This window comes from Streptomyces sp. NPDC031210 (genome assembly GCF_055570395.1).
Genome location: NZ_JBVIHH010000015.1, coordinates 56,688 through 110,426 on the forward strand (window position 1 = coordinate 56,688; position 53,739 = coordinate 110,426).

55 protein-coding genes, 2 pseudogenes and 1 riboswitch (2 of these 58 running past the window's edge) are annotated in these 53,739 nt (G+C 72.0%); of the genes and pseudogenes, 26 read left to right on the forward strand and 31 right to left on the reverse strand.

What is annotated here, in order from left to right; translation table 11 throughout:
• Positions 1-201, reverse strand: the 5' portion of a protein-coding gene (locus ACZ45Z_RS25470; RefSeq protein WP_468366648.1) for a hypothetical protein. It extends 528 nt beyond the left edge of the window; 201 of the gene's 729 nt are visible here — the first part of the coding sequence; its start codon is at positions 199-201; its stop codon lies beyond the left edge, outside the window.
• Between the two features lie 187 nt (positions 202-388).
• Between ACZ45Z_RS25470 and ACZ45Z_RS25475 the strand changes: the two genes are divergently transcribed.
• Positions 389-535, forward strand: a complete 147-nt coding sequence (locus ACZ45Z_RS25475) for a hypothetical protein (protein ID WP_468366650.1) — start codon at positions 389-391, stop codon at positions 533-535.
• Between the two features lie 420 nt (positions 536-955).
• On the opposite strand, the gene ACZ45Z_RS25480 is transcribed toward ACZ45Z_RS25475, so the two are convergent.
• Entirely contained in the window at positions 956-1,414 is a 459-nt protein-coding gene (locus tag ACZ45Z_RS25480; RefSeq protein ID WP_468366653.1) for an ArsI/CadI family heavy metal resistance metalloenzyme, read from the reverse strand.
• A complete protein-coding gene (locus ACZ45Z_RS25485; protein WP_468366655.1) occupies positions 1,380-1,670 on the reverse strand; it encodes a hypothetical protein in 291 nt (96 codons plus the stop codon). The genes ACZ45Z_RS25480 and ACZ45Z_RS25485 overlap by 35 nt, the downstream gene beginning before the upstream one ends.
• Before the next feature lie 117 nt (positions 1,671-1,787).
• On the opposite strand from ACZ45Z_RS25485, the gene ACZ45Z_RS25490 reads away from it, so the two are divergent.
• Both ACZ45Z_RS25490 and ACZ45Z_RS25495 read left to right on the forward strand, forming a co-directional pair.
• Positions 1,788-2,156, forward strand: coding sequence for an ArsR/SmtB family transcription factor (locus ACZ45Z_RS25490; RefSeq protein WP_468366657.1), 369 nt, complete (start codon positions 1,788-1,790; stop codon positions 2,154-2,156).
• A 26-nt stretch (positions 2,157-2,182) separates the two neighbouring features.
• Positions 2,183-2,701 carry a GNAT family N-acetyltransferase gene (locus tag ACZ45Z_RS25495; RefSeq protein ID WP_468366660.1) on the forward strand — a complete coding sequence of 173 codons (519 nt, stop codon included), beginning with the start codon at positions 2,183-2,185 and terminating at the stop codon, positions 2,699-2,701.
• Positions 2,702-2,872: 171 nt separating this feature from the next.
• On the opposite strand, the gene ACZ45Z_RS25500 is transcribed toward ACZ45Z_RS25495, so the two are convergent.
• Positions 2,873-3,208, reverse strand: a complete 336-nt coding sequence (locus tag ACZ45Z_RS25500) for an STAS domain-containing protein (protein ID WP_468366663.1) — start codon at positions 3,206-3,208, stop codon at positions 2,873-2,875.
• Between the two features lie 35 nt (positions 3,209-3,243).
• Here ACZ45Z_RS25500 and ACZ45Z_RS25505 point away from each other — a divergent pair, with 35 nt between their 5' ends.
• Positions 3,244-3,729, forward strand: coding sequence for an arsenate reductase ArsC (locus ACZ45Z_RS25505; protein ID WP_468366666.1), 486 nt, complete (start codon positions 3,244-3,246; stop codon positions 3,727-3,729).
• Here ACZ45Z_RS25505 and efeU read toward each other — a convergent pair.
• The 3 genes from efeU to ACZ45Z_RS25520 all read right to left on the reverse strand — a co-directional run bounded on the left by efeU (position 3,675) and on the right by ACZ45Z_RS25520 (position 5,837).
• Positions 3,675-4,499 carry an iron uptake transporter permease EfeU gene (gene efeU / locus ACZ45Z_RS25510; protein ID WP_468366668.1) on the reverse strand — a complete coding sequence of 275 codons (825 nt, stop codon included), beginning with the start codon at positions 4,497-4,499 and terminating at the stop codon, positions 3,675-3,677. The two genes, ACZ45Z_RS25505 and efeU, sit on opposite strands and share 55 nt — an antisense overlap.
• Positions 4,500-4,594: 95 nt before the next feature.
• Complete coding sequence (locus ACZ45Z_RS25515) at positions 4,595-5,191, reverse strand: hypothetical protein (protein ID WP_468366671.1); 597 nt, start codon at positions 5,189-5,191, stop codon at positions 4,595-4,597.
• A 28-nt stretch (positions 5,192-5,219) separates the two neighbouring features.
• Positions 5,220-5,837 carry an iron transporter gene (locus ACZ45Z_RS25520; RefSeq protein WP_468366674.1) on the reverse strand — a complete coding sequence of 206 codons (618 nt, stop codon included), beginning with the start codon at positions 5,835-5,837 and terminating at the stop codon, positions 5,220-5,222.
• 265 nt (positions 5,838-6,102) lie between these two features.
• Here ACZ45Z_RS25520 and ACZ45Z_RS25525 point away from each other — a divergent pair, with 265 nt between their 5' ends.
• The 3 genes from ACZ45Z_RS25525 to ACZ45Z_RS25535 all read left to right on the forward strand — a co-directional run bounded on the left by ACZ45Z_RS25525 (position 6,103) and on the right by ACZ45Z_RS25535 (position 9,486).
• Positions 6,103-6,552, forward strand: coding sequence for a cupredoxin domain-containing protein (locus ACZ45Z_RS25525; protein WP_468366677.1), 450 nt, complete (start codon positions 6,103-6,105; stop codon positions 6,550-6,552).
• A gap of 80 nt (positions 6,553-6,632) precedes the next feature.
• Complete coding sequence (locus tag ACZ45Z_RS25530) at positions 6,633-7,259, forward strand: hypothetical protein (protein ID WP_468366679.1); 627 nt, start codon at positions 6,633-6,635, stop codon at positions 7,257-7,259.
• A gap of 226 nt (positions 7,260-7,485) precedes the next feature.
• Complete coding sequence (locus ACZ45Z_RS25535) at positions 7,486-9,486, forward strand: APC family permease (protein ID WP_468367021.1); 2,001 nt, start codon at positions 7,486-7,488, stop codon at positions 9,484-9,486.
• Between the two features lie 110 nt (positions 9,487-9,596).
• On the opposite strand, the pseudogene ACZ45Z_RS25540 reads toward ACZ45Z_RS25535, so the two are convergent.
• Positions 9,597-11,576 (reverse strand): annotated as a pseudogene (locus ACZ45Z_RS25540) (glycoside hydrolase family 3 protein); the annotation flags it as partial.
• An 895-nt stretch (positions 11,577-12,471) separates the two neighbouring features.
• Here ACZ45Z_RS25540 and ACZ45Z_RS25545 point away from each other — a divergent pair.
• The gene (locus tag ACZ45Z_RS25545) at positions 12,472-13,278 is read left to right on the forward strand and encodes a calcium-binding protein (RefSeq protein ID WP_468366682.1); all 807 of its coding nucleotides are present in this window, start codon (positions 12,472-12,474) and stop codon (positions 13,276-13,278) included.
• A 106-nt stretch (positions 13,279-13,384) separates the two neighbouring features.
• Here the strand turns inward: ACZ45Z_RS25545 and ACZ45Z_RS25550 are convergent.
• Positions 13,385-13,738 (reverse strand): annotated as a pseudogene (locus ACZ45Z_RS25550) (alpha/beta hydrolase); the annotation flags it as partial.
• A 128-nt stretch (positions 13,739-13,866) separates the two neighbouring features.
• Here ACZ45Z_RS25550 and ACZ45Z_RS25555 point away from each other — a divergent pair.
• Entirely contained in the window at positions 13,867-14,652 is a 786-nt protein-coding gene (locus ACZ45Z_RS25555) for a DUF72 domain-containing protein (protein WP_468366685.1), read from the forward strand.
• A gap of 72 nt (positions 14,653-14,724) precedes the next feature.
• Here ACZ45Z_RS25555 and ACZ45Z_RS25560 read toward each other — a convergent pair whose 3' ends face one another.
• From ACZ45Z_RS25560 to ACZ45Z_RS25570, 3 genes are all read right to left on the reverse strand, one after another.
• The gene (locus ACZ45Z_RS25560) at positions 14,725-15,585 is read right to left on the reverse strand and encodes a D-alanyl-D-alanine carboxypeptidase family protein (RefSeq protein WP_468366688.1); all 861 of its coding nucleotides are present in this window, start codon (positions 15,583-15,585) and stop codon (positions 14,725-14,727) included.
• 201 nt (positions 15,586-15,786) lie between these two features.
• On the reverse strand, positions 15,787-16,572 hold the full coding sequence (locus tag ACZ45Z_RS25565; protein ID WP_468366691.1) for a PP2C family protein-serine/threonine phosphatase: 786 nt from the start codon (positions 16,570-16,572) through the stop codon (positions 15,787-15,789).
• Between the two features lie 73 nt (positions 16,573-16,645).
• A complete protein-coding gene (locus ACZ45Z_RS25570; protein ID WP_468367023.1) occupies positions 16,646-17,776 on the reverse strand; it encodes a site-2 protease family protein in 1,131 nt (376 codons plus the stop codon).
• A gap of 90 nt (positions 17,777-17,866) precedes the next feature.
• Between ACZ45Z_RS25570 and ACZ45Z_RS25575 the strand changes: the two genes are divergently transcribed.
• On the forward strand, positions 17,867-18,406 hold the full coding sequence (locus ACZ45Z_RS25575) for a hypothetical protein (protein WP_468366694.1): 540 nt from the start codon (positions 17,867-17,869) through the stop codon (positions 18,404-18,406).
• Between the two features lie 48 nt (positions 18,407-18,454).
• Here the strand turns inward: ACZ45Z_RS25575 and ACZ45Z_RS25580 are convergent, their stop codons facing one another.
• The gene (locus ACZ45Z_RS25580; protein ID WP_468367024.1) at positions 18,455-20,461 is read right to left on the reverse strand and encodes a TerD family protein; all 2,007 of its coding nucleotides are present in this window, start codon (positions 20,459-20,461) and stop codon (positions 18,455-18,457) included.
• A 463-nt stretch (positions 20,462-20,924) separates the two neighbouring features.
• Between ACZ45Z_RS25580 and ACZ45Z_RS25585 the strand changes: the two genes are divergently transcribed.
• Complete coding sequence (locus tag ACZ45Z_RS25585; protein WP_468366697.1) at positions 20,925-21,398, forward strand: histone deacetylase; 474 nt, start codon at positions 20,925-20,927, stop codon at positions 21,396-21,398.
• Between the two features lie 36 nt (positions 21,399-21,434).
• Here the strand turns inward: ACZ45Z_RS25585 and ACZ45Z_RS25590 are convergent, their stop codons facing one another.
• Positions 21,435-22,271: an HAD-IIA family hydrolase gene (locus ACZ45Z_RS25590; protein ID WP_468366700.1), complete on the reverse strand. Its 837-nt coding sequence runs from the start codon at positions 22,269-22,271 to the stop codon at positions 21,435-21,437.
• 188 nt (positions 22,272-22,459) lie between these two features.
• On the opposite strand from ACZ45Z_RS25590, the gene ACZ45Z_RS25595 reads away from it, so the two are divergent.
• Complete coding sequence (locus ACZ45Z_RS25595; protein WP_468366702.1) at positions 22,460-23,881, forward strand: phosphoribosyltransferase family protein; 1,422 nt, start codon at positions 22,460-22,462, stop codon at positions 23,879-23,881.
• Between the two features lie 281 nt (positions 23,882-24,162).
• Here the strand turns inward: ACZ45Z_RS25595 and ACZ45Z_RS25600 are convergent, their stop codons facing one another.
• The 5 genes from ACZ45Z_RS25600 to ACZ45Z_RS25620 all read right to left on the reverse strand — a co-directional run bounded on the left by ACZ45Z_RS25600 (position 24,163) and on the right by ACZ45Z_RS25620 (position 27,084).
• Positions 24,163-24,546, reverse strand: coding sequence for a DUF6344 domain-containing protein (locus ACZ45Z_RS25600; RefSeq protein WP_468366705.1), 384 nt, complete (start codon positions 24,544-24,546; stop codon positions 24,163-24,165).
• 225 nt (positions 24,547-24,771) lie between these two features.
• The gene (locus ACZ45Z_RS25605; protein WP_468366708.1) at positions 24,772-25,200 is read right to left on the reverse strand and encodes a DUF5994 family protein; all 429 of its coding nucleotides are present in this window, start codon (positions 25,198-25,200) and stop codon (positions 24,772-24,774) included.
• A gap of 110 nt (positions 25,201-25,310) precedes the next feature.
• Entirely contained in the window at positions 25,311-26,354 is a 1,044-nt protein-coding gene (locus ACZ45Z_RS25610) for an acyl-CoA desaturase (protein WP_468366710.1), read from the reverse strand.
• Between the two features lie 53 nt (positions 26,355-26,407).
• The gene (locus ACZ45Z_RS25615; protein ID WP_468366712.1) at positions 26,408-26,785 is read right to left on the reverse strand and encodes a hypothetical protein; all 378 of its coding nucleotides are present in this window, start codon (positions 26,783-26,785) and stop codon (positions 26,408-26,410) included.
• Positions 26,782-27,084, reverse strand: coding sequence for a hypothetical protein (locus ACZ45Z_RS25620; RefSeq protein WP_468366715.1), 303 nt, complete (start codon positions 27,082-27,084; stop codon positions 26,782-26,784). The genes ACZ45Z_RS25615 and ACZ45Z_RS25620 overlap by 4 nt, the downstream gene beginning before the upstream one ends.
• Positions 27,085-27,425: 341 nt before the next feature.
• On the opposite strand from ACZ45Z_RS25620, the gene ACZ45Z_RS25625 reads away from it, so the two are divergent.
• The 5 genes from ACZ45Z_RS25625 (at position 27,426) to ACZ45Z_RS25645 (ending at position 31,525) form a co-directional block, all read left to right on the forward strand.
• Positions 27,426-27,881, forward strand: coding sequence for a tellurite resistance TerB family protein (locus ACZ45Z_RS25625; RefSeq protein WP_468366718.1), 456 nt, complete (start codon positions 27,426-27,428; stop codon positions 27,879-27,881).
• A gap of 144 nt (positions 27,882-28,025) precedes the next feature.
• On the forward strand, positions 28,026-28,508 hold the full coding sequence (locus tag ACZ45Z_RS25630; protein WP_468366721.1) for a BlaI/MecI/CopY family transcriptional regulator: 483 nt from the start codon (positions 28,026-28,028) through the stop codon (positions 28,506-28,508).
• Positions 28,509-28,511: 3 nt separating this feature from the next.
• Positions 28,512-29,477 (forward strand): M56 family metallopeptidase, encoded by a 966-nt coding sequence (locus ACZ45Z_RS25635; protein ID WP_468366723.1) that lies wholly within the window; start codon positions 28,512-28,514, stop codon positions 29,475-29,477.
• A 194-nt stretch (positions 29,478-29,671) separates the two neighbouring features.
• Positions 29,672-29,866 carry a hypothetical protein gene (locus tag ACZ45Z_RS25640; RefSeq protein WP_468366726.1) on the forward strand — a complete coding sequence of 65 codons (195 nt, stop codon included), beginning with the start codon at positions 29,672-29,674 and terminating at the stop codon, positions 29,864-29,866.
• 324 nt (positions 29,867-30,190) lie between these two features.
• Positions 30,191-31,525, forward strand: coding sequence for an LCP family protein (locus ACZ45Z_RS25645; RefSeq protein WP_468367027.1), 1,335 nt, complete (start codon positions 30,191-30,193; stop codon positions 31,523-31,525).
• A gap of 61 nt (positions 31,526-31,586) precedes the next feature.
• Here ACZ45Z_RS25645 and ACZ45Z_RS25650 read toward each other — a convergent pair whose 3' ends face one another.
• Both ACZ45Z_RS25650 and cobN read right to left on the reverse strand, forming a co-directional pair.
• Positions 31,587-31,859 carry a DUF1876 domain-containing protein gene (locus ACZ45Z_RS25650; RefSeq protein ID WP_468366728.1) on the reverse strand — a complete coding sequence of 91 codons (273 nt, stop codon included), beginning with the start codon at positions 31,857-31,859 and terminating at the stop codon, positions 31,587-31,589.
• Positions 31,860-32,031: 172 nt separating this feature from the next.
• A complete protein-coding gene (gene cobN, locus ACZ45Z_RS25655) occupies positions 32,032-35,688 on the reverse strand; it encodes a cobaltochelatase subunit CobN (protein WP_468366730.1) in 3,657 nt (1,218 codons plus the stop codon).
• A 40-nt stretch (positions 35,689-35,728) separates the two neighbouring features.
• Positions 35,729-35,853: riboswitch (cobalamin riboswitch) on the reverse strand.
• 58 nt (positions 35,854-35,911) lie between these two features.
• Here cobN and ACZ45Z_RS25660 point away from each other — a divergent pair.
• The 3 genes from ACZ45Z_RS25660 to ACZ45Z_RS25670 are packed head-to-tail and all read left to right on the forward strand — an operon-like array spanning position 35,912 to position 39,365.
• Positions 35,912-37,249, forward strand: a complete 1,338-nt coding sequence (locus ACZ45Z_RS25660) for a cobalamin biosynthesis protein CobG (protein ID WP_468366733.1) — start codon at positions 35,912-35,914, stop codon at positions 37,247-37,249.
• A gap of 11 nt (positions 37,250-37,260) precedes the next feature.
• Positions 37,261-37,881 (forward strand): precorrin-8X methylmutase, encoded by a 621-nt coding sequence (locus ACZ45Z_RS25665; RefSeq protein WP_468367030.1) that lies wholly within the window; start codon positions 37,261-37,263, stop codon positions 37,879-37,881.
• Complete coding sequence (locus tag ACZ45Z_RS25670) at positions 37,878-39,365, forward strand: precorrin-2 C(20)-methyltransferase (RefSeq protein ID WP_468366735.1); 1,488 nt, start codon at positions 37,878-37,880, stop codon at positions 39,363-39,365. Before ACZ45Z_RS25665 ends, ACZ45Z_RS25670 begins: the two co-directional genes overlap by 4 nt.
• A gap of 472 nt (positions 39,366-39,837) precedes the next feature.
• Here the strand turns inward: ACZ45Z_RS25670 and ACZ45Z_RS25675 are convergent, their stop codons facing one another.
• From ACZ45Z_RS25675 to ACZ45Z_RS25690, 4 genes are all read right to left on the reverse strand, one after another.
• Complete coding sequence (locus tag ACZ45Z_RS25675; RefSeq protein WP_468366737.1) at positions 39,838-40,152, reverse strand: hypothetical protein; 315 nt, start codon at positions 40,150-40,152, stop codon at positions 39,838-39,840.
• A gap of 274 nt (positions 40,153-40,426) precedes the next feature.
• Complete coding sequence (locus tag ACZ45Z_RS25680) at positions 40,427-42,109, reverse strand: alpha/beta hydrolase (protein WP_468366739.1); 1,683 nt, start codon at positions 42,107-42,109, stop codon at positions 40,427-40,429.
• 6 nt (positions 42,110-42,115) lie between these two features.
• A complete protein-coding gene (locus tag ACZ45Z_RS25685) occupies positions 42,116-42,481 on the reverse strand; it encodes a type VII secretion target (protein ID WP_468366742.1) in 366 nt (121 codons plus the stop codon).
• A gap of 337 nt (positions 42,482-42,818) precedes the next feature.
• Entirely contained in the window at positions 42,819-43,604 is a 786-nt protein-coding gene (locus ACZ45Z_RS25690) for a cobalt-precorrin-6A reductase (protein WP_468366745.1), read from the reverse strand.
• A gap of 35 nt (positions 43,605-43,639) precedes the next feature.
• On the opposite strand from ACZ45Z_RS25690, the gene ACZ45Z_RS25695 reads away from it, so the two are divergent.
• Positions 43,640-44,788 carry a cobalt-precorrin-5B (C(1))-methyltransferase gene (locus ACZ45Z_RS25695; protein ID WP_468366748.1) on the forward strand — a complete coding sequence of 383 codons (1,149 nt, stop codon included), beginning with the start codon at positions 43,640-43,642 and terminating at the stop codon, positions 44,786-44,788.
• A gap of 168 nt (positions 44,789-44,956) precedes the next feature.
• On the opposite strand, the gene ACZ45Z_RS25700 is transcribed toward ACZ45Z_RS25695, so the two are convergent.
• Positions 44,957-45,970: an SMP-30/gluconolactonase/LRE family protein gene (locus ACZ45Z_RS25700; RefSeq protein WP_468366750.1), complete on the reverse strand. Its 1,014-nt coding sequence runs from the start codon at positions 45,968-45,970 to the stop codon at positions 44,957-44,959.
• Positions 45,971-46,154: 184 nt separating this feature from the next.
• Here ACZ45Z_RS25700 and ACZ45Z_RS25705 point away from each other — a divergent pair, with 184 nt between their 5' ends.
• Positions 46,155-46,631, forward strand: a complete 477-nt coding sequence (locus ACZ45Z_RS25705) for a MarR family winged helix-turn-helix transcriptional regulator (protein WP_468366753.1) — start codon at positions 46,155-46,157, stop codon at positions 46,629-46,631.
• A gap of 125 nt (positions 46,632-46,756) precedes the next feature.
• Here ACZ45Z_RS25705 and cobM read toward each other — a convergent pair whose 3' ends face one another.
• Together cobM and cbiE are read right to left on the reverse strand one after the other, a co-directional pair.
• On the reverse strand, positions 46,757-47,536 hold the full coding sequence (gene cobM, locus ACZ45Z_RS25710; protein WP_468366756.1) for a precorrin-4 C(11)-methyltransferase: 780 nt from the start codon (positions 47,534-47,536) through the stop codon (positions 46,757-46,759).
• A gap of 44 nt (positions 47,537-47,580) precedes the next feature.
• Positions 47,581-48,903, reverse strand: a complete 1,323-nt coding sequence (cbiE, locus tag ACZ45Z_RS25715; protein WP_468366759.1) for a precorrin-6y C5,15-methyltransferase (decarboxylating) subunit CbiE — start codon at positions 48,901-48,903, stop codon at positions 47,581-47,583.
• A 232-nt stretch (positions 48,904-49,135) separates the two neighbouring features.
• On the opposite strand from cbiE, the gene tsaD reads away from it, so the two are divergent.
• A complete protein-coding gene (gene tsaD / locus ACZ45Z_RS25720; protein WP_468366762.1) occupies positions 49,136-50,275 on the forward strand; it encodes a tRNA (adenosine(37)-N6)-threonylcarbamoyltransferase complex transferase subunit TsaD in 1,140 nt (379 codons plus the stop codon).
• Here the strand turns inward: tsaD and ACZ45Z_RS25725 are convergent.
• Positions 50,239-50,505: a hypothetical protein gene (locus ACZ45Z_RS25725; protein ID WP_468366765.1), complete on the reverse strand. Its 267-nt coding sequence runs from the start codon at positions 50,503-50,505 to the stop codon at positions 50,239-50,241. The two genes, tsaD and ACZ45Z_RS25725, sit on opposite strands and share 37 nt — an antisense overlap.
• Positions 50,506-50,694: 189 nt before the next feature.
• Here ACZ45Z_RS25725 and ACZ45Z_RS25730 point away from each other — a divergent pair, with 189 nt between their 5' ends.
• Positions 50,695-51,735: a cation diffusion facilitator family transporter gene (locus ACZ45Z_RS25730; RefSeq protein WP_468366767.1), complete on the forward strand. Its 1,041-nt coding sequence runs from the start codon at positions 50,695-50,697 to the stop codon at positions 51,733-51,735.
• A 4-nt stretch (positions 51,736-51,739) separates the two neighbouring features.
• Here ACZ45Z_RS25730 and ACZ45Z_RS25735 read toward each other — a convergent pair whose 3' ends face one another.
• Both ACZ45Z_RS25735 and ACZ45Z_RS25740 read right to left on the reverse strand, forming a co-directional pair.
• Positions 51,740-51,943 (reverse strand): DUF397 domain-containing protein, encoded by a 204-nt coding sequence (locus tag ACZ45Z_RS25735; protein ID WP_468366770.1) that lies wholly within the window; start codon positions 51,941-51,943, stop codon positions 51,740-51,742.
• A gap of 3 nt (positions 51,944-51,946) precedes the next feature.
• Positions 51,947-52,765: a helix-turn-helix domain-containing protein gene (locus tag ACZ45Z_RS25740; protein ID WP_468367033.1), complete on the reverse strand. Its 819-nt coding sequence runs from the start codon at positions 52,763-52,765 to the stop codon at positions 51,947-51,949.
• Positions 52,766-52,770: 5 nt separating this feature from the next.
• Between ACZ45Z_RS25740 and ACZ45Z_RS25745 the strand changes: the two genes are divergently transcribed.
• Positions 52,771-53,094 carry an ATP-binding protein gene (locus tag ACZ45Z_RS25745; protein WP_468366773.1) on the forward strand — a complete coding sequence of 108 codons (324 nt, stop codon included), beginning with the start codon at positions 52,771-52,773 and terminating at the stop codon, positions 53,092-53,094.
• A 131-nt stretch (positions 53,095-53,225) separates the two neighbouring features.
• Positions 53,226-53,739, forward strand: partial view of a hypothetical protein gene (locus ACZ45Z_RS25750; protein WP_468366776.1) — the 5' portion only. The gene runs 464 nt beyond the window's last position; 514 of the gene's 978 nt are visible here — the first part of the coding sequence; the start codon lies at positions 53,226-53,228; its stop codon lies beyond the right edge, outside the window.

Consider the following 53,739-nt stretch of genomic DNA (forward strand, 5'->3'; position numbering starts at 1 on the left):
CGGAGGCCGGGTACGGGACGGACCACCGCCTGACGAGACCACCGCGAGCGTGATGCCGACGACGACCGCCAGAACCGCGACGCTCACGGCAAGGATGATCAGCACACGCCGCCGTCGCTCTTCCCGCGCCACCTGCGAACGCATCGCCGCAGCCCGTGCGCGGCGGCCCTCCGGGACCTTCTTGGCGGGCTTGCCGGACATACGGAGGCCCCTCCTCTCCGCTACCGGATCAACCGCGTCGACACGCACGCGGAAATTCCGGAAGAACCACCCTCGTCAAGGCTAGGCACCGGCCGGCGGCATCCGCATCACCGACTCATTGGCCTTGCCCCTGGGGAAAGGTCTTAGCGTCGCTCGCGTAGGCACGAAGCCAGAAGGAGGTCACCTCATGGCATTCGTCGAAGGCGAGGTGTACCGCTGCCCGGACGCCGAGTGCGGCTGCGAGATCACCGTGACCAAGGGGGCGGCCCCTGGGCGCGGCGGGGACCACAGCCCCACCTGCTGCTGCGGACTCTCCATGGAGAAGGTCCGCTGAAGAGCCGAGCCGGACTGGGGAGCCTTCCCTGGGCTCCCCATCTGCCGCGCGTCTCCCATCTACTCCCGTGCAAGCGCCTGAAGGACCTGTGATGGACCAGTCTGCTGTACGCACTCCCGACGCTCGCCTGCCCCGTTGCGATGGGCCTCATGATGTGGTTCATGATGCGCACCCGGCGCCCTGCAGTCGGCCAACCCTCACACGCCACGCCCGGGCAGGTGAAGGAGCTCCGCCGCCTACGCGAGAAGGTCGAGACGCGGCGCACATGAGGGCCGGCGTCGCACCGATCCCCGTGGAGGAGTATCGCCAGACTGGCCGCGCATGGGTCTACGACGGTGCTTGACCGGATGGGGCGACATCCGACATCGCCAGAGGCCGCGACTGGCCCACCGCTCCAGTCGCGACCCCGTTGGCGTGTTGTCAGCAGCAGGCGGTGACGCGTTCGTCGGCGCTGACGTCGTCGGTGGCCGGGGTGGCGCAGCAGGTACTGCTCTCTTGCTTGGCAAGGGAGTTGGCATCGGCCTTGACGACGTACACCTCCCAGGGCTCCTGTCCGGGGCCGTGGACCCAGACCTTGTCCTGGAGGGCGTAGCAGCAGGTGGTGTTGTCCTCCTCGTCCGTGGTCAGACCTGCGGCGGCCAACCGCGCGGTGGCGGCGTGCACGTCGTCGGTGGTTTCGACCTCGACGCCGAGGTGGTCCATGCGGGTGTCCTCGTCCGCGTTGCCTTCGAGGAGAACCAGCTTCAGCGGGGGCTCGGTGATGGCGAAGTTGGCATAGCCGTCACGGAGCTTGGCGGGCTCGGTGTTGAAGAGCTTGCTGTAGAAGGCGACGGACGCGGCCAGGTCAGGGACGCGAAGGGCGAGCTGAACGCGGGACATGGCGTATCTCCTGATGGGTGAGGTGAGGTCTTAGCAGCGGTGCGGCGAGTGCTCCGATGCCGATCTGGAGGGTGCTCGGGACCGCGCAGCAGCCGGCGCCCTCCTGGGGCGTGGTGGTGTCGGGCTCGTCGAGGAGGTCGGCGCCGCCGGAGAATCCGGTCTCCGGGACATCTGGATCGACCCACTCGGCGGCCGCCAGGCCGACGGGACCTTCTCCGGTCACGACGGCGGGAAGCTCGGTGGTGGGCGCGTTCACCACGATCCCCTTCCCCTTGCTTCGACGTTTGTCGATATCCGACACAGTCCAGCATGAGGATTGAATCGACTTTCGTCAACATAGACAGTCGTCGAATCCCTGTGGAGAATGGAGCGCATGTCCACTACGAAGGCGTTGCCGGTGCTGGAGCCGGAGGGCGTGATGCCGTGCTGCCCGCCGCTGACCGAACGTCCGATGAGCGCGGAGGAGTCCGAGCGGGCCGCGAAGATGTTCAAGGCGCTCGGTGACCCGGTGCGCCTGCGCCTGCTCTCGGCGGTCGCCTCGCACGAGGGCGGCGAGGCGTGCGTGTGCGACATCTCCGATGTCGGCGTCTCGCAGCCGACCGTCTCCCACCACCTGAAGAAGCTCAAGGAAGCCGGGCTGCTGACCTCGGAGCGGCGCGGGACGTGGGTCTATTACCGCGTGGAGCCGTCGGTGCTTGCCGCGATGGGCCAGCTCCTCACGAACGCGTCCGCGGCGCCCTGACCATTTTCAGCACAGAGGGGTCCAGCATGGAGTCCACCCGCACCGACCCGTCGAGCGCGGTCATCGTTCCACTGACCGCCGAGCACACTGACGACGTCCTGGCGATCTACCAGGCAGGCATCGACGAAGGCAACGCCACGTTCGAGACGACCGCGCCGACCTGGGACGCCTTCGATGCCGCGAAGCTGTCCGAGCACCGGTTCACCGCCCTCGACGCCGACGGGTCGGTGCTCGGCTGGGTCGCCGCTACGAAGGTCTCCGACCGCTGCGCGTACGCCGGGGTGGTCGAGCACTCCGTGTACGTCCATCCCGAAGCGCGAGGCCGGGGCATCGCTTCCGCCCTGCTCAAGGCCCTCATCGGGTCCACTGAGGCGGCGGGGATCTGGACCATCCAGTCCGGGATCTTCCCCGAGAACACCGCCAGCCTCGCCCTGCACGAGCGGGCCGGCTTCCGCGTCATCGGCACACGGGAGCGTATCGGCCGCCACCACGGCATCTGGCGCGACGTCGTCCTGGTCGAGCGCCGCAGCCAGCTGGTCGATTGACCGGGCTCAGACGGCACGGCGGCCTGCGGTGAAGAGCAGACTGATCAGGGCGAGGGCCATCCACGCGGTCAGGTAGAGGAAGGCCGCTGCCGGTGACAGGGCCGTTCACAGGGGGCCTGCCGCGGTGGAGGCGGCCAGGTTCCCGATTGACCGGACGGTGGCTGGCGGCCCCTACTCCTCGATGACAGCGATCGTGTCGAGGCCGGCGTGACGGAGGGTCCGCTGTACGGCGCGGCGGGCTCCGCGGATGGTGAGCCTTGCGTTCTCGGGGCGCCGGGTGGCCGCCCGGAGCAGGGCGTAGACGCACGAGAGATCGATCCGGGTGACACCGCTCATGTCCAGCACCCACTCATGGGCCTGGCGCAGCTGCGGCTCAGCGAGCCGTTCTTCCAGCTCCCGGAGAGCACTGGCGTCGACGTCACCGGTGAAGGTGAGCTCGGCGCGCTGGCCGTCGACCGCCGCGATGGACACGGCGCCCCCGGGCGTTGCGGCGGAATTCTGAGCCACAGCGACCTCCTTGAGGATCGCAAAGGAAGAGCCACATGCCCTCCACCCCCTCCGCATCCGTCCTGTTCGTCTGCGTCCACAACGCCGGGCGCTCGCAGATGGCCGCCGGATTCCTCTCCCACCTCGCAGGCGACCGCGTCGAGGTCCGCTCCGCCGGATCCCTCCCCGCCGAACAGGTCAACCCCGCCGCCGTGGAGGCGATGAACGAGGTCGGCATCGACATCGCCGACCAGAAGCCGAAGATCCTCACCACCGAGGCCGTCCAGGCATCCGACTACGTCATCACCATGGGCTGCGGCGACGCCTGCCCCATCTTCCCCGGCAAGAAGTACCTCGACTGGGCCCTGGAAGACCCAGCCGGCCAGGGCATCGAGTCCGTCCGCCCGATCCGCGACGAGATCAAGACCCGCATCGAGGCGCTCATCGCCGAGATCGACGCGAAGCCGGCGGCGGGTTTTGAGGGGGGTTACGTCGTTGCCGGGGTTGCGGTTGCCCGGTGGGTGGGGCGTAGGAAGAGGTAGAGGACGGGGGTCAGGTAGAGGGCCCAGGCCAGGGACTGGAGCACGCTCGGGTTCGGTTGGAAGTTGAAGATGCCCTTGAGGAGGGAGCCGTACCAACTGTCGGGCGGGATCGTCGCGCTGATGTCGAACAGGCGGTGGTCCAGGCCGGGCAGGATGCTCGCCTCCTGCAAGTCGTGGATGCCGTACGCGAGGACGCCGGCCGCGATCACGACCAGCAGGGCGCCGGTCCAGGTGAAGAACTTGGCGAGGTTGATCCGCAGGGCGCCGCGGTAGAACAGCCAGCCGAGTACGACGGCGGTGAGCAGGCCGAGGACGGCGCCGGTCAGCGGGCGGACTCCGTCATCCGTGGCCTGCGCCGCGGACCAGACGAACAGTGCGGTCTCCAGGCCCTCACGGCCCACGGCGAGGAAGGCGGTGGCCACCAGTGCGCCGGTGCCGACGGCGAGGGCCTCGTCCAGCTTCCCGTGCAGTTCGGCCTTCAGGTGGCGGGCGGTACGTCGCATCCAGAAGACCATCGTGGTCACCAGGCCCACGGCGAGGACGGACAGGGCGCCGCCGAGCGCCTCCTGGGCCTCGAACGTCAGTTGGGTGGAGCCGAATTGCAGCACCGCGCCCACGCTCAGGCTGAGGGCGACCGCGATGCCGACGCCTAGCCAGATCGGCGGCAGTTTGCTCCGGTTGCCGGTCTTGACCAGGTAAGCGACGAGGATGCAGACGACGAGCGTCGCTTCGAGGCCCTCGCGCAGGCCGATCAAGTAGTTGGCGAACACGGGGGCTCCTTAAGAAGCGGTCGTCAGGTGCGGTCGTCAAGTGCGGTCGTCGAGTACGGCCGTCACGTGCGGTCGTCGAGTGGTGTCAGCGGAAGTCAGGGCTGGCTGTTGAGGAAGCCGATCAGGCTGGCGCCCCACCAGCCGAGCTGGCTGACGGAGGCCGCCGCGCCGGCCTGGAAGCGCAGGCCACGCGGTACCCGTTCGTCGCGCCACCGCTCGAAGCGCTGCCCGAGCCAGTGGGCGTAAAGGCCGTTGAGGGTGATGACGAGGACGAGTCCCAGCTTGATCTGGGTCAGCGGGGATGCCAGGTCCGGGCGGAGGAAGAGGCCGGTGACGACCAAGCCGGCCAGTCCGAGCCAGATCGGGATCTGGAGCGCGCAGGCGGTGCGCAGGACGTCGGCCAGCCGCCGTCGTCCGAGCATCCACAGGACGGCGAGCCAGTCGACGGCGACCACGGAGCCCAGCCCGACGACGAGCGCCACGAGGTGCAGGAAGCGGGCGGCCATCCGCAGGGGCGGGGCGGCGTGGACGTGACCGGCCACCCAGCAGGCGGCCGCCAGGGCGGCGCAGCTCAGGATTCCCAGGGCGACGAGCGCCCAGACGGGTGTGGGTGGACGGTCACCGGTTCCCCCGCCGTCGGCCGGCGTGGCCCACCCCGGTATCCCGGCGGATCGGGGGGCCGGAGCGGCCATCGGTCTGTCGGAGGTCGCGGCCACTGGGTCAGTTCTCCGGCTTGAGTTCCACGTTACGGAAGGTGGCGGTGGTCTTCTCGCTCAGCGCGGGCTTCTCGCCGCTGGCGCCGTGCCGCAGGAACGTCGGCGGCTGCAGGGTGGCCCGCAGGGTGTACTTGCCGGCCTTGGGCACGGAGAAGTTGTTGGCGTAGTGGAAGAACTCGGCGTAGTAGAAGTTCAGGTCCTGGGCCTGGACGACCTTGCCCTTGCTGTCGACGACCTCAAGACGGATCGGCACATCCGGGACGATGCGGCCGGTCTTGGCCTCCATCGGGATGATCTCGATGTGGTGGGTCTCGTTCTTGGCCGGCTCGCGGTGGACCAACTTGCCGTGCTTGCCGTGCTCGCCGTGGAACCACGGTTCGGCCGCCTCGACGATGTAGCCGATGCGGTACTCGCCGGCCTTGGTCTCGCCGCCCTTGGCCGCGATCTCCGCCTCCAGCACGGTGTGCTGGTGCGCCACCCCGGCGGGTGCGGTCTCCTTGGCCCGGCCCTTCGCGGGCGTGTCCCCGGCCTTCCCGGAATCCGCGCCTCCGCAGGCTGTCAGGGCGAGGGCGAGCGGGGCGGCGAGAGCGAGCGCGCGCAGTGAGGATCCGGACCTGGGCATGGCTTAAATCTTTCGATCGGAAGTAAGGTGAGGCGAACCTAAGCTCATGTTGTGCGCCCGTCAACCCATCTCTCGATGTGGACACACGTGGCATATCGGGCGCAGGGGAGGGTTGCCCCCTGGAGGAAGGCGAATTGATGGCGCATCAGTGGCTGCCGAGGGCCATCGGGTGGGAGCGAGAGGGTCACTATCTGGACAGCGAGGTCGCCCTCCCACTTACACTGCGCGCGCTTCCGTTCCCTCCGTATCGCCCCAGGAGCCCCTCGTGACCTCTCGCCTGACCCGGCCCGCCGCCATGGCCCTGCTCGCCATGGGCCCGCTCGCCCTTCTGACCGCCTGCACCCAGAAGAGCGCCGACGACGGCGGCAGCGGCGACGCGAAGTCCGGAGTCATCACGGTCCAGGCCACCGATGACGCCTGCAAGCTCTCCCGGACGTCCGCGCCTGCCGGGCTCGTCGCCTTCAAGGTCAGCAACGAGGGCAACAGGATCACCGAGTTCTACGTCTACAGCCCGGACAACAAGGTGGTCAGCGAGGTCGAGGGCATCGGCCCCGGCACGTCCCGCACGATGACCGTGAAGATCAGCAAGGCTGGTTCGTACACCACCGCATGCAAGCCGGGAATGGTCGGCAAGGGCATCCGCGGCACGTTCACCGTGACGGAGAAGACGGAGAAGAAGACGGAGAAGAAGGAGGAGGAGACTCGCGAGGGGTGAGACGGTGCGTAGGGGGAGCCCACGGCGGGGGACGCGACCGGCGGCGCGTCGTGGTGATGAACGTTTCGAGTGGGGGATTCATGGATCCGATGAACGAGCCGGTGCCGCCTGCCATCGAGCAGGTCCTGAGGCGCAACTCCGGACTGCTGTGGCGGCATGTCGCCGGACGTCTCGCCCTCGGTGTGGCTCTGGTCGCGCTGCCGCCGGTGGCGTATCGGCTCGGTGTGCCGGATTCCTTCTTCCTGGTGCTGCCCATCCCCTTCGGGATGTGGGTGCTCCTCTTCCTGGCGATCCGGCTCGCCAACGGTCTGCGCCTGGGCGTGTGCAAGAAGGTTCTGCGCGCCTACCCGCTCGAATACCGAACGCGAGTGGAGAAGAAGGAGTCGCAGTGGCTGCTCCTTGGCACTGTGCACACGGTCAAGATCTCCAGTCGCGGCCGGCACGACGCCCTCCGCGTGCGGGCCGTCAGCGCCTCGGCCGTACGCCGCTGGCCCAAGGGTGCCGAGGACGGCGGCGTATGGGTCGCCGGTGACCCCCTCTTCGGCGGCGTCGTGATCGTCCCTGGTGGCCACGACATGCTCTTCATGCAGCCCGCGGACTGGAAGCAGCTCGACCAGGAGCGCGCGCGGGCCGATGACGCACGGCTCGCGCGGGCGCGGCAGGCGGGCATCGCCACGCTGTTGGAGCGCGAGCCGAGGATGGCGTAGGGGGCAGCGGGGGCGAGCGTTCGCGCGCCTGACCGGAGTCCTTATGTGTTGTCCGGCCGGCGTCGGCGTGAGGGCGTCAGGCTACTCGCCGGCCGGCACCGCCCCCATCCACCCTGCGGGAACCGGCCCTGTCGCGAGGTCGCATACTCGGGGGTTGTTGGGTGCCGTGCGTGCGGTGCCCGCTGTGACCGGTTTGCTGGGCGGGCAGGGAAGGCTGATGGGGGATATGACGGACGCGAACGAACCGGCGGTGCCGGAAAACGAACCAGCGGTGCCGGAAGTGGTGGACAGCCCCGCTCGGCGGGCGCAGCCGACCGGCGGCCTGGCGGGGTGGCTGCTGCGTCACCGCGTGCAGCCGGTCGGGCCGGCGGCCGGTGAGGGGCACACAGAGCCGCACGCCTGGTGGAAGGTGATGTGCCTGACCGGGGTGGACTACTTCTCCAGCCTGGCCTACGTACCGGCCATCGCCGCGCTCGCGGCCGGGGCGGTCTCGCCGCTGGCGACGCTGCTGATCGTGGTACTGACCCTGCTGGGGATGCTGCCGATGTACCGGCGGGTGGCACGGGAGAGCCCCCACGGAGCCGGTTCGGTGGCGATGCTGGAGGATCTGCTGCCGTTCTGGCGGGGCAAGCTGTTCGTCCTGGTCCTGCTGGGATTCGTGGCCACGTCGTGGATCATCACGATCACCCTGTCCGCGGCGGACGCCTCCGTGCACATGGTGGAGAACCCCTACCTGCCCCAAGCCCTGCACGGCCACGAGGTCGCCATCACGGTGGCGTTGTTGCTGCTGCTCGGAGGGGTGTTCCTGCTCGGGTTCAGCGAAGCGGTCACCGTGGCCATCCCCCTGGTCGCGGTCTTCCTGGCGCTCAACGCCGTGGTCGTCGCCATCGGTGTGGCCGATGTGTTCGCCACACCGGGGGCCTGGTCGGCATGGACGGACGCGCTCACGGAGGGCGGCGGCTTCGGCGATCTGGCCGGCCCGGCGGTGCTGGCGTTCCCGCTTCTGGTGCTGGGGCTGTCCGGGTTCGAGACCGGGGTGAGCATGATGCCGCTGGTGGCCGCCGACGGCGCCGACGCCGAGCAGCGGATGCGCTCGCGGATCCGCAACACCCGCAAGCTGCTGACCACCGCCGCGCTCATCATGAGCGTCTACCTGCTGGCCGCCAGCTTCGTCACCACCGTCCTCATTCCCCACAAGGAGTTCGAGCCCGGCGGCGCGGCCAACGGACGCGCCCTGGCCTGGCTGGCCCACGAGCACGTCGGGGAGGCGTTCGGCACGGCGTACGACATCAGCACCATCCTGATCCTGTGGTTCGCCGGCGCCTCGGCGATGGCCGGGCTGGTCAACATCGTTCCCCGGTACCTGCCCGACTACGGCATGGCCCCGGAATGGGGACGCGCCGTTCGCCCGGTCGTGCTGGTCTACACCGCCCTGTGCGTCCTGATCACCCTCGCGTTCGGCGCCGACGTCAACGCCCAGGCCGGCGCCTACGCCACCGGCATCCTGGCGATGATGGTCTCCGGCGCGTTCGCCGTCACCGTCTCGGCCGTCCGCCGCCGCAAGCGCGCGAGCGCGACCGGCTTCGCGCTCCTGATGCTGGTGCTGCTCTACGCCCTGGTGGAGAACATCATCGGCAAGCCCGACGGCATCGCCATCTCCGGCTTCTTCATCCTCGGCATCATCGCCGTGTCACTGATCTCCCGGATCTCGCGCACCACCGAACTGCGCGTCGACCGCATCGTCTTCGACCCGGACGCCCGCCGGTTCCTCACCGACACGCTCTCCCACGACAACTCCATCAACATCATCGCCAACCGCCGGCAGGCCGGCGACCACGCCGAGTACAGCGGCAAAGAGCGCGAGCAGCGCGGCACCAATCCGGTGCCCGCCCCCGCCGACGTCCTCTTCCTTGAGATCGACGTGGTGGACCCGTCGGACTTCAGCGACACCCTCGCCGTACGCGGCGTGGAAGTCGACGGATACCGGGTCCTGCGCGCGGAGGCCCCGGCGGCGCCGAACGCCATCGCCGCGATCCTGCTCGCCCTGCGCGACGCCACCGAGGTCCGGCCGCACTGCTACTTCGCGTGGGCGGAGGGCAGTCCGCTGCGGCACATGTTCCGCTACTTCCTGCTCGGCCGCGGCGACACCGCCCCCGTCACCCGCGAGATCATCCGCAAACACGAGCCGGACCCGGATCGGCGCCCCGGCATCCACGTCGGCGGCTGAGCCGGGCGGCGCGTGGCGGGGCGGGGCGGCGCGTGCGGAGCCGGGCGGCGCGAGGGGAGCCGGGCCCGGCGTCCGTCGGGGGCCGGGTGGTGGCGCCGGCGCACCGTACGTCAGCGTGCCGCGCCGCCCGCCCGGGTCGTGAGGCCGAAGCCGTACCGGAACAGTGGGTCGTAGTGCGTGTCCCCCGCGTTGATGGGTTCCTGGGACTCGGTGCGGGGCCAGGTCACGGGCAGCTTTCCGGTGAAGGGGCGGGTGCCGAAGAGGGTGTCGGAGACGCCTTCGCCCTGGCTGCCGGGTAGCCAGGACATGACGAAGGCGTCCATGGTGCCGAGTTCGTCGGTGACGATCTGCGGGCGGCCCGCGACGTCGAGGACCACGCAGGTGGTGATCGCCGCGCACACCCGGTGGATGTTCGCCCGGTCGGCGTCGGAGAGGTTCAGGGTGCGTCCGCCGTTGCCGACGTCGCCCTTGCCCTCGGCGTACGGTGTCTCGCCGATCACCACGACACCCACGTCGTGGCCGTCCGCCGGAGCCGACGCGTCCGCGCTGTACGTCACATGGGGCGCGTGGCGCCGGATGCCGTCCAGGATCGTCGTGCCGGGGATCGTGTCGCCGGACGTGCCCTGCCAGGTCACCGTCCAGCCGCCGGCCTGGTTGCCGATGTCGTCGGCGTTGACGCCCGCGACGTAGATCCGTTGCGACGGCTTGAGCGGCAGCGCGTGGCCGGAGTTCTTCAGCAGCACCTGGGACTTGGCCACGGCGCGGCGCGCCACCGCGCGGTGGGCGGGTGAGCCGACCGTGTGCAGGTTGGCGCGGTCCGTGTAGGGGTGCTCGAAGAGGCCGAGTCGGAATTTGGCGCGGAGGATGCGGCGCACCGCGTCATCGATACGTGAGGTGGGGACGCGGCCGGCCCGGACCTCGGCGATGAGCGTCTCCTCGAACCGCGCGGCGTCGTAGGGCTCCATGAACATGTCGACCCCGGCGTTGACGGCCGTGCGCACCTGCGTGGCGTAGTCGCCGGGGAGCTGCTGGATCGCCTGCCAGTCGCTGATCAGAAAGCCCTGGAAGCCCACCTTCCGCTTCAGAACGTCCGTCAGCAGTTCCTTGTTCGCATGCATTTTGACCGGGTTGCCGACCCCGTCCTCGGTCCAGTCGACGCTGGAGTACGAGGGCATGATGCTGCCGACGTGGTGCCGCCGGACGGCCGGCACGAAGGGCGCCAGGCTGAGCTCGCGGAAGTGCTCGCGGTCGGTGATCGTCACGCCCTGGTCGAGGGTGTAGGTGTCGGTCGTCGACGTGCCGTACGTCGTGTCGCCGTCACCGGCGTAGTGCTTGGCGGTCGCCAGGACGCGGTCGGGGCGGGCGAGGTCCTTCGGGTCCGTGCCCTGGAAGCCGTCGATCGCGGTTTCCATCGCGGTGACCAGTGCGGGGCTCTCGCCGAAGCTCTCGTAGGCACGTCCCCAGCGGACGTCGCGCGTGACGCAGAGGCAGGGGGCGAAGACCCACTGCGGACCGGTCGCCCGGGTCTCGATGGCCGTGATGTGGGCGGCCTCGCGGGCCAGTCGGGGGTCGCGGGTGGCACCCAGCGCGATGTTGTGCGGGAAGACGGTGGCGCCGACGAGGTTGTTGTGGCCGTGCACCGAGTCGATGCCGTAGAGCAGCGGGATGCGCAGCCGCGTGGCGAGCGCGTGCGACTGGTAGCCGTCGATCATGTCCGCCCAGGCTTCGGGCGTGTTGGAGGCGGGCGTCGAGCCACCGCCGGAGAGCAGGGAGCCGAGGCGGAGGCGGGTGATCCGGCTCCGGTCGTCATCGACGGCGCCGCGCTCGGCCTGCGTCATCTGCCCGGCCTTCTCCTGGAGCGTCATGCGCCCGAGGAGGTCGGCGACCCGCTGCGCCACCGGGAGTCCGGGGTTCAGGTACGGCGCCTGCCGGCTGCCGGACGCCCCCGGGGTCGTGTCGCCGGACGCCGGGGGTGCTTGCGCCGACGCTGCGGGCACGGCGGCGAGGGCCAGGGCCGCGACGGCGAGCAGGGCGGCGGCGAGGCGGGGCCCGGACGTGCGGGATCGGGGGGTTCTGGCCACGGGGGTGTGTCCACGGGGCGGGCGCCCGTGGGCGGGCTCGGATATCACGTGTGTCCTCCTCGGAGGGAACGGCGTTCACCGGCGCCGCCAGGGCCCGGCCGGCGGCGGGCCGATCGGCCGGCCCGAGCGGCCGCACGCCGAGCACGCGGCCGACAGATCGTCAGAAACTGTGCTGCGCCCGGGTGTTGGGGCGACCCTCCTCCCTGGACCCACCCGCCGTCAAGAGGTGAAACGAGAGGGTGGGGGAACGGATTCGAGGGGGGTATTGATGTTTATTAGTTGAAGGGGGAGGGTCGTCGATCCCTCGCGGCCGGTGACGTACGCCGATGACGTACGGAGCCGATGACGTACGGAGCCGGCGGCGCACACACGAAAGCGCCCCGAGCCATCGGCCCGGGGCTGCACGCATACGGCTTTTCACGACTTCCACGGCACGCCAGCGGCCTACGAGACGGGCTCCCTTCGCCGGCATGGTCCGGATCAGGTGATGGGGGTCGCCTTCCGGTCTTGCGACCTTCCGGCCTCTCAGCCCGACCGTCGACGTCGGCCCCAGCGGATCTGTCGCTCCGCCAAAGTCGGCTACTCCGGTTGGACTCCCTCGCTCATCCCGCAGGCCTGAAATCCAGGATAACGCCGCGAGGGGCAATGAGAACCCCTTTGGGGGATTTTCTTACGGAATACGCGGCGGCAGGTCCCGGCGGGGCGGCGGCGGGCGGCAGGACCCGGCCGTGGACGCCGTCCGCCGGACCGGCCGCCGCCGGAAGAGCGCGGTGTGGGCGTCCGGTGCCCCGGCAACCCTGGTGGGGCCCCGGGCCGGTTGTCGGTGGGCGTCCTTATAGTTAGCGCTTCAACTGCTCCGCCGGCCCTCCCCGGCGGCGCCTCCTTTTCACCCGTGGGGAGACACATGCGAAGACGCGCACTGTTCACCGGGCTCACCGCCGCCACCGCACTGGGCGGCTTCATAGCACTGGGTGGCTTCACCGCCGCCACCGCGCACGCGGACGAGACGGTCGGCGACATCAAGATCACCGGCGTCTCCGTCAACGGTGGCCAGAACATCGTGGTCGACACGGCCGACAAGACGATCACCGTTTCGGTGACCGCCACCGACCCGTCGGGCATCTGGGACGCGGACTTCTCCCTCTGGCGCGGCCCCGACGGCGCCGACCCGTACGACAGCGCCACCGACTACGTCGTACCGAACGAGGACACCACGCCCGCGGACTGCGTCGCCTCCAGCGCCACCACGTCCACCTGCTCGAAGACCTTCACCTTCGAACCGGACTGGTGGGTCACCAACGCCGACGCCGGCACCTGGAAGGTGGACGTCCAGGTCTCGGCCAACGACGGCGACCGGGCCGAGCGCTACGCCTACACCACCACCCGCCTCCAGCGGCACTCCAAGCTCACGGTCAACGCGAGCCCGGAGCCGGTCACCAAGGGCTCGGCCCTCACCGTCACGGGCAAGCTCACCCGGGCCAACTGGGACACGCTCGACTACCGGGGCTACACCAACCAGCCGGTCCGGCTCCAGTACCGCAAGGCGGGCACCACCACCTACACGACCGTCAAGACCGTCTACACCTCCGGCACCGGTGACCTCAAGACCACGGCCACCGCCTCGGAGGACGGCTACTGGCGCTGGAACTTCGCCGGTACGACCACCACCCCGGCCGCCAAGGCCACCGGGGACTTCGTGGACGTGCGCTGATCCTGGACGGTCCGGGCCGGCCGCCGCGGCGTCCGCCCTGCTCGGTACGCCGTCCGCCTGCTCGGTCCGCGGTCCGCCTGCTCGGTCCGCGCCGTATCGGGCGCGCTCAGTCCGCGCAGTAGGCGTCCCGCCCCGGCCGCCGGCCCTCCGTCAGGAACGTGGTGACCGCCCGGTCGCCGCAGGCGTTGCCGTTGCCCAGGTAGACGCCGTGACCGCCGTGGCCGACCGTGACGAGGCGGGCCCGGTCGCCGAGCGCCGCGCGCGTCTTCAGCGCTCCCGCGTAGGGCGTGGCCGGGTCGCGCTCGTTCTGGATCATCAGGACGTTGGACGGGCCGTCGGCGGTGATCCGCGTCGGCTCGTCCGCCGGCGCGTGCTTCCAGAAGGCGCAGGGCGTGATGTTCGCGGGCATCCCGGCGGTCAGCGGATGCCGGAGGCGGTCGGCGGCCACCGCCCGCCGGTAGGGGGCGCGGCCGAGCCGGTCCGTCCCCGGGACCGGTCCGTCCCCGTGTCCTGTCCGTCCCCCGGACCGGGGCGGCCTCACCCCGGCGGGGCGATAGGCCGGTGGCCGGCCGGGGCAGGCATCGGACCATGCCCCTGCTCATCGGGACCTCGGGATGGCAGTACAAGGACTGGCGCGGTGTCCTGTATCCGCCCGGGCAGCCGCAGCGGCTGTGGCTGGAGGAGTACGCCCGGCACTTCGCCACGGTCGAGAACAACAACGCCTTCTACCGGCTGCCCGGCACCGACGTCTTCGCCTCCTGGCGGGACCGGACACCGGCGGGATTCGTCATGGCGGTCAAGGCCAGCCGCTATCTGACCCATCTCAAGCGGCTGCGCGACCCGGAGGAGCCCGTACACCGGCTGATGGAACGTACCGAGGGGCTCGGCGACCGGCTGGGGCCCGTCCTGCTGCAACTGCCGCCCAACTTCCGGGCGGACACCGAGGCGCTGGACGCCTGCCTGAGGTGCTTCCCCCGCGCGGTGCGGGTGGCCGTCGAGCTGCGGCACGCCTCCTGGTGGGAGGCGGAGGGCGATCTGCGGGCGGTGCTGGAGCGGCACGGCAGCGCCCTGTGTTGGGCCGACCGGGGCTCCCGCCCGGTGACGCCGCTGTGGCGTACCGCGTCGTGGGGGTACGTACGCTTCCACGCCGGCATCGCCGACCCGCCACCGCGCTACGGCCGTCAGGCGCTGCGGTCCTGGGCCGGGCGCATCGCCGACGCCTGGCCCGACGAGGAGGAGGTGTATGTGTACTTCAACAACGACACCGGTGGGGCGGCCGTCGTGGACGCCGCGAAGTTCGCGCGGGCGGCGGGCGCGCTGGGCCGGACGGTGAGCCGTACGCCGCCGGGCCCGGGTGCGGGACCCCCGTCCTGAGGGCCCCGCACCCGGAGACCGGTTGCTTCTTGAACCGAATGCCTCTTGAAGCCGGTGAGTTCTTCGAGCCGGTTACTTCTTGAAGGCGTAGTCCATCAGCTTCTTCGCGTCCGCCGTGCGGTTGGTGACCGAGGAGGAGGCGAGGATCGTGCCGATGACCGTCTTGCCGTTCCGGGTGGCGGCGAAGACCAGGCAGTACTTGGCCTCCGGACCCGAGCCGGTCTTGACGCCGATGGTGCCCGCGTAACCACCGAGCAGGTTGTTGGTGTTGGACCACGCCATGTAGCGGTAGCCACCGCTCTTCGTCGTGACCTTCTGCTCGGTCGACCTGGTCTTGACGACCGTCCGGAAGGTGGAGAACTTCATGGCGTTGCTGGCGAGCTTCGTCAGGTCGCGCGGCGTCGAGTAGTTCGAGCCGTGCCCGATGCCGTCGAACGAGTCGAAGTGAGAGTTCGTCATGCCCAGGCTCCGGGCGGTGGTGTTCATCTTGCCGATGAACGACTTCACCCGCTCGGCCCGCGTGGACCCGACGCCGAACTTGTCGGCCAGCGCGTACGCCGCGTCGCAGCCGGACGGAAGCATCAGCCCGTACAGAAGCTGACGGACCGTGACCTTGTCGCCGACGATGAGACGGGCCGACGAGGCGGTGTTCGCGACGATGTAGTCGCTGTACGCCTTCTGGATCGTGACCTTCGAGTCGAGGTTCAGATTCGACTGGCCGAGGACCACGCGGGCCGTCATGATCTTGGTGGTGGAACCGGTGGAACGTTTGGTGTCCGCGGCCTTGGTGAAGAGGGACTTCCCCGTGCCGTTGTTCATGACGAAGCCGCCCTTGGCGGCGATGGTGGGCGTGGGGAGCGTGGCGGCCTGCGCCGGAGCGGTGAACGCCCCGGCCGTCAGAACGGCTCCCGCGGTGATGACAACCGCAGACATGCGGCGAATGCCCTTAATGCCGATGTTCAAGATGAATACTCCAAATGCCCGTGCAATGCGGTCTCATGACAACGCCGCCTGTACATGAGACGCACGGGAGGGGCGGATGGATGCGCCCCAAAGAGTCATCTTCACTCGGCCATGTGTGCACCGGGTCCGTCGACCGCCACCCCGAGGCCCCGGCTGCTCCACCCCGCTGATCTACCCCGCCGACTCTTCCGTCTCTCCGGCCCCGACTGACTCTCCGGTCTCTCCGGTCCCGATCAGTGCCAGCGTGATGTTGTCCGGCCCGCCGACCTCGATCGCGGCCTTCCACAGCTCGAACGCCGCCCGGCCGCCCTCGTGGTTCCGCAGCAGCTCATCGAGCGCGTCCGGCGGCACCGGGTCGGTCAGGCCGTCGCTGCACACGAGATAGCGCGCGCCCGCGGAGAGCGGCACGGTGGTGACGTGCGGCGTGACGGCGGTGAAGCGGGGGGCGCCGCCGAGCGCCTGGGTGACGAGGGAGGTGGTGCGCCGGCCCGGGGGCAGCGGCGGGCTGTCGTCGACGCTCAACTGGCGCAGGCCGTCGCGGGACGCCTCCAGCACCCGGCTGTCGCCGACGTTGAAGACCAGCAGCGACGTCTCCAGCACCACGACGCCCGCGACGGTGGTGCCCATCGCGGTCAGCCCCCGGTCGGCGTCGGCCGCCGCGTACACCGCGTGGTTGCAGACCTCCAGCGCGTCGCGGACGGCTTCCTCGCCGTCCAGCGCGGGCCCCAGCTCCGCCAGCCGCCGGACGACCAGGGCGCTGGCCACCTCGCCGCCCGGCTGTCCGCCGATGCCGTCGGCGACGGCTACGAGGAGGGGCTTGCCGAGCCGGAACACCAGGGTCTGCGGGTTCTCGGTGACGGTGCCGCACAGCGTCCACGGACCGGCCGCGAGGCTGTCCTCGTTGTGGTCGCGTACCAGCCCGTTGTGGCTCAGGGCGGTCACCGTGATGTAGGGCATGGAGTGTCCCGCCTCTCCGCGGCGGCAGACGCGTTCCCGCACCACCATTGTGGCGCCGCCCGCGCCCCGTGGCTCAGTGGGAAGCGTCGCCGCCCGGGGTGTGCCGGCGCATGGCGCGGGTGATGTCCCGGGCGGTGACGATCCCCACCAGACGGCCCGCGTCGAGGACCAGCAGGCACATGCCGGTCCGCGGCCTGAGCCGGTCGACCGCCTCGGTCAGCGGCTCCTCGGGGGCGGCGGTGGCGCACTGGGCCAGCGGCACGGCCACCTCGCGCACCCGCAGCGTCTCGCGGCGCGCCGGCGGCACCGTGGCCAGCCCGCGCGTCCGCACCAGTCCGCTGGGCCGGCCCTCGAAGTCGACCAGCGGCAGCACGGAATGGCCGGCGGGCGCCGCCACCTCGTCCAGGAAGTGCTGGACGGTCAGCCAGTCCGCGCCGGTCGCCACCGGCCCGGACATCACCTCGGCCACCCGTACGCCCCGCAGCGACCGCCCCAGCACCGCACGCCGCCGTTCCGCCCCGGCGACGACCATCAGGAACAGGCCGACGAAGACGAGCCACAGCCCGCCCGGCGCCCCGCGCACCACGGAGAACCAGCCGGCGGCCACCAGCAGGACGCCGGTGACCTGGCCGCTCCGGGAGGCCGCCGCCTCCGCGCGCTCCCGGTCCCCCGTACGCCACCACAGCAGCGCTTGCAGCACCCGCCCGCCGTCGAGCGGCGCGGCGGGCAGCAGATTGAACCCGGCCAGGAACAGATTCGCCCAGCCCAGCCACATCAGGACGACCGACGGGACCGCCCAGCCGGACAGCGGGTGCAGGCCGATGCCCGCCCCGAGCGCGGCGCCGCCGATCAGCAGGCTGGCGAGCGGCCCGCTGACCGCCACCGCGAACGCCGCCGCCGGGCGCTGCGGCCGCCCCATCCGCGTCATGCCGCCCAGCGCCCACAGCGTGACGTCCTGGACCTCGATCCGCCACCGCCGGGCGGTCGCCGCGTGCGCCGTCTCGTGCACCAGCAGGCTGCCCATGAGCAGCGCGGCCCCCGCCACTCCGGCCACCGCGTAGACCGCGTCCGAGCGGCCCGGGGTCCACACCGGGAGCGTCTCCCGCCCGAGCCCGTACGCGAACAGGAACACCAGCAGCGGGACGCTCCAGTGCACGCGCAGCGGCACCCCCACCACACGCCCCACCCGGACCGAGCCGCTCATCACCGTCTCCCGCCGGCCCGGCACCCGCTCCACCGCGCGGACCCTCGCCCCGCGCACCGCGTGGACGGGCCGGTACGGCACTCACGCCAATTGTCGCTCCTGTCCCGGTACGGCCGGATGCCGGAGGACGGCCTTAGGCTGGATCAGGCGGACGGCTACGACGGACGGCTCGCGGCGAACGGCTGCGAAGGACGGCTCCCGGCGAACGGCCACGGAGAACGGCTGCGGAGAACGGCCACAGAGCGCGGCCACAGCGAGCGGCTACGACGGTCGGCCGCGGCCGACCGCACCGCGGATCGCACAGCGGACGACCTGGCCGGCACGGCACTGCGGAGGTGCGTCATGGGACGGAGCCACCACTACCACGTGGATGTGGGCGACCACTCGGTCACGGTGAACGTCGGCCCCGGCCGGGACGGCGAGATAGAACTCCTGGTCAACGGCAAAGTGATCAGCTACCAAAGAGAGCACGACCCCGGAATGACCCTCCTGTCCGGCGAACTCCCCGACTCCCCCACCCACCCCTTCCGCATCCGCATCCACCAGGCCCACCTCGTCCCCTCCGCCCCCCGGTGCACGCTGGAACTGGACGGGGTGGAACGACCGATGCCGCAGCGGGCGCTGTGGTGAGCGGCCGGTGCCCCTTGGGGGCGCCGTGTGCGCGGTCCGCTCGGGGACTCAGCGCCTTGCGGCGGCGGGAGTGCGGAAGCGGCGGTCCAGGTGGGAGAGGACGATGGTGTGGAAGCGTTCCACGGACTCGTCGACGCTCCGGATGAAGCCGGATTGCGCGTTGCCGCGAGTGCTGCCCATGCTCTTGAAGAGGGAGAGGCGGAAGCCGGAGATCTGGGAGCCGTCCTTCGGGAGGAGGTCGCCGGGCTCGGGACGCAGTCGCTCCAGGGTGCTGCGCGGCCCGTTCCCCGACCCCTCGATCAGGGTCTCGATATGCAGGTCGGCCGGTGCTTCGGCCAGCTCACGGACCAGACGCTTGGCCCAGGTGAGAGGGGAGCCCTGCTCGGGCGCCGGGAAGTCGGTGGAGGTACGCAGCTTTCCCGTCCGCAGATCGGCTGTGACGGCGAGGATGCTGGACGCGCCCTCCAGGCGCAGTTCGGCGTGGAGACGGCCGTCGAGACAGAGTTGGTCGGCCAGAGCGGCACGGCGCGAGCCCGGATCGGTGCCGCGCCGCGTCCGTTGCACCGGCAGCACCTTCTGGCCGATCTCGCCGCCGAGCCGCAGGCACACCTGGCGGATGAGCCGTTCCCAGCTCTCCACCACGTCGACGGCGCGCCGGTCCCCCTGGCACAGGATCTCCTCGTCGATGCCGTTGCGGACCGCCACCCAGGACGCGCCCATGTTCTGGAAACCATGGCATCCGGAGTTCTCGTGCTGGAGGTAGTGCAGGAGTTCCTGCAGGAGCCAGGCGTGGGCGGCGTTTCCGACGCCTTCGTGGCGGATCAGCATCTGCGCCTGGTGCGTCACCTCGGCCCAGGAAAGGTGCCACAGGGCGACCTTGTGCTTGCGCCGGCCGTCGATCCTGACGTCGACCAGCGGGCTGCCTTCCAGCGCGACGTCGTTGGAGAGGGTGATCACGGCTTCGTAGCCGCGCCGGGCGGCGATGTCCATGTAGTCCTGGACCTGCTCGGCGCGCAGCCGGTTCCCGTTCGTCTTGGTCTCGATCAGCGCCGTCCACAGTTTCCCGGCGCGCTCGACCCGGATCACGCCGTCCGGTCGCTTGGGGGCGTCGCCGTGCGGCAGTGAGACTTCCGTGAAGGTCTCCATCCGGCCGGCCGGCGCCCCGAAGCCCGCGGTCAGCCGCCGTCCGAACTCCGGCACCTGCGCCATCACCGACAGCAGGACCGATGTCGCGCGTGTCTCCCGCTCATGGTCGCTCCGGAGGGAGGAGGCGGGGAACAGCCTGGCCGGGCGCCACGCGTCGCTCTCGGCGAGGGACTTTTTGGCGGCCTTGGGGAGCGTGACCTTCTTCTTCGCCGTACGAGGGCGGGAAGGGCGCTGCGAGGGACGCGCAGAGGGCTCTGCGGCCGCAGGGGACTCCCCACGCTGGGCGGGAAGCACCGGCCCGCCGGTGGCCGGCCGCCCCGGCTCGGGGTCGGTCCCCGCAGCCGGCCCCGGAGCGGTCGTTTCGTCCTCGGTCGCGTCGTCGATGTCGATGCCGAAATCCGTGGCCAGTCCGGCCAGCCCGGACGCGTAACCCTGGCCGACGGCCCGGAACTTCCATTCCTCCCCCCGTCGGTAGAACTCCCCGAAGATGAACGCGCATTCCTCGCCCGCGCCCTGGATGGGAAAGACGAGCAGTCCCTCACCGGACCGGTCCGCGACCGAGAGACGTAAACCGTCCAGGTCGCCGAACCGCGCGGAACCATAACGGCTGGCGGCCACGACGATGCGCGAGACGTCCGAGGGGACCGCGGTGAGGTCGATGCTGACGCGGTCCTCGTTGCCGTCGAGGGTCGGCGACTTGTCGAGCAGTTGCACACTGCCGTCCGCGGCGGCCGGATTGTTGTAGAAGAAGAAGTCCGCGTCGCTGCGCACCTTGCCGTCCGCGCCCAGCAGCAGCACGGAGACATCCGCGTCGCCGTCTCCGGCGGTGCTGCTCCAGCTCAGGCTCACCACGATCGCGTGGGCGTCCGCACTCAGGGCGGCCAGGCCGACGTTGGCCCCTTTGGACATCGTGTGCATACGGCCCCCCCACTGCGCAGCGGCGGCCACGCACCACCCGGACGGCCGCTGAATGACGACGAACGACGAGGAAACGATGAGGAAACGACGAGGAATCACGCATCTCGTACGGAACGCGTGTGAGGGGAACGATAGCGCTCCGGCCACGCGTTCCGGGAGGTGAAGGGACCAAGAGGCATCAAGAGGGATGATGAGGGACCAAGAGGAGCCACAGGGGCCGACGGGGGCCCGTAAGGCGGTGCCCTTTGGCGTCAGGCCCGGGGCCGCGCCCGGAACCGACCCGGCAATCTCACCGGCCACTCCCGCCACTTTCCCCGTGCGCCATGTCTGGTACGCCGCCTACGGGTCGAATATGCATGCCGGTCGGCTGGGGTACTACCTCGTCGGGGGGCGGCCGCCGGGTGGGCGGCGGGTGTATCCGGGGTGTCGGGATGGGCGGGCGCCGGTGCGGTCGGTGGCGGTGATGCTGGTGGGGGTGGTGTATTTCGCCACCGAGTCGCGGGTGTGGACCGGGGGGCGGGCGTTCTACGACCCGGACGGTGGGGGTGAACTGCCCGCGCGGGCCTATCTGATGACGGTGGGGCAGTTCTCGGATGTGGCGGCGCAGGAGATGTACCGGGAGCCGGGGGAGGATCTGGAGCTGACGGAGGTGCTCGGGCGGGGGCGGGCGCGGCTGGGGCCCGGGCGGTACGAGACGCTGGTGTGTGCCGGGTGGCTGGAGGGGGCTCCGGTGCTGACGTTCACGGCGCCGTGGCACCGGGGCGACGTCGCGGTGCGGCCGCCTTCGGGGCCGTATCTGCGGCATCTCGTGGCGGGAATCGTCGAGACGCACGGGTGGAGCGCGGAGCAGGCCGGCGCGTATCTGGCGAGCTGTCCGGGGGCGGCGGGACGGTGGACGGCCGGGGAGATCGCCGCCTTGGTCCGGTAGCCGGGCGGGCGCCCGCTGCGGAGGTCCGATCCCCGCTCAGGCGCGGCCTTCGAGGAAGTCGGGGAGGTCGGCGAAGGAGTCCAGGACGTGGTCGGGGGTGCCGTCGGCCGCGTGGTGGGTTTCGGGGAGGTACTTGCCGGTCTTGACCAGGACGCCCGTGATGCCGTGCCGCTGGGCCGCCAGGACGTCGGATTCGATGTCGTCGCCGATCATGAGGGTCTCGGAGGCGGTGGCGCCGAGGTGGTCCAGGGCGGCGGCGAAGAACGCCCCGGCGGGCTTGCCGGTGATCTCGGCCTCGACGCGGGCGGCGCGCTCCAGGCCCAGGAGGAACGCGCCGGTGTCGAGGTCGAGGCCGCCGGCGGTGCGCCAGTACAGGTTGCGGTGCATGGCGACGAGCCGGGCGCCGTTTTGGAGTTGGCGGAAGACGGTGTTCAGGGAGCGGTAGTCGAATTCGGGGCCGGCGCCACCGAGGATGACGACGTCCACGGCCTCAGCGTTCCCCGCTCCGTTCCCGTTCGCGGACGCGTCCGGTGCCGGGTCGTCGACCAGGGTCACGCCCGCCAGGTCGTCGCGGACGTCACCGCTGCTGAGCAGCAGGCAGCGGGCGCCCGGGTGGTGGGCGCGCAGGTGGGCGGCGGTGACGGCGGGGGCGGTGAGGATGTCGTCGGGGCCGACGGGGAAGCCCGCCGACGCCAGGGTCGCGGCGATCGAGCCGCGGGTCCGTGAGGTGGTGTTGGTGACCAGGGCCAGCGGGAGTCCCGCGGCGCGCAGGCGTTCCATGGCTTCGACGGCGCCGGGCAGCGGTTCCCAGGAGACCGTGAGCACGCCGTCGATATCGATCAGGACCGCTCGGACGCGTCCGCTTCGTTCCATAGGGCAGACGGTAGCGGTGGGCGCGGGCGGTCGCCCGGGGGCCGTCGCCCGAGTTGCGGAACACCGGGGGATGGAGTTGGTTCGAAGGAGAAGCAGGTGACCGAAACAGGCGAGTGCGTATCTCGGTGAGGTATCTCGGTGAGGTATCTCGGTGAGTACGTATCTCTCCGGGTAGAGGGTGAACCGCTGTGCTGTTCACTGACCGCGTGGATGCCGGGCGCCGCCTCGGCGAGGCGCTGAGCGGTCTGGCGGAGGAGAAACCCGTGGTGCTGGGGCTGCCGCGCGGCGGCGTTCCGGTGGCCTACGAGGTGGCTCGGGCGCTCGGCGCCCCCCTTGATGTGATCGTGGTCCGCAAACTGGGCGTGCCCTCCCACCCCGAGCTGGGGTTCGGTGCCATCGGCGAGGGCGGGGTACGGGTGATCAGCGACGACGTCGTACGCCGGGGCCGGGTGCGGCAGGCGGACCAGGTGTCGGTCCAGCGGGCCGAGGAGGCGGAGCTGGCCCGCCGGGCGCGGCGGTTCCGGGCGGGCCGGCCGCGGCTGACGGTGGAGGGCCGGGCCGTGATCGTGGTGGACGACGGGATCGCGACGGGTTCCACGGCGGCCGCCGCGTGCCAGGTGGCGCGGGCCATGGGCGCGGCGCGGGTGGTGCTGGCCACCCCGGTGGCGCCGCCGGACGCGGTGGACTGGCTGCGTACCCAGGTGGACGACGTGGTGTGCCTGGCGACGCCGCTCGGGTTCTCCGCCGTCGGCGAGTGGTACCGGGACTTCTCCCAGACCTCCGACGAGGAAGTCGTCGAGCTGCTCGCGCGGGAGGGGGGAGAGACGGGGGAGGCGGGGGAGGCGGGGGAGACGGGGGAGACGGGGGATCCGAAGGACTCGGAGGACGCGGAGGACGCGGAGGGCCCGACGGGCGGCGTGGGCGGCGGCAGGTTGGGCGACGGTGATGAGGTGGTGGAGATGGCGGTCGAGATCGACGCGGGAGGCGTGCCGCTCGCCGGGGATCTGAGCCTGCCGCCCGGCGCCGGTGCGGTGGTGATGTTCGCGCACGGCTCGGGCAGCAGCCGGCACAGCCCGCGCAACCGCTCCGTGGCGACGGCCCTGAACCGGGCCGGCCTGGGCACCCTGCTGTTCGACCTGCTCACCCCCGCGGAGGCGGCCGAGCGGGCGAACGTCTTCGACATCGCGACCCTGGCCCGCCGGCTGGCCGACGCCACCCGCTGGCTGCGCGAGAGCCACGACTCCCTGGCGATCGGCTACTTCGGGGCGAGCACCGGAGCCGCCGCGGCGCTACGGGCCGCCGCCGCACCGGACGCCGACGTGGGCGCCGTCGTCTCCCGCGGCGGCCGCCCCGACCTGGCCGGGGCACGGCTGGCGGACGTACGGGCGCCGACCCTGCTCATCGTGGGCGGCGACGACACCACGGTGCTGGACCTGAACCGTCAGGCCCAGGCGGAGCTGCGCTGCGAGAACCGGCTGGCGGTCGTGCAGGGCGCCACGCATCTCTTCGAGGAACCGGGCGCCTTGGAGGAGGTCGCGGACCTGGCCCGGGCGTGGTTCACCACGCACCTGGGAACCTCGCACCTGGGCACCGCGCCCCTGCGGGCGTAGAGCGGCCGGCCCGGGCGTAGTGCGGCCGGTCCGGGCGTGGTGCGGCCGGTCCTCGCCGATGCCGGTTGGCGGTCCCGATTGCCGGTCCCGGTCGAAGTCTTCAAGTCCTCCCTGGGGAGGGGCCGTTCTGGACGGGGTGTTCAGGAACGGGTGTTCAGGACGGGCTGTTCACGTCCTGCTGTCCGTCGTGAGTGTCGTCCGTGACTGTCGTCCCGTCGTCTCACCGGCGCGGGGTTGTCACGCGCCGTCGCGTGTGCCGGGTGCCGCCGGACGCCGTCGGCTCAGGCCGCACATCCGGGGCGCTCGCGGCGGCGGGCCGCGGGGATGAGGGCCGCGGGGATCTGGGCGGCACCGTGCGCGGCGGCCGCGGTGGCGAGCGTGGGCAGCGGCTCGACGCCGGTGGTGAGGCGGGTGCGGGAGGTGGGCGAGGCGCCGTGCGCCTCGGCCCGGATGCGCTGCTTGATCGTGGGTGGCAGCAGCGCGCGGCCGGTGACCGGCGCCGGGGCGGAAGCGGCGGGCCCGGCGAGCTGCGCGGCGGGCTCGGCGTACATCGCGGCCTCCCGGCGGGCCGCCGAGGCCGGGGCGGAGACACCCAGTGAGGCCAGCAGCTTGCCGAGTACGGCAAGGCACACCGCCCAGAACTTCCTGATCTTGGTCGCGGCCATGGCTCCTCGCTTTCCGTGGGGATCGGTTCCGCGCTCGAGCCGTCGCGGGGACGATCCGTCGCAGGGTCGATCTGTTGCGTTTTCTTATGATGAGTACGCAATGCGAGGAACCGGGGAATGACGCCGCCGGACCGGCGCTCTTCGGATGAACACCACCCGTACGCAGCAGTCCCCCGACGAGCGGGAGAGCGACCGGACGGCTATAGGGCCGCCCGGTCGCGCCGTTCAGGCAGTCGTCGGGTGGCCGCCCGCGGCCGTTTCCGTCATCATGCGGATCGCCTCGGGCTCGGGGGTGTCGGGCGCGATGAGCAGGAGGTCCCAGCGGCCGTGGCCGTGGGAGACCAGGCAGAGGGTGTCGGGGCCCGGCCGGCCGGTGGTGGTGCGCAGGCGGACCACGTGATCGGCGACGAGTATGTGGCCGGGCAGACGGGACCACCGGGCGCCGTTGACCGTGGCGTGGGTGATCCGCGGCCAGTCGAAGGGCAGCGCGAGCAGCAGCTCGGGGAGTTCGGACACCAGGTCGGTGGTGTGCGGCCACCACGCGCCGTCGATCCGCCGGGCGATACCGCTGGGCGGCGCGATGGCCAGCCGGGAGACGGGGGGCGGCGCCGGGTGTGCCGGGTGGGCGGGACGGGCCCCTTGGACGGTGGTCATGAAGTCTCCTCAGTCACGGAAAGGGTGTGACGGTTACGGAGGGTGCCCCGCGGCGCCGTGGTGGGGCGCCGGGTCACCACACGAACGGAAACGGTGCACGGTCCGGCCCCCTAGGCGCTGCCCGTGTCGATCCGGCGGGCCGCGAACCGGGCCGGATCCGGCCACCGCACGTCCCACACCCAGCCGGCCCGCTCGAAGAGGCGGATGACGGCGGCGGACACATCGATCTGGCCCCGGTCGACGCCGTGCCGGGCGCAGGTCGGGTCGGCGTGGTGCGTGTTGTGCCAGCTCTCGCCGAAGGAGAGCAGCGCCAGCGGCCACAGGTTGGTCGCCCGGTCGTGGCGCCGGGTGCGGAACGGCCGCTCACCGATGACGTGGCAGAGCGAATTGACGCTCCAGGTGACGTGGTGGAGCAGCGCGATACGGACGAAGCCCGCCCACAGTAGGGCCGTCAGCCCGGTGACCCACGTGCCGCCGAGGGCCCAGCCGAGCACGAACGGCAGGCCGAGGGTGAGCAGGCACAGGGCGGGGAAGGCCCGGTCGACGGCGCGGATGCCGCGGTCGGCGAGCAGGTCGGGCGCGTAGTGCTCGTGGGAGGTGGGGTCGTTGCCGAACAGCCAGCCGATGTGGGAGAACACCAGGCCGCGGAGCTGTCCGCGCAGGCCGGTGCCGTAGCGGTACGGGGAGTGCGGATCGCCGGGGCGGTCGGTGAAGGCGTGGTGCCGGCGGTGGGTGGCGACCCAGTCGATGACGTCGCCCTGGAAGCTCAGCGACCCGGCGACGGCGAGCGCGACGCGCAGCGCGGGCTTCGCGGTGTAGCTGCCGTGGGTGAGGCCGCGGTGGAAGCCGACGGTGACGCCGAGGCAGGTGATCACGTAGAAGACGGCGGCGAGCACCAGGTCGGTGAGGTGGACGGCGCTGCCCCACAGCAGCGGGATGGCGACTCCGAGACCCACGAACGGGGCGATGACGATCACCGCGGTGATCGTCACGTACAGGCGCCGGCCTCCGCCGGCCGGCGGCTCGGGGCCGTCGGTGGGAAACGGTGAGGTGCCGTCGTACTCCCGCACACGGTCATGGGGGTGCGGGGTGGTGCCGGTGGCGGCGGTGGGGCCGGCGGTGTCGGTGGAGGAAGTGGGGAACGGTGCTGACACGGGCACTCCAGGTGCCTGGGAGATGGGTGGAGCGGCGGCCGGGCGCCGGGTGATCAACTGCGGTCGTCGGGCCGCGAGCCGTCCGCGGCCTCGCCCGGCCGGTCACCGGGCGACCAGAGCCGGAAGGGCGCCGAGGGCTGGTCGTCGCACGGCGGGTCGGCCTCGCGCAGGGTGTCGACGGTCAGGTGGAGAAGGGTGCCGCTGCCGTCCTCACAGGCGGGATAGCTGCGCTGTTCCTCGCCGGCGAAGGCGCGATGGAGCACCTCGGCGACCTGGCGGGCGGCGTCGGGCGTCGCCGCGACGATCCGTACCTCGGCCAGGCCGGGCGGGGGCAGCGGGTGGTCTGCGTAAGCCGCCAGGACCGGGTCCGGCGGATAGGCGTCCGCGCCGCGGTCCGGGCCCGGGCGTCTGGTGGTGTGCGGGTGGTTCACCGGTCCTCGCCCACCCTTCGGGACGACGGCGGCGAGCCGGCCCTGTGGGTTCCGGGTGGGGCGTCCTCACCCGGCGGCCGTGCCGCGCGGAGGCTGTCGAGGAGCGCGGCCCACCGTGCGTGCCGTCCCCCGGTCCGTCGCGTGGGGCGGTCCGCGGTGTGCGGGCGGTGTGGCGGGTGGGGAGCCGCGTGGCGGTGGGTGGCGAGCCGGCCGGCCTGCTGGGCGTTGACCCGGGCGATGAAGAGCGCCCCCAGGGCCACCAGCGCGAACAGCACGATCACGGTCAGGAGGGTCTGCATGATGCTCACCTCACTCGGGGGCATCGCGGCAGTCATGGCGCGCCCGGTGTTGTGGAGAACCGAGGACGAGGACGGCGTGACTGCCGGCATGCGAAATGCCCTCGGTGCCTCCACCGTACTCCGGACCGGATCCGGAAATCGTCCCGATACGGTCATAGCGCCTGAATCGGTCTCGTCGCGGCGTAAGGGGTGGAACGTTCGAGGGCGGCCGACCGTCAACTTCTACAGAACTGTAGATTTTACTCGCACGTGACCGCGCGTGACCGCGTGGCCGCCACATGACCGTCCGGCCGCCACGCGCGACCGCGCGGAATGACGGGGAACGACAAGGAGAGAACCACATGGCGCTGTGGGACCGGATCAAGGATTCCGCCCAGACGATGCAGACCCAGCTCGTCGCCAAGAAGAACGACCTCAAGAGCGGTGCCTTCCGGGACGCGAGCATGGCGATGTGCGCGCTGGTGGCCGCCGCTGACGGCCACATCGACGCGGCGGAGCGTCAGCGGGTGGCGCAGCTCATCGCCACGAACGAGGTACTGCGCAACTTCCCGGCCGACGAGCTGCGCCGGCGGTTCGACGGCTACCTCGACCAGCTCACCGCCGACTTCGACTTCGGCAAGGTCGCGGTGATGCAGGAGATCGGCAAGGTGAAGAAGAAGCCGGTGGAGGCGCGTGCCGTCCTCCAGATCGGCATCGTCATCGGGGGCGCCGACGGCGACTTCGACAAGGCGGAGCGGGCGCTGGTGCGCGAGGTGTGCTTCGCGCTCGACTTCGCACCGGAGGAGTTCGACGTGTGAGGAGCGGGCGGGGCGGCGGGACCGCGGAGGCCGCGGGCCGGCTGCCCCACCCGCCCGCCGCGCGAGCTGCCCCGCGCCGCCCGCTGAGTAAAATGCTCCGACGTCCCGGCCAGCGGGGCACCTGGCACGACGGGAGGCGGCGGCATGGGCGGCACGCCCTTCGAAAAGCCCCTCGGCGGCAGCGGGCGGGCGCGGCGCCGGCGCGGACAGGGCCAGCTCGAAGCCCAGGTGCTGGCGGCGCTGCACCATTCGGCCGGCCCGGCCACGGCGGCCTGGGTCCAGGAACGGCTCGGCGGCGACCTCGCGTACACGACCGTGATGACGATCCTGTCCCGGCTGCGCACGAAGAAGGCCGTCACCCGCGAACGGTCCGGCCGCGCCTACGTCTGGAGCCCCGCCGCCGACGAAGCCGGCCTGGCCGCGCTGCGCATGCGCCGCGTACTGGACGGCGAACCGGACCGCGACGCCGTCCTCACCAGCTTCGTCTCCGCCCTCTCCGCCCACGACGAGCGGCTGCTGCGCACCCTCCTGGACCGCGCCACCGGCGACGACCCGGCCCCCGGCGAGTCCCCCGCCGGCCCGGACCCGTCCGGCCCGGGCCCCTCCGGCGAAGCGCGCGGAGGCTGACCGGTGGGCGTGTTCGTCTTCCTGCCGCTCGTCCTGCCGCTCAGCGCGCTGCCGATCGCCCGGCTCGCGGAGCAGCATCTCCACCCGCGCCGCGCCACCCGGCTGCTGACCCTGCTGGCCGTCGTGCTCGGCGTGTGCAGCACGCTGTGCCTGGGCCTCCTGATGGTCGTCGGCACGGCCCAACTGCCCGGCAACCCGCTGCCCGACGGCTGGTCGGACCCCGAGGTGCGGGCCGCGGTGCCGTACGCCGAGGTGGCCGGGTCCGCCGCGATCGTCGCGCTGGCCGCCGCCCTGGCCGGCTGCGGCCGGGCGCTGCGCCACGACCGCCGCGTCCGGGCCCGGGCGCACCGGGCGCTGGACGTCCTGCCCGCCGGCGCGGACCCGGCGGTGCTTCCCGACGACGCTCCGTACGCCTACGCGGTGCCCGGCGCCCCGAGGCGGCCCGGCCGCCGCGCCCGCCCGGGCCGGATCGCGGTTTCGCGCGGCATGCTGCGCAGCCTGGACGCCGACGAACGGCGCGCGCTGTTCGCCCACGAGCGCGCGCACCTGAGCTGCCGTCATCACCGCTACCTGCTCGCCGTACGCCTGGCCGGCCGCGTCAACCCGCTGCTGCTGCCGCTGCGTTCGGCGGTCGCGTTCGGCGCCGAGCGGTGGGCGGACGAGGAGGCGGCGCGGGTGGTCGGGGACCGGCGGGTGACCGCCCGGGCCGTCGGCAAGGCGGCGCTGCTCACGCGTCCGGCGCCGTATCCGCTGCCGGCGCAGTTCGCGGCACCCGAGCCGGGGCCCGTGCCGCGCCGGGTGGCGGCGCTCCTCGCGCCGGTGCCACCGGCCCGCGGCTGGCCGCCCGCGCTGACCCCGGCGGGTCTGGCCGCCCTGGTCGCCGCCGCTGGGACGGCCGCCTCCGCGCTGTCCGCGCTGAACGCGGCGGTAGCGCTGTTCGTCGTTCTCAAGGCGGCGACGCCCCTGTGAGGGCACACTGATCCTTGGCTCTTCCGCCCGCGTACCCGGGCTGTGGCCCGACGCGTACCCAGCGACTTCTACAGCGGTGTAGTTGCAGCCGGGTAGAGTTGCGTCCCACCACAGCGCGGCAGGCGCGGCCGGAGGGGGAGATGGCGACGACGTGCGGACTCCTGACCTGGGACTGTCCGCCTCCAGAGGGGGAGGTGCGATGGGTCTATCAGCCCGTGGAGGTCCACCACCCCGACGGCACCTGGCAGTTGGGCCGGATCAGCGCCTGGTGGACGGACGCGTCGGGCGCGCAGTGGTGCCGGCTGCGGACGGTGCCCGGCGGCCGGCGACCGCGATGGCTTCCTTACGACCCCGAGGCCGTACGGCTGCTGCCGAGCGCCGGCATCTGACGCCCCGGCCCGGGCCCGAGCCGCTCCTCCCCGCTCGCCTTCGCCTTCTCTCCTTGCCCGCCGCCGCGCCGCCGTTCGCGGTCGGCGCCGGCGCCGCCCCCTCCCCCACGCAGCACCAGAAGGACCAGAAGGGCCACCGGCGTGCATGACAGACAGACACCTCAGGCGAGGGCCCTCGGGGCGACCGGCGGCTCCGGTGCGGTCGGTGGCTCCGGCGCCCTGCGCTCCGCCGGCGGCTCACGCCGCAAACCGGCCGCGGCCGGCCGCCGCTCCGGTGGCACCCGTAAGGCCGGGCAGGCGGGCGGGGCCGGCGGCCGCCTGCGCATGACCCGCCGCGGCCGCGCCCTGGCCTGGACCGGCGGCGTGCTCGGCGTCCTGCTGCTCGGCACGGTCGGCGCGGGCACCTGGCTGTACCAGCACCTGGACGGCAACATCCACGGAGCGGACATCGGGCTGGGCGGCGACCGCCCCGCCAACCTCAGTCCCGGCTCCAAGAACATCCTGGTCGTCGGCTCGGACAGCCGCGCGGGCGCCAACGCCAAGTACGGCCGGAACCTGACGACCATGCAGTCCGACACCCTGATGGTGCTGCACATCGCCGCCAACCACGAGTGGGCGACCGCGCTGTCCTTCCCGCGCGACTCCTGGGTGCGCATCCCCGCCTGCGCGCGCGGCAACGGCACGAAGTCCGCACCGCACCACTTCAAGATCAACGAGGCGTTCTCGATCGGCGGCGACGGCGGCGACATCGGCAAGGCGGCCGCCTGCACCATCAAGACCGTCGAGCAGAACACCGGCCTGCGCATCGACCACTTCACCTCGGTCGACTTCCAGGGCTTCAAGGGCATGGTCAACGCCCTGGGGGGCATCCGGGTCTGCCCCCAGCACGCCATCCACGACAAGAAGGCCCACCTCGACATGGACGCGGGCTGCCAGAACGTCAAGGGCGAGAAGGCGCTCGGCTACGTCCGCACCCGCTACAGCGTCGGCGACGGCTCCGACCTGGGCCGGATCGGCCGCCAGCAGGAATTCATGAAGGCGCTCGCCGCCAAGGCCCAGTCCAAGCTCACCAGCCCCGGCGACCTCTACGACTTCCTCGACTCGGCCACCAAGTCGATCACCACCGACCGGCAGCTCGCCGGCCTGAAGCCGCTCTACGACCTCGCCGCCACGGTCAAGGACATCCCCAACAACCGCCTCACCTTCCTGACCGTCCCCAACTACTCGCGCGAGGCCGACGTCCCCACCGACAAGGCGAACGTCATCTGGCAGTACCCGCAGGCCGGTGACCTCTTCAGCGACCTCGCCCACGACCGGGAGATCGGCGAGGCCGGCAAGAAGAAGCTCGCCGAGGCCGCCAAGCACCCCGTGACCGCCCGCTCCGTACGCGTCCGCGTCCTCAACGGCACCGGAATCTCCGGTCGCGCCGCCACCGCGGCCGGCGAACTGCGCGCGCTCGGCTTCACGGTCACCACCACCGGCAACGCCCCGGCCACCGCCAAGACCACGCTCACCTACCCCACCGGCCTCCACGACGGGGCCCGGGTCCTGGCCTCCCGCTTCCCCGGCACCAAGATCGCCGTCAGCGCGTCGGCCACGGCCACACCGGGCGAGGTCACCCTGACCCTCGGCCCGGACTTCCCCACCGCCGGCCGCTGACCGCCCGGCCGGACAGCCGGTCTCCCCGGCTTCCCCGGCCGCCCGTCAGCGGCTCAACCGCTCAGCTCCTCAGCCGCTCGACGGGCCTGGCGGTGTGCGACTCGATGTCCTTGGCCGCCGCGTGCAGCAGTTGATGACTGAGGTCGGAAAACGCCCGCGCCACGGACAGCTCGTCCCCGATGGCCGGAACGTTCTCGTCGTTCGGATTGCACCGCGCGGTCCCCTGGCCGACCAAGTGCCCGCCGTCCTTGCCGCGCAGCCGCACCTCGGCCCGGACCTCGCTGCCGCTCTCGGTAATGCTGATCTCCGCGTCCCACTTCTTCGTCTCCGCCACCACAAACCCTCCTCACACACCTCACCGGGCACCCCCGCCACCCCGTACAACGCCCCCACATCGAGCGTCGCACCGGCGCGGACGGGCCGCACCTGGGACGACGACGGGGAGAGCCGGCGGCCGGCTCTCCCCGTGGTCCGTCCTCGTCGGACGGCGGAGCGGAAGGCTCCCGTCAGTCCTCGCCCTCCAGGTCGCCCTCGGTTTCGAGGAAGGCTTCGCGCAGGGCGTTCAGCGTCTCGGGGTCGGGCTTCTCCCACATGCCGCGGGATTCGGCTTCCAAAAGGCGCTCGGCGATGCCGTGGAGCGCCCAAGGGTTGGCGTCCTGGAGGAAGGCGCGGTTTTCCGGGTCCAGCACGTAGGTCTGGGCGAGCTTGTCGTACATCCAGTCGGCGACGACGCCGGTCGTGGCGTCGTAGCCGAAGAGGTAGTCGACGGTGGCGGCGAGTTCGAAGGCGCCCTTGTAGCCGTGGCGGCGCATCGCCTCGATCCAGCGGGGGTTGACCACGCGGGCGCGGAAGACGCGCGAGGTCTCCTCGACCAGGGTGCGGGTGCGGACCGTCTCGGGGCGGGTGGAGTCGCCGATGTACGCCTCGGGGGCCTTGCCGTTGAGCGCCTTGACCGTGGCGACCATGCCGCCGTGGTACTGGAAGTAGTCGTCGGAGTCCGCGATGTCGTGCTCGCGGGTGTCGGTGTTCTTGGCGGCGACCGCGATGCGCTTGTAGGCGGTCTCCATCTCCTCGCGGGCCGGGCGGCCCTCCAGACCGCGGCCGTAGGCGTAGCCGCCCCAGACGGTGTAGACCTCGGCGAGGTCGGCGTCGGTGCGCCAGTCGCGGCTGTCGATGAGCTGGAGCAGGCCCGCGCCGTAGGTGCCGGGGCGGGAGCCGAAGATGCGGGTGGTGGCGCGGCGGGCGTCGCCGTGGGCGGCGAGGTCGGCCTGGGCGTGGGCGCGGATGTAGTTGGCGTCGGCGGGCTCGTCGAGGCCGGCGACGAGCTGCACCGCGTCGTCCAGCAGGCCGATGACGTGCGGGAACGCGTCGCGGAAGAAGCCGCTGATGCGCAGGGTGACGTCGATGCGGGGACGGCCCAGTTCGGCGGCCGGGATGGCTTCCAGGCCGGTGACACGGCGGGAGGCGTCGTCCCAGACGGGGCGGACGCCCAGCAGCGCGAGCGCTTCGGCCACGTCGTCGCCGGAGGTGCGCATGGCGCTGGTGCCCCACAGGGAGAGGCCGACCGAGGTGGGCCAGTCGCCGTTGTCGGTGCGGTAGCGCTCCAGGAGCGAGTCGGCCAGCGCCTGGCCGGTCTCCCACGCCAGGCGGGAGGGGACGGCCTTGGGGTCGACGGAGTAGAAGTTGCGGCCGGTCGGCAGGACGTTGACCAGGCCGCGCAGCGGGGAGCCGGACGGGCCCGCCGGGACGAAGCCGCCGTTCAGGGCGTGCACGGCGTGCTCGATCTCGTCGGTGGTGGCGGCGAGCCGGGGCACGACCTCGCGGGCCGCGAACGTGAGGATGGCGGCGACCTGCTCCCGCTGCGCGTCGGGGACCCGGTCGGCGACCCGCGGCGCGGCGGCCGGGTCCCAGCCGGCGTCCTCCATCGCCTGGACGAGGGCGCGGGCGCGCTCCTCGGTGTCGTCGGCGGTGGTGCGGGTGGCGGCGGACTCGTCCAGGCCGAGCGCCTCGCGCAGACCCGGCAGCGCGGTGGTGCCGCCCCAGATCTGCCGGGCGCGCAGGATCGCCAGGACCAGGTTGACCCGGGCCGGGCCCTCGGGCGCGCCGCCCAGGACGTGCAGCCCGTCACGGATCTGGGCGTCCTTGACCTCGCACAGCCAGCCGTCGACGTGCAGCAGGAAGTCGTCGAAGCCGTCGTCGTCGGGGCGGTCCTCAAGCCCCAGGTCGTGGTCGAGCTTGGCGGCCTGGATCAGCGTCCAGATCTGGGCGCGGATGGCGGGCAGCTTGGCCGGGTCCATGGCGGAGATCGCCGCGTACTCGTCGAGGAGTTGCTCCAGGCGCGCGATGTCGCCGTAGGACTCGGCGCGGGCCATCGGCGGGACGAGGTGGTCGACGAGGGTGGCGTGCACGCGGCGCTTGGCCTGGGTGCCCTCGCCCGGGTCGTTGACCAGGAACGGGTAGATCAGGGGGAGGTCGCCGAGCGCGGCGTCCGGGCCGCAGGCGGCGGACAGGCCCGCGTTCTTGCCGGGCAGCCACTCCAGGTTGCCGTGCTTGCCGAGGTGGACCATCGCGTCCGCGCCGAAGCCGCCGTCCTCCTGGGAGGCGGCGATCCAGCGGTAGGCGGCCAAGTAGTGGTGCGACGGCGGCAGATCGGGGTCGTGGTAGATCGCGATCGGGTTCTCGCCGAAGCCGCGCGGCGGCTGGATGAGGATCAGCAGATTGCCGCGGCGCAGGGCCGCGAGGACGATGTCGCCCTCGGGGTCGCGGCCGGGCTCGCCCACGTGGCTGCGGTCGAGGAACATCTCGCCGGGCGGCGGGCCCCAGTGCTCCTCGACGGCCGAGCGGAGCTCCTCGGGCAGCGTCGCGTACCAGCGCTTGTAGTCGGCGGCCGGGATACGGACCGGGTTGCGGCTGAGCTGCTCCTCGGTGAGCCACTCCTGGTCGTGGCCGCCGGCTTCGATGAGGGCGTAGATCAGCTCGTCGCCGTCGCCGGAGGCGAGGCCGGGCACCTCCTCGGCGCCGAAGTCGTAGCCGTCCGCCCGCAGCCGGCGCAGGAGCGCGACGGCGCTGGCCGGGGTGTCCAGGCCGACGGCGTTGCCGATGCGGGAGTGCTTGGTGGGGTAGGCGGACAGGACGAGCGCGAGGCGCTTGTCGGGCGCCGGGATGTGGCGCAGGCGGGCGTGGCGTACGGCGATGCCGGCCACGCGGGCGGCCCGCTCGGGGTCGGCGGCGTAGACCGGCAGGCCGTCCTCGTCGACCTCCTTGAAGGAGAACGGGACGGTGATCAGGCGGCCGTCGAACTCGGGGACGGCGATCTGGGAGGCGGCGTCCAGCGGGGACAGCCCCTCGTCGTTCTCCTCCCAGGAGGCGCGCGAGCCGGTCAGGCACAGCGCCTGGAGGATCGGCACGTCCAGGGCGGCCAGCGCGCCGGCGTCCCAGGACTCGTCGTCGCCGCCGGCGGAGGCCGCGGCGGGCTTGGTGCCGCCGGCGGCCAGGACGGTGGTGACGATGGCGTCGGCCGGCCGCAGCGCGTCGATCAGCTCCGGCTCGGGGGCGCGCAGCGAGGCGACGAACAGCGGCAGCGGGCGGCCGCCGGCGGCCTCGATCTGGGTGCACAGCGCGTCGATGAAGGCGGTGTTGCCGCTCATGTGGTGGGCGCGGTAGTAGAGCACGGCGATGAGCGGGCGGACGGCCGGGCCGGGGGTGACGCTCGCGTCCGCGGCGGCCGGGCGCTCCAGCTCTCCCCAGGTGGGGGCGGGCGCGGGCGGGTCGAAGCCGTGGCCGGTCAGCAGCACCGTGTCGGACAGGAAGCGGGCGAGCTGGTCGAGGTTGGCGGGGCCGCCGTGCGCGAGGTAGGCGTGCGCCTCGGCCGCGGTGCCGACGGGGACCGTGGACTGCTCCATGAGCTGGGCGTCGGGGGCCTGTTCACCGGTCAGGACGATCACCGGCCGGTGCTGGTCCTCGGCGAGCAGCAGGTCCAGGCCCTCCTGCCAGGCGCGGATGCCGCCCAGGAGGCGTACGACGACGAGGTCGGTGCCGTCCAGGAGGGCCGGCAGCTCGGCGAGGTCGAGGCGGGCGGGGTTGGCGAGCCGGTAGGGCACGGGGCCGGCGGCAGCGCGGGCGCTGAGCAGGTCGGTGTCGGAGGTCGACAACAGCAGAAGCATGCGGGCGCAGGCCTTCCTCGGGGTGTCCGCGCCCCGGGTGGTCGGATGGACGGCGGGAGTTCCTGGCTCGCCCGGCGGTGGCCGGATTCACAGTGGCGGGACCGCGCCGGATTCTCACCGGGCTTCCTCCCTAGGGCCCTGGGACCCTGTGCCGTCTGCATAGTAGATCCTGGCCGGTATCGGGCGGGCGGCCCCCTGGAAGGTCGTGGGTATGCTCGCCGCCATGCCGCCCACCTCGCCGAAACCCCCGGGCCCGGGGACCTCCCCCGTACGGGACCGCGGCGACGCCTGCCCCGGTGCGCTGCGGCTGCACCGGGCCGACGACGGCGCCCTGGCACGACTGCGCGTCCCCCTGGGGTTTCTGACGCCGCATCAGCTCTCGGTGCTGGCCGACGCGGCCGACCGGCTCGGCGACGGCCATCTCGGCATCACCTCGCGCGGCAACATCGAGCTGCGCGGCCTCGGCGACGACTGCGGCGGCGAACTGGCTCGGTTGTGGCGGGAGGCCGGCCTGCTGCCCTCCGAGCGGCACGAGCGGGTCCGCAACATGGTCGTCTCACCGCTGACGGGCCTGGACCAAGTGGGCCGCGCGGACGTGCGGTTGTGGGCCGCGCGGCTCGATGCGCTGCTGTGCGCCGAGGAGTGGACGACGGCGTTGTCGGGCCGGTTCCTGTTCGCCGTGGACGACGGGCGCGGGGACGTGGCGGGGCTCGGCGCCGATGTGACCTTGCTCGCAGCAGCGGACGGGCGGGCGCTGGTAGGCGTCGGGGCCCGGGTGGTGTGCCGGGTGGCCGCGGCCGACGCGCCGCGGGCCGCGCTCGCCGCCGCGGAGGCGTTCCTGGCGGCCGCGCGGGAGGCGGGCACCGGCGCCTGGCGCGTGCGGGAGCTGCCCGATGGGCAGGACGTGGACGTGACGGGACATCTGGGGCGGCGGGGGATCGCCTGCGTACCGGTGACGGGGGCGGCGGACGGGTCGGACGGGTCTCTCGTGACGGACGGGCCGGACGGGCCGGACGGGCCGGTCAAGTCGAACAGGCTCCTCCTGACGGGCAAGCCGCCGCGGCCCGGGATCGTCGGCACCGGTGCCGTCTCGGTCGTCGCGCCGCTCGGCCGGGTGACCACGGCGCAGTTGCGCGCCCTGCTGCCCGCCCCGGCCGGCGAGATCCGCGTCACCCCGTGGCGCGGCTTCGTCGTCCCCGGCTTCCCCGGCCCGGCCGCCGCGCGGGACCGGCTGGCCGCCCTGGACGCCGCCGGGTTCCTCACCCGTACGGATTCCCCCTGGCTGGGCGTCGGCGCGTGCACGGGCCGCCCGGGCTGCGCGAAGTCCCTCTCGGACGTCCGGGCGGACGTCGCCCCGGGCGCCGGCGGCCTGCCCGTCCACTGGTCGGGCTGCGCACGCCGCTGCGGCCATCCGCAGGGCGACTGGGTGGACGTGGTGGCGACCGGCGAGGGCACCTACGAGGTGACCGTCCGGCGCGGCGACGCGGCCCGGCCCGTATCGACGACGCACACCGCACTGCCGGCCGCCGTCTCCCAGGCCCGTAACACCCCGACGAAATGAGCGAGAGCAGAGTGTTCGACTACGAGAAGGACGGCGCGGAGATCTACCGCCAGTCCTTTGCCACCATCCGCGCCGAGGCGGATCTCGCGGGCCTGCCCGCCGACGTCAGCCAGGTCGCCGTGCGGATGATCCACGCCTGCGGCATGGTCGACCTCGTCCGCGACCTGGCCCACACCCCCCAGGTCGTCTCCCGCGCCCGCGCCGCCCTGCGGGCCGGCGCGCCGATCCTGTGCGACGCGCAGATGGTCGCCAGCGGCGTCACCCGCAAGCGGCTGCCCGCGGACAACGACGTGCTCTGCACGCTCTCCGACCCGTCCGTGCCCGCGCTCGCCGCCGAACTGGGCACCACCCGCAGCGCCGCCGCGCTGGAGCTGTGGCGCGACCGCCTCGAAGGGGCGGTCGTCGCCATCGGCAACGCGCCCACCGCGCTGTTCCGCCTCCTGGAGATGATCAGGGAGGGCGCGCCGCGGCCGGCCGCCGTCATCGGCATACCCGTCGGCTTCATCGGCGCGGCCGAGTCCAAGGACGCGCTGACCGAGTCGGACCTCGACCACCTGGTAGTCCGCGGCCGGCGGGGCGGCAGCGCCATGGCCGCCGCCGCGATCAACGCGATAGCGAGTGAGACGGAATGAGCGGGAAGCTGTACGGCGTCGGGCTCGGGCCCGGCGACCCCTCCCTGATGACGGTGCGCGCCGTCGAGGTCATCGCGTCGGCCGATGTGGTGGCGTACCACAGCGCCCGCCACGGCCGTTCCATCGCCCGCTCGATCGCCGCCGCGCACCTGCGAGCCGACCACATCGAGGAGCGGCTGGTCTACCCCCTCACCGTCGAGACCACCGACCACCCCGGCGGCTACCGCGGCGCGCTGAACGACTTCTACGAGGAGGCGTCGGCCCGCCTGGCCGCGCACCTCGACGCGGGCCGCACCGTCGCCGTCCTCGCCGAAGGCGATCCGCTCTTCTACGGCTCCTACCAGCACATGCACAAGCGGCTGGCGCACCGCTACCCGACCGAGGTGATCCCGGGCGTCACCTCGGTGAGCGCGTCGGCGGCGCGGCTGGGCGTGCCGCTCGTCGAGGCGGAGGAGATCCTCACGATCATCCCGGGCACCCTGCCCGAGGAGGAACTGACCGCCCGTCTGGCGGCCACCGACTCGGCGGTCGTGATGAAGCTGGGCCGCACCTTCCCCGCGGTCCGGCGCGCCCTGGAGCGGGCCGGGCGGCTGGAGGAGGCGCACTACGTCGAGCGCGCCACGATGGCGGGCGAACGCACCGCCCCCCTCCAGGACGTGGACCCCGACTCCGTCCCGTACTTCTCGATGGCGGTGCTGCCCTCCCGCATCGACGCCGAACCGCCGGCCCGCGAGAGCGGCGAGGTCGTGGTCGTCGGCACCGGCCCGGCGGGACCGCTGTGGCTCACCCCGGAAACCCGGGGCGCGCTCGCCGCCGCGACCGACCTGGTCGGCTACACCACCTATCTCGACCGGGTGCCGGAGCGCCCCGGCCAGGAGCGGCACGGCTCCGACAACAAGGTGGAGTCCGAGCGGGCCGAGTTCGCCCTGGACCTGGCCCGGCGCGGGCGGCGCGTCGCGGTCGTCTCGGGCGGCGACCCCGGCGTGTTCGCGATGGCGACCGCCGTCCTGGAGGTCGCCTCACAGGACCCGTACCTGGACGTTCCCGTGCGCGTCCTGCCCGGCGTCACCGCGGCCAACGCGGCGGCCGCCAAGGCCGGCGCCCCGCTCGGCCACGACTACGCGACGATCTCCCTGTCCGACCGCCTCAAGCCCTGGGAGGTCATCGCCGAACGCCTCCACGCGGCGGCCGCCGCCGACCTCGTCCTCGCCCTCTACAACCCCGGCTCCGCGAGCCGCACCTGGCAGGTCGCCAAGGCCCGCGAACTCCTCCTGGAACACCGCGCCCCGGACACCCCGGTCGTCGTCGCCCGCGACGTGGGCGGCCCCGAGGAGTCCATCCGCATCCTCCCCCTCACCGACCTCGACCCCACCGAGGTCGACATGCGCACCCTCCTCCTGATCGGCTCCTCCCAAACCCAGTCAACCCACCGAGCCAACGGCCACCAGATCACCTGGACCCCGAGGCGCTACCCGGAGAGCTGACACCTCCCGCGCACCCTTCGCACCCGGGCCGGGACGGCCCTGGGCGAAGGGGGGCGGGGGAGAAGGCTGAATTCACAGCCGTTCTCCTCCGCTCCGCGCGTTGGCTTCCGCCGTCTTCGCCCGCAACTACCGCAGCAGCCATTCCCTGACCGTCGGGACGGACGGGCTGCTGGCCAACTGGGCGCGGGGCGGCCGATTTATCCGGTGAGGTCGGTGGCGTCGCAGATCGTCCGCGTACGTCAGGGCTGGGGCTGGCTGGGCAGCCCTGAGAGGCGGATCGGCGCGGGAGCCACCGCCCGCTTCGGCGCCTGGCAGAGGAGACCTCCGGCCCGCTGTGACGCCTGACCGAACCGGCTGACGGATGACGGTCGCCGGTCAAGCCGCCGCCTCCCGCGCGGTGGCGACCGACGGCACGCCTTCCGGGACGGGCGGGCGGCGGATCACGAGTACGGCGATGCCGGCCTCCCGAGCCTCACTTGGACCAGTAGGGGTCACGCACGTCCGGCGCGTAGTCGGGACCACCATTGGGCGCCTTGGGGAATTCGTCGCCTTCTTCTCCCATTACCGGCCCCCCGGCCCCAGGAGATATGGCGCCAACACCGGCAGAAATAGAAATGTTGCCGTAGCCACCCATCTTGAACTTAATAATGCAACCATCCGAGGCCGTACCGGAAAGCGAAGGCCCAGCGGGATGCACTTCGCCAGTCTTGTACCCCACCGCCCTCCAATGTCGATAGAGGAGTTTCAGCAGCTCGGCGACCTTTACCTTTGACACCTTGGTGCGCACATACCGAGTCCTGCCAACGCTCACTTCCCCATTCGCCATATTCGTGAATGAGTTCCTGCGCTCCGACATGTGAGCCGGACCGTCGCGCCATTTGAGCCGAGGGTGTATAGCCGTGAAAGTGTCGTCCAGAACAGAGTCGATCCGCTTGACGGCCTGATTCACGCTGATGGTCGGTTCGGGATCATCCCCTCGAATGAGCGAACAACCACTGAGGCAGCCGGATAGAACCACCACAACGACAGCCGCCGCAGGAGACTTTCGTCGGCTCATAACCTTACCGCCTCACCTGAAGAGAAACTTTTTCCGGATGGCCGGTTGCAATCGCACCTATATTACTCAGCGAGTCGCCACCCTTCTCACCATCAAAATAATTGGAGTGAGAATCTGTCGGGCTTCCGGGTTCGACACCGAATCGGTTCCCACCGAACTCATTGCTGGCTGGATCCTGTCCGAAGTGCAGTTCGTGCGGATCCGCAATATGTGCAATGGCGCCAATGGCCCCGGGGATCTTTTCTCCGTCAGATGGGGCGTGGGTAACCGGATCACTATCTGCCGCACCTACCCACACGTGACCTGGACCCACCCCAAGCTGCTCGGCCCTCTGGGCTCCAGTACCTGGGCTGCCCACCAAAATGATGTCGTCCGCAGGAATTCCACCCTCGCGCTGGGCAGCCTGCCCCACCGTGAACGATCCATAACTGTGGCCAATGGCCGTCACATGCGGTCGTTCACCCTGATGAGTGGCCTGGATTCCATCCAGGAAGTGCCCGAAGGCCGCGCCACCCTGCTTGCCCCGCTCTTCGCCGGCGACTGAAAGGTCAGTCTCGGAGATCCGGTCCGCGCCCCCCTGGGGAGCGTCATAACCCAGCCAGACAATGGAGGCCGTTTTCTGTTTCCTGTCAGCCTCCTGTGCAGAGTCCCATACATTCATGGCCCGGTTCCCGTCTTCTTCCGCAATATCCTTGAGCTGAGTATTGAACCCAGGCACGTACGCAGCGACATTGTCTGCCGTGTCAGGGTCGCCGTACGACAGGATGGCCCGGCCCTGTCCCTCCGCCCCGATGCCGAGCAGTAGCGGTTCCGGCTCCTTTCCGGAGTCGCGCTCCAGGCGTGCCCTGATCAACTCGAAGCCGTGACGTTGCCGCTGCACAGTTGGCGACACAGGTGTGCCCGGCGGATACGTGTCGATCAATCGGTCAAGGTTGACGCGGTTCGCCTTGTCACGAGTCTTTGCGGGGATCCCGTCGAGGTTTCCGATGACGCTCGGGTTCAGCGCCATCTGTTCTTCCTTCTCCTCCTTGCTCAGACCGTTCCACCAGTCCCGGACCTTTTTCGGGTCCGTGCCCTTCACCGGAGCTGAATCGAGACCGACGGCCACTCCGGCAATCTTGGAAATGTCCGAGGCGTCCCGCTGCGACTCCAGGCCGTTCACGGAAAGCCCCCGGCCGACCCGGAGCCTCGCCAGGGCGACTCGATAGCGGGCGTCTATCTCTTCGGCACCCCGCAGGGCGGCGAATATGCCCTCCTCAAGGGTGCGCCGCTCCTGCTCCTTCTCCGGCGTTCCCGCGTCCGGGTCTCCGGTGGGTATGTCCCCCTCATCCGCGTATATGACCTCACCGCTCGGAGCCACCTGGTATCCCTTCCTGGTGGCTTCGTCCATTGCCTGATGGAGTGCCTTCTGCTGTGCCCGGAGTTCGGTGATGGCCCCGTCCAGGGTCGTCTGGATCAGTGCGCATTCTTCTCCGCCGAACTGAAAATTATCGTTCAGCCTACGCATGCGCTTTTGTGCGGTATTTGCCGCTTCCCCCGACCAGCCATGAGCCAACGGCCGGCGCATGTGGGCGTCCACCCGGTCGGTGTAGCCGCCGAGCCGGCGAGCGATCTGCGCCCATTCATCCTTGGCGCCCTCCAGTGCGGAAAAACGGACGTCTTGGAGATCTCGCACGGTAAGAGTCATCGGGCATCATCCAAAAGGGCTGTCGTAGCGAGCAGCGCTTTGCATCGCCGGGCGGACGGAAACAGAACTTCCAGCAGCGGACCGAGTGAACGACTTGGCGGTTTCCTCGTCGTTCTTCTCGTAGTTGTCCGCAGAGGCCCGGAGCGATCGCGCGGTCTCACCGCACTCCTTCTGGACATCACTGAGGCGGTCATGCCAAGCCTGATGAGTTCTCAGCAGCTCTGCAGCGAATTCAAAGCCCTCCGTCTGCCCCGGCACGGCCTGATGATGTGCGTTCAAACTGCCCAGGGCAGTTGCGACACCGGCCTGCATCTCCTGGCCATGGACGGCGGCCGCGCGCAGCGCAGCCGGGTCGACATGAGTGGTCGACACGTTTCCCCCGATTCCCCGTTTTGTTCAGCACTTCTGGGCCCGGCGTCCGGGAGGTCGCGCACTATCGAGCTCCCCCAGGACTGGACAGCCTGCCACCATACGTGATGGTCCAGAAAGGCCCTTACCGCGACGGCATGAGATCCGGCCAATCTTGTTGTCCAGTTCGCGTTCGTCCCGAGTCGGCCGGTCTTCACAGTGCGCAAGAAGGCCCTCCCGGCGGCGGCTGCGAAGAGCGGAGTGGGGCCGACGGGTTCTTGCTGGGATCACGCTGTCGTCAATATCGGAAGCGGCGCAGCGCCCTGTGGAATGCCGGGAGCGATTCGCGAGGCGAATCGGTTCAGTTTGCTGTGCCGGACCCGTTGAAAAGGCCCTGTAGCCATGCGACCGCCTGGCCCGGGTCCGCTGCCACGGGAACTCCCTCAGGTGTCGGGGGGCGGCGGACGATAACGACCGGTATCCCCGCCTCCCTCGCGGCCGTCAATTTGGCGGCCGTCGCCGTCGCGCCGCTGTCCTTTGTCACCAGGACGTCGATGCGGTGGTCGCGGAGCAGGGCGCGCTCGCCCTCCGGGGTGAAGGGGCCCCGGTCGAGCAGGACCTTCATACGGGGCGGGTACGGGGGCTCCGGCGGGTCCACGGAGCGTACGAGGAACCAGACGTCGGTGAGGTGGGCGAATTGGGAGAGGCCCATGCGGCCGGTCGTCAGGAAGGCGCGGCCGCCGAGGCCCGGGACGGCCGCCGCGGCCTCCTCCAGGGAGCCGACCGGGTGCCAGGTGTCGCCCGCGACCGGGACCCAGCCGGGCCGGCGCAGGGCCAGCAGGGGAACATGGGCGGTGGCGGCCGCCCGGGCCGCGTTGTGACTGATCGTGCCGGCGAAAGGATGGGTGGCGTCGATGAGCGCGTCCACCGCGTGCTCGCGCAGCCAGCGGGCGAGGCCCTCGGGGCCGCCGAACCCTCCGATGCGGACCTCCCCGGCGGGCAGCCTGGGCGCGGCGACCCGGCCCGCGAGGGACGTCGTCACCCGGGGCGCGTCGGCCGGCGCCGTCAGCTCCGCGGCCAGGTGGCGGGCCTCGGTCGTGCCGCCGAGGATCAGCACGTGGCGTGCCGCGCGGGCTGCGTCGTTCATCGGGCGCGGGTCCTTCATCGGTCGCGGGTCCTTCCATGGCTGAAGCGCAACCGAAGGGTACGGGAGGGCGCAGCGCGCAGCTCGCGCACACCGGGCTGCGGCCCGGCTGGACGACCGGCGCGTGCGCGACGGCGGCGAGCACGGCCGCGTACACCGCGCTGCTGAGCGGCGCGTTCCCCGATCCGGTGACGATCACGCTGCCGAAGGGGCAGACACCCGCCTTCGCCCTCGCGGTGGAGGATCTGGCCCCGGCCGGGACCACCGCGATGGCGGGAGTGGTGAAGGACGCGGGCGATGATCCGGACGTGACGCACGGGGCGTTGATCCGAGCGACCGTCCAGGCTCTGCCGGCCGGTTCCGGCATCGTGTTCAAGGCGGGGCCCGGCGTCGGGACCGTGACGCGGCCCGGCCTGCCCCTGGACGTCGGGGAGCCGGCGATCAACCCCGTACCGCGGCAGATGATGCGCGAGCATCTGACGGCGGTGGCCGCCCGCCACGGCCGTGCGGCGGCGGACGTGGAGGTCGAGATCTCCGTCGACCACGGCGAGGAGATCGCCCGCAGTACCTGGAATCCGCGGCTGGGCATCCTGGGCGGGCTGTCCATCCTGGGGACGACGGGGATCGTCGTGCCGTACTCCTGCTCCGCGTGGATCGACTCCATCCGGCGCGGGGTGGACGTGGCGCGCGCGGCGGGGCGGCGGCACGTCGCCGGCTGCACCGGTTCGACGTCGGAGAAGACCGTGGTGGCCGTGCACAAGCTGCCCGAGGACGCGCTGCTGGACATGGGGGACTTCGCGGGCGCGGTGCTGAAGTACATCCGCCGCCACCCCGTCGACCGGCTGACGCTGTGCGGCGGCTTCGCCAAGCTGTCGAAGCTGGCTGCCGGGCATCTCGACCTGCACTCCGCGCGGTCCCAGGTGGACAAGGGCTTCCTCGCCACCCTGGCGCGGCGCGGCGGCGCGGACGAGGCCCTGGCGAACGCGGTGGCCGAGGCCAACACCGGGCTCGCCGCACTCCAGTTGTGCGCGGCGGCCGGTGTCCCGCTGGGCGACCTGGTGGCCGCCGCGGCCCGCGACGAGGCACTCGCCGTACTGCGCGGCGCGCCGGTCGCCGTCGACGTCATCTGCATCGACCGGTCCGGCATGGTCGTGGGACGGGCGGAGCCCCAAGGGCCGCGACCCTAGGGTCCGCGACCGCAGGGTCCGCGACCGCAGGGTCCGCGACCGCAGGGTCCGCGACCGCAGGGTCCGCGACCGCAGGGTCCGCGACCGCAGGGTCCGGGACAGAGCTGGGAGCGGGACAGAGCGGGGAGTCAGACCCCGGCTGAGCCGTCCGTTCCCTCTCGCGGGGCGTCAGATTCCGTACACCGCCGCCACGGAGAACGGCGTCCGCGGGGTCCCCGGGCCCATCGGGCCGCCCTTGTCGAACTGTGAGCGGACCACCAGCAGGCGCCCGCCCTGGCGGACCAGTGTGGTGGGGATCTGAAGGGAGTCGTCGGTGACCTGGTGCACCCTGCGCGCCCTGGTGCCGTCGGCGGAGAGGTGCCAGCGGCTGATCGCGTTGCGGGTGTTGTGGGCCGCCCAGAGGGTGCCGTGCCGCAGTTCGAGGCCGTCAGCGGCGGTCATGCCGCCGCCGGTGAGGGTGACGCGGCGGATCCCGCCGTCGGTGAGATCGACGCGGTAGAGGTGGCCGCCGCTCATGTCGACCGTGAGCAGGTAACGGCCCGAGGGGGCGGCGGCGATGCCGTTGAGGGTGAACGCGCCGGGGGCGTGCGGTGCCAGGGCGCCGGACAGATCGAACCGGGGGGTGAGCGTGCCCCGGCCGGAGCCCTCGGTGGCTCGGGCGAGCTGCTCCGGGGTGACGCGGTAGATCACCGCTCGCGCGCTGTCCGTGAGGTAGGCGCTGCCGTCCGGGGTGAGGGTGAGGTCGTTGACGAAGGACGCCTCCTCGCCCGGCACGTCGAAACGGGCGAGCAGGCGGCGCTGACGGAGGTCGTACACGGCGACACCCGCGGTGGAGTCGGTGACCCACAGCCGCCCGGCGCGGTCCACCTTCAGGCCGTTGGCGGTGGTCCGCCCGTCCGTGCCCGCCGCGAGGAAGACCTTCGCGGCCCGGTGGCCCGGGGTGATCCGGTACACCGCCCCGGTGCTGTACGAACCGACGTAGAGGTCCCCGGTGCGCGGGTCCGCGGCGATGCCCTCCGGGTAGGCCCGGTCGTCCGGGAGGTCGTAGGCGGCCTGGATGCGGGCCGGGGCGGGGTGCTGCGCCTGCGTGGACGGACGGGGGGCCGCCGGTCGGGCCGTGGCCGCCGGCGGCAGGGCGGTGGCGAGGGCCACGACGGCGACGGTGGTGGCTGCGGCTGCCACCACGGGATGGTGCCGGAAAGAACGGGACACGGTGTCACGCGCCTCTCTGCTCGACGATCTCGACGATGACGACAATGACGACGACGGAAATGGTGAGGATGGCGACGACGATCAACACTAACGGTAATTAGAGTTCTAATGGTCGTCAAGGTTCTTAGGGCTAAGGGCTCGTTACGATGCGTGAATGACGTCCATGCCCGCCGCCGAGCGCCTCGGCTCGCATCTCAAGCGTGCCGAACAGGCCCTCAACGCGACCAAGCAGGCCGTGCTCAAGCCGGCCGGCCTGACCGTCCCGCAGTACGCGGCCCTGCTGTTCCTCACCGAGCGGCCCGGCATCTCGGCGGCCGGGCTCGCGCGGGCGTGCGGGGTCACCCCGCCGACCATGAACACCGTGCTGAAGAACCTTCAGGAGCGCGGCCTGATCGAACGCACCCCGCACGAATGGCACAAGAGCGTGCTGGAGATCCGCCTGACGGACGAGGGCCGGTCGGTCATGGCCGATGCCGACGCGCGGGCCATCCGGGTCGAGCGCGCCTTGGCGGACGAGTTCACCGAGGAGGAACGCGCGTCGCTCGTCGCGCTTCTCGGGCGGTGTGTGGACCTTCTCGAATCGGTCAGGCCCGCACCGGCCGGAGGAGCGGGCACGACGACGGGGAGGTGAGGGCGGCGCCCGCTACGGAGCGCCCGCTACACGTATCCCCTACGGAGCGCCCGCTACGCGTATCCCCTACGAGGCGCCCGCCACGGGGTTTCCGCCTGGGCCTGGGGCCGCCCCGGGGCCGGGGCCTACTCCTGGACCGGGGCGGGCGCGTCGCACGCCCCGTGCGGCCGTTCGCGGTCCGCGGAGTAGAGGTGGCTGTCGCGGAACTGTTCGGCGCCGAGAGTGCGGCCCACCATGATGACGGCGGTACGGACGACGCCCGCGGCCTTCACCTGGCCGGCGATGTCGGCGAGCGTGCCGCGCAGGACCAGTTCGTCGGGGCGGGAGGCCATCGCGACGACGGCGGCGGGGCAGTCGGCGCCGTAGTGCGGGAGGAGTTCGTCCACCACCCGGTCGACGTACATCGCCGCCAGGTGCAGGACCAGGAGGGCGCCGCTGCGGCCGAGGGTGGCGAGGTCCTCGCCGTCGGGCATGGGGGTGGCGCGCTGGGCGACGCGGGTGAGGATGACGGTCTGGCCGACGGTCGGGACGGTCAGCTCCCGCTTGAGGGCGGCGGCCGCGGCGGCGAACGCGGGGACGCCGGGCACGACGTCGTAGGGCACCCCGGCGGCGTCCAGGCGGCGCATCTGCTCGGCGACCGCGCTGAAGACGGACGGGTCGCCGGAGTGCAGCCGGGCGACGTCGTGGCCCTCTTCGTGGGCGCGGACCATCTCGGCGGTGATGGTGTCGAGGTCCAGTTGCGCGGTGTCGACGAGCCGGGCGCCGGGCGGGCATTCGGCGAGCAGTTCGCGCGGCACGAGGCTGCCGGCGTACAGGCAGACGTCGCAGGCGGCGAGGGTGCGGGCGCCGCGCACGGTGATCAGGTCGGCGGCGCCGGGGCCCGCACCGATGAAGTGGACGGTCATCGCTCTTGGTTCTCCTGGGGAGGGGGGAGGGAGGGGAGGAAGGCTTACGTGGCCTTGGGCGCGTCGGGGGCCGGAGGGGCGGCCTCGGTCGCGCTCCGCGCCGTGCCCGCCGGTCCGACCACCGGTTCGCCCGCCGGTTCGCCCGCCGGTTTGACCGCCGCCCACTGGGTGACCGGCATCGCCTGCCGCCACCCGGTGAAGCCGCCGACGGGTACGGCGTGCGCGACCGCGAGGCGGACCAGTTCGCCGCCGTGCCGCCGGTACCAGTCGGCGAGCAGTGCCTCGGACTCCAGCGTCACGGTGTTGGCGACGATCCGGCCGCCCGCCGGCAGCGCCTCCCAGCAGGCCGCGAGCAGGCCGGGGACGGTCAGTCCGCCGCCGATGAAGACCGCGTCGGGCGTGGGCAGGCCGCCCAGCGCGGCGGGCGCGGGGCCGTGGACGACGCGCAGTGCCGGTACGCCGAGCGTGCGGGCGTTGCGCCCGATCCGCTCGGCCCGTACCGGGTCGCGCTCGACGCTGACCGCGCGGCAACCGCGGTGGGTGCGCAGCCACTCGATGGCGATGGAGCCGGAGCCGCCGCCGATGTCCCACAGCAGTTCACCGGGCGCGGGCGCCAGCGCGGCGAGGGTGGCGGCGCGTACGTGGCGCTTGGTGAGCTGGCCGTCGTGTTCGTACGCCGCGTCCGGCAGCCCCGGCACGGCCGGCAGCCGCAGCGCGCCCGGCTCGCGGACGCAGTCCAGGGCGATGACGTTGAGCGGGTCGGCGGGCGGGTGCGCCCAGTCGGCGGCGGTGCCCTCGGCCGTCCGCTCCCGGTCCCCGCCGAGCTGTTCGAGCACCCGCATCCGGGTCGGGCCGAAGCCGCGCGTGCGCAGCAGGGCCGCGACCTCGGCGGGGGTGCCGGCGCCGGCGGACAGCACCAGCAGCCGTCGGCCGTCGTGCAGCGCGGCGGCGAGGTTCTCGACGGGCCGCCCGACGAGCGTGACGACCTCGGTGTCCTCCACCGGCCAGCGCAGCCGGGCGCAGGCGTGGGACACGGAAGAGGGGTGCGGCAGGATTCGCAGCCGCGCGGCGTCCTCGCCCAGCACCTCGGTCAGCGTCCGGCCGATGCCGTGGAACATCGGGTCGCCGCTGGCCAGTACGCAGATCCGGCGCCCGGCGTGCGCGGCGAGGAGGCCGGGGACGGCGGGGCGCAGCGGGGAGGGCCAGGCGACGCGTTCGCCCGCGCACCGCCCGGGCAGCAGGGCCAGTTGGCGCGGCCCGCCGATCAGCACCTCGGCCTCGCGCAGGGCGTGCCGGGACGCGGCGGGCAGGCCGTCCCAGCCGTCGGCCCCGATGCCGACGACGTAGAGGGGTGGTGCGGGGCTCACTGCCGAATACCTCGGAGGTCAGAAGGGGACGGGGGCCGGGTGCCGAACTCTACTGACCGGGCGGCCGGGGGCGGTGACCGGGCGGCCGCATCCCGGCAGCCCTTATTGCGTATATGTTGCAATAAGTGTCAGGCTGCAACGAGCGCCGAGGCGACGGCAAGGCGACGCCCAGGGTGACGGCAAAGGCGACGCCCAGGGCGACGGCAAAGGTGAGGACGAGGGGATCGGATCGGTGAGGGGGACCGGATCGGCGGGCACGCCGGTGGTGCTGGGGATCGAATCCTCCTGCGACGAGACGGGCGCGGGCCTGGTGCGCGACGGCAAGCTGCTCGGGCACGCCCTCGCGTCGAGCATGGACGCGCACGCCCGGTTCGGCGGCGTGGTGCCCGAGATCGCCGCCCGCGCCCACGTCCACGCCCTGACGCCCGTCGTGCGCGGCGCCCTGGCCGACGCGGGGCTGCGCGCGGCCGACATCGGCGCGGTCGCGGTGACCTGCGGCCCGGGGCTGTCCGGCGCGCTCCAGGTCGGGCTGGCCGGCGCCAAGTCACTGGCGTACGCGCTCGGCGTCCCCCTCTACGGCGTGCACCACCTCGCCGGGCACGTCGCCGCCGACACCCTCGAACACGGCCCGCTGCCCGACCCGTGCGTGGTCCTCATCGTCTCCGGCGGCCACACCTCGCTGCTGCTCGTACGGGACCTGGCGCGCGACCCGATCACCCACCTCGGCGACACGCTCGACGACGCCGCGGGGGAGTGCTTCGACAAGGCCGCGCGCCTCTTCGGGCTGCCGTATCCCGGCGGCCCGGCCATAGACCGGACAGCGCGCGAGGGGGATCCGCGCGCTGTCCCCTTTCCCCGCCCGCTCACCGGCGGCCCGCCCGCGCACCGCTTCACGTTCTCCTTCTCGGGCCTGAAGACGGCGGCCGCCCGCTGGGCCGAACACCACCGCGCCACGGGCCGGCCGCTGCCCGTCGCGGACGGCGCGGCCTCGCTCCAGGAGGCGGTCGCCGACGTGCTGACCCGTAAGGCGGTGGCCGCCTGCACCGAGCACGGCGTGGGAACGCTGGTCGTCGTCGGCGGGGTGGCCGCCAACTCCCGGGTGCGGGCCCTGGCCGAGGAACGGTGCGCGGCGGCCGGCATCACGCTGCGGGTACCGCCACCGCGTCTGTGCACGGACAACGGCGCGATGATCGCCGCGGTCGGCGACCTGCTGGTCCGCGCCGGCGCCCGGCCCGCGCCCTGGGACGTCTCGATCGACCCGTCGGCTCCCTTGGAGTACGCGGCGCTGCATCCGGTGGCGCGGGAGCCCGCTACCGCCGGGGACCTGCTCCGCGCTCAGGACCGCGCGAAGTCCTCCCCCTCTTTGACGTAGCCGCACCGGGCGCAGACGGAGATGGGCTGCCCGTCCGAATCGCGCTGGCCCCACATGGTGTTGTGACAGCGCGGGCAGCCGCTCGTCCGGATACCGCGCGGGCCGAGCGGTGGCGGGTCAGGGGTGGCGGCGACATAAGAGATGATCTTTTCCCGATCCCGCGCGCTGTCTCCTGCCATGCGCAGCAGGTTCGCCAGCCGTGTGCGCGCTTCGTCGGCGAAGCTACCCATGCTTCGGGAGGGTATCGGGCGACACCGGTCCGCATTGCCGCCTCCGACCGATTTACACCCGAGGGTGGTAGACCGCGCGCGGCGCCGGGCGGCCGTTCGACGGTAATGACAACGGTCACCGGTGCAGCCTTTGGATCTTTCGCCGATGTGCGGTTTGCTTCGCAGCGAGGACCCAGGAAGGAGCGCGCCATGACCGAGCACGCCCACGGGCACGACGGGACGGGGCAGCCCGCACACCCCCATACGCACGGCCACTCCCACGCCGTCTCCCCCGACGCCGACCGCCGCTGGCTGCGCGCCGCGCTCCTGCTGATCACCGTCTACATGGCCGTCGAGGTCGTCATCGGCTTCCTGGCCCAGTCCCTGGCGCTGATCTCCGACGCCGCCCACATGCTCACCGACGCCGTCTCGATCGTGCTGGCGCTCCTGGCGATGCGGCTGGCCGCGCGGCCGGCCCGCGGCGGCTACACCTACGGCCTCAAGCGGGCCGAGATCCTCTCCGCGCAGGCCAACGGCATCACGCTGCTGCTGCTCTCCGTCTGGCTCGCCTACGAGGCGGTCGACCGGCTGATCTCGCCGCCCGCGGTCACCGGCGGCCTGGTGGTCGTCACCGCGCTCTCCGGCGTCGTCGTCAACCTCGTCTGCGCCTGGCTGCTGTCCCGGGCCAACCGCTCCAGCCTCAACGTCGAGGGCGCCTACCAGCACATCCTCACCGACCTGTTCGGCTTCATCGCCACCGCGATCGCCGGTCTGATCGTGCTGACCACCGGCTTCGCGCGGGCCGACGCGATCGCCACGCTCGTGGTCGTCGCCCTGATGCTGAAGGCCGGTACCGGTCTGGTCCGCGAATCCGGGCGGATCTTCATGGAGGCCGCGCCGGCCGGCGTCGACCCGGACGCGCTCGGCGACCACCTCGCCTCCGCCGACGAGGTCGTGGAGATCCACGACCTGCACATCTGGCAGATCACCTCCGGCCAGCCGGCCCTGTCCGCGCACATCCTCGTCGCCCCGGGCGGCGACTGCCACAAGGTCCGCCGCGGCCTCCAGGAACTCCTCAGCGACCGGTACGGCATCACCCACGCCACGCTCCAGGTCGACCACGTGGGCGAATGGGCCCCCGCCGACGAACTCCTCACCCTGAGCCCCGGCCCGGCCCCCGAGCCGCCCCCCGCCCCCCACTGCGAGGACATCCACGGTCCGGTCCACCGCCCCGGCCCGCACGAGCACTAGGCCCTCACGCGGTCCCCTGCCCCTCGAATCCGCCCGCCACGACGGCGGCCCGGAACGCGGCCCACGAGCCCGGCACGAGCCGGAGCACGGGGCCGCCGGGGTCCTTGGAATCGCGTATGCCGACGGTGCCGGGGATGTTGGTGGCCACCTCCACGCACTCGTTGTGAGGGTCACTGAAGCTGGACTTGAGGAACTCGAATTCGGTCATCGCTCACAGTTCTTTGCTGAGGCTGCTGATGAACGCTCGCGACTCGTTGTCGCCAAGCGCTTGCTGTGCGATTTTCTCGAACAGGTCGTCATTAAGGAAGTCGCCATCGGCAGCCCCCTCTCCGCCCTCGATCCACAGCGGCATACGCGGGAGCTCGGCGTAGACCACTTCCATCGCTCCCGGCTCGGCGAAGGAGAGAACGCTGAAGCCGCAGCCCAGGCCCAATCGCGCACCGGCACTGAACGGAAGCACCCGGACGCTGACGTTCGGCATCTGCGCCATCGCGGCGAGGTGCTCAAGCTGTCCACGCATCACGGCCGCGCCGCCGACCAGATTCCTCAGAACGGATTCGAAGACGACCGCCTGCAACCGAAGCGGCGGGTCGTCCGTGAGCCGGCCCTGGCGAGCCAGCCTCGCGGTGACGAAGTGGTCATCCGGGTTGAGCGCCCGTACGTAGTCGGAGGTTTGCAGCAGGCCCGGGACGAAGGCGATCTGCCAGGTCTTGATGGCCTTGGCGGCGCTCTCCAGGACGGAGTACTCCTTCATCGACGGGGAGAAGGGCGCGTCGTTCCACCAGCCTTTGGCCTTGCGGCGTTCGCGGTCAACGCGGGCCAGTTCCAGCAGCCCGCCCACGACCGTAGGGTCCTCCACGCCGTACGCCTCGCACAGAGCCCGGATGTCCGGATCCCGCACGGGGACCCAGCCGCCCTCCATCTTCGCGACCTTGCCCGTGGAAGCGGTGAGCACCTTCGCGGCCTGGGTTTGTGTCAGACCAGCCGCGGTGCGGTGCCGCATGAGCTCCCCACCGAGCCTCCGCCCCAGGACAGTTGAGGTGCGCCCCGCTCGCGGACGACGTACGGCTGCTGGTCTCCGAGCTGGCCACCAACGCGCTGGTGCACGGTGCCGTGCGCGGCCGCCTCTTCCGTGTGCGGCTCCTCCTCACCACGGGCTCGCTGCGGATCGCGGTGACCGATGCCCGTGGTGAGCGCCTGCCGTACGAGAGCGAGCGCGCGCCGGACGCCACGTACGGACGGGGGTTACTCCTGGTCCATACGCTCTCCGCCCGGTGGGGAGTGCACCTGCTGGGCGTCGGCAAGACGGTGTGGTGCGAGCTGGAGCTACGGGTGGACGGCGCCCGCTCACCCGGGTGAGCCCGCCGACCCGCCGACCCGCCGACCCGCCGCCCGGTCACCCGTTGGCACCGGCTCCGGTCGCGGGCGGGGTGCGCGGGGGATTGTCTGAGAGGTGGCCGCAGCCGCCGTTCAGGAAGGATCCGGACGCGATGTCAGCGAGCGCACCCGAATGCGCCGGCGGTCGGGCGGCGGAGGCGGACGGCGCGCCGCAGCGGCCCGGGCGGCCCGGACGCGCGTTCGGTGGGGGCTTGTTGTTGCTGCTCGCGGCGCTGCTGCTGCCGCTGAGCGTGGTGGCCGTGTGGGCGCGGACCGAACTCGCCGACACCGACAGCTACGTGACGGCGGTCGCCCCGCTCGCCGGGCACCGCGCCGTCCAGGACGCCATCGTCGCCGACGTCACCGACGGAGTGATGGCACAGGTCCGGCTCGACGGGCTGCTGGCGGCCGTCCCGCGCGCCGAGCGGCCCGCGCTGCGCGCGCGGTTCTCCCGTGGGATCCGCGAGTTCGTCGGCGAACAGGTGCGCCGGGTCGTCACCGGACGGGCCTTCCCCGCCCTGTGGGCCGATGTCCACCGCAGCGCCCACCGGGCCCTGGACGGCACCCTGACGGCCTCCGGGGACGGTCCGGTGACCGTCGATCTCGCGCCGGTCGTCGAACGCGTCA

What these genes read in the sequence shown, in the direction of transcription:
- ACZ45Z_RS25630 (WP_468366721.1), top strand. Translation starts at nt 28,026, where the DNA reads ATGGGCGGCACGCCCTTCGAAAAGCCCCTCGGCGGCAGCGGGCGGGCG.
- cobM (WP_468366756.1), bottom strand. Translation starts at nt 47,536, where the DNA reads ATGACCGTCCACTTCATCGGTGCGGGCCCCGGCGCCGCCGACCTGATC.
- ACZ45Z_RS25505 (WP_468366666.1), top strand. Translation starts at nt 3,244, where the DNA reads ATGCCCTCCACCCCCTCCGCATCCGTCCTGTTCGTCTGCGTCCACAAC.
- ACZ45Z_RS25660 (WP_468366733.1), top strand. Translation starts at nt 35,912, where the DNA reads ATGCCGCCCACCTCGCCGAAACCCCCGGGCCCGGGGACCTCCCCCGTA.
- ACZ45Z_RS25735 (WP_468366770.1), bottom strand. Translation starts at nt 51,943, where the DNA reads ATGACCGAATTCGAGTTCCTCAAGTCCAGCTTCAGTGACCCTCACAAC.
- ACZ45Z_RS25620 (WP_468366715.1), bottom strand. Translation starts at nt 27,084, where the DNA reads ATGCAGACCCTCCTGACCGTGATCGTGCTGTTCGCGCTGGTGGCCCTG.
- ACZ45Z_RS25645 (WP_468367027.1), top strand. Translation starts at nt 30,191, where the DNA reads ATGACCCGCCGCGGCCGCGCCCTGGCCTGGACCGGCGGCGTGCTCGGC.
- ACZ45Z_RS25560 (WP_468366688.1), bottom strand. Translation starts at nt 15,585, where the DNA reads ATGTCTGCGGTTGTCATCACCGCGGGAGCCGTTCTGACGGCCGGGGCG.
- ACZ45Z_RS25625 (WP_468366718.1), top strand. Translation starts at nt 27,426, where the DNA reads ATGGCGCTGTGGGACCGGATCAAGGATTCCGCCCAGACGATGCAGACC.
- ACZ45Z_RS25600 (WP_468366705.1), bottom strand. Translation starts at nt 24,546, where the DNA reads ATGGCCGCGACCAAGATCAGGAAGTTCTGGGCGGTGTGCCTTGCCGTA.
- ACZ45Z_RS25565 (WP_468366691.1), bottom strand. Translation starts at nt 16,572, where the DNA reads ATGCCCTACATCACGGTGACCGCCCTGAGCCACAACGGGCTGGTACGC.
- ACZ45Z_RS25515 (WP_468366671.1), bottom strand. Translation starts at nt 5,191, where the DNA reads ATGGCCGCTCCGGCCCCCCGATCCGCCGGGATACCGGGGTGGGCCACG.
- cobN (WP_468366730.1), bottom strand. Translation starts at nt 35,688, where the DNA reads ATGCTTCTGCTGTTGTCGACCTCCGACACCGACCTGCTCAGCGCCCGC.
- ACZ45Z_RS25580 (WP_468367024.1), bottom strand. Translation starts at nt 20,461, where the DNA reads ATGTCCAAAGGGGCCAACGTCGGCCTGGCCGCCCTGAGTGCGGACGCC.
- ACZ45Z_RS25725 (WP_468366765.1), bottom strand. Translation starts at nt 50,505, where the DNA reads ATGGGTAGCTTCGCCGACGAAGCGCGCACACGGCTGGCGAACCTGCTG.
- ACZ45Z_RS25495 (WP_468366660.1), top strand. Translation starts at nt 2,183, where the DNA reads ATGGAGTCCACCCGCACCGACCCGTCGAGCGCGGTCATCGTTCCACTG.
- ACZ45Z_RS25535 (WP_468367021.1), top strand. Translation starts at nt 7,486, where the DNA reads ATGACGGACGCGAACGAACCGGCGGTGCCGGAAAACGAACCAGCGGTG.
- ACZ45Z_RS25520 (WP_468366674.1), bottom strand. Translation starts at nt 5,837, where the DNA reads ATGCCCAGGTCCGGATCCTCACTGCGCGCGCTCGCTCTCGCCGCCCCG.
- ACZ45Z_RS25705 (WP_468366753.1), top strand. Translation starts at nt 46,155, where the DNA reads ATGACGTCCATGCCCGCCGCCGAGCGCCTCGGCTCGCATCTCAAGCGT.
- ACZ45Z_RS25570 (WP_468367023.1), bottom strand. Translation starts at nt 17,776, where the DNA reads ATGAGCGGCTCGGTCCGGGTGGGGCGTGTGGTGGGGGTGCCGCTGCGC.
- ACZ45Z_RS25670 (WP_468366735.1), top strand. Translation starts at nt 37,878, where the DNA reads ATGAGCGGGAAGCTGTACGGCGTCGGGCTCGGGCCCGGCGACCCCTCC.
- ACZ45Z_RS25590 (WP_468366700.1), bottom strand. Translation starts at nt 22,271, where the DNA reads ATGGAACGAAGCGGACGCGTCCGAGCGGTCCTGATCGATATCGACGGC.
- ACZ45Z_RS25605 (WP_468366708.1), bottom strand. Translation starts at nt 25,200, where the DNA reads ATGACCACCGTCCAAGGGGCCCGTCCCGCCCACCCGGCACACCCGGCG.
- ACZ45Z_RS25530 (WP_468366679.1), top strand. Translation starts at nt 6,633, where the DNA reads ATGGATCCGATGAACGAGCCGGTGCCGCCTGCCATCGAGCAGGTCCTG.
- ACZ45Z_RS25555 (WP_468366685.1), top strand. Translation starts at nt 13,867, where the DNA reads ATGCCCCTGCTCATCGGGACCTCGGGATGGCAGTACAAGGACTGGCGC.
- ACZ45Z_RS25730 (WP_468366767.1), top strand. Translation starts at nt 50,695, where the DNA reads ATGACCGAGCACGCCCACGGGCACGACGGGACGGGGCAGCCCGCACAC.
- ACZ45Z_RS25690 (WP_468366745.1), bottom strand. Translation starts at nt 43,604, where the DNA reads ATGAACGACGCAGCCCGCGCGGCACGCCACGTGCTGATCCTCGGCGGC.
- ACZ45Z_RS25680 (WP_468366739.1), bottom strand. Translation starts at nt 42,109, where the DNA reads ATGACTCTTACCGTGCGAGATCTCCAAGACGTCCGTTTTTCCGCACTG.
- ACZ45Z_RS25695 (WP_468366748.1), top strand. Translation starts at nt 43,640, where the DNA reads ATGGCTGAAGCGCAACCGAAGGGTACGGGAGGGCGCAGCGCGCAGCTC.
- ACZ45Z_RS25475 (WP_468366650.1), top strand. Translation starts at nt 389, where the DNA reads ATGGCATTCGTCGAAGGCGAGGTGTACCGCTGCCCGGACGCCGAGTGC.
- ACZ45Z_RS25545 (WP_468366682.1), top strand. Translation starts at nt 12,472, where the DNA reads ATGCGAAGACGCGCACTGTTCACCGGGCTCACCGCCGCCACCGCACTG.
- ACZ45Z_RS25480 (WP_468366653.1), bottom strand. Translation starts at nt 1,414, where the DNA reads ATGTCCCGCGTTCAGCTCGCCCTTCGCGTCCCTGACCTGGCCGCGTCC.
- ACZ45Z_RS25490 (WP_468366657.1), top strand. Translation starts at nt 1,788, where the DNA reads ATGTCCACTACGAAGGCGTTGCCGGTGCTGGAGCCGGAGGGCGTGATG.